This window comes from Sphingomonas sp. Leaf30, from assembly GCF_001422525.1.
In the GTDB taxonomy this organism is placed as follows: domain Bacteria; phylum Pseudomonadota; class Alphaproteobacteria; order Sphingomonadales; family Sphingomonadaceae; genus Sphingomonas; species Sphingomonas aerolata.
In genome coordinates, this window is sequence record NZ_LMKZ01000015.1 from 1 (window position 1) to 56959 (window position 56959).

Below are 56959 nucleotides of genomic sequence, written 5' to 3' on the forward strand. Positions count from 1 at the left end.
TTATATTCTCGTTTGGCTAACTGTAGGCGGAACTGCGACATTCTCGATAAAAACAGCTGCTCTGCTGTGGTCTTTTATTGGTTGTTTAAGTAAAACGCCAGAAACTACTACAGAAGATCAAGCGTGAAGATGGACTAACTGGTTTAATGGCGTACTAAAATGTAATTGCCTTTCCACTCTCTTATCGAATATCTTTCGTTTTGAGGGCGCCCACAGTATGTCCATATGTTCCGTCACGGGGGCGGCGAAGCGCGCGGATTTTGGTGAGTGGGTTTTAAAATGTAGCTCGTCGGCCAGATGCGACCGCCGTCCTACCCCGTGATGCTGAGAAGCACGTCGCGGTTGGCGTGCAGGGCCGCGATCACCTCCGCGGCAATGGCCTGGTACGAGGCCTTCACGCCGTAGTGCGAGCTGAAGGAATTTTCAGTTATGTAGGCTTTCAGGCCGGCGACGCAGCTGGTTGGCGAACGTAGTCAACCCGCTGATTGTCGCGGCATAGCCCTTGTTCCTACCCGACGATCCCTTGTCGAAATTGTGATGCCCGTTGTTGAAAGTCAGCTCCAGGGATCCTTCACGCTGCCCCGCGATGGATCGCGCAACCCGCGTTCGCATGCCTTCTTCGGCCCCTCCTTTGTCCAAGGGGAACGTCGCGGACTACTGCGGATATTTCAGCACAATCGGATGAGCACCTCGGCCCAACGCAGGCCGCCAGGGTGCTGGTCGAGAATAGCGCGGACCTCGTCGTGGATCTCCTTGCGGTTCAGTTTTGAAATGGTCGAGGCCTCTGGTTCAGTTGGTGCGCGTGTTGTCGCCGAATGCTTCGTGCAACATGGCGGGCAGCAGAGCGGCAAGTTCGGTCGCCGCTTCGGCCTGGGCCAACCGGCCAATTGAACCTTTACCTGAAGGCGGTCGAACCAGTGCTGTGCGTCGAGTGACGGGACTGGAACAGCGATGCTTTCCAGCGCCTTGATCCCAAGCGTCCTATTTCGCCCTGTCCCGCACGCGTGAGCTGACTGCGCTTGCAAGGAGCAGCAACGTGGTTGCGCGGCCCATCCGTGTAGACCAAGTGACAAACGTCACGACGCCGGACAAGTTATAGCGGCGCGTCATGATTGCTGCATCTGTATCGGGGACGTAGAGAGACATGATATCCCCGAGCGCTGGGCCGACATCTTCACCGGAACGCCCTAGCCGACTGACCGTTTTCAGCATTGTGCCGATGCTATAATCCGCAAAGTGTCAGCGACGCACAGTACGCCCGGTTGCTCCCTGCTAGCGATCTTCTCTACGCTCCGCCTCCGATTACCCGCGCAATCGCATTCGATGCATTCGGGACGCCGGTGCATACCGGCTGCAAGCGGCATCCATTCGAACGGATGATCCGACAGGCCCAGAACTAGGCATGGCCCCTGGCCTCGCCGATGATCCAGCTGATCGACTTCGCAGACTATGACGCTGGTTGGCGCTGCCCTACCCAGACGCGGAGCTGACGATGCTCAACGAGGAATTAGCGACGATCGCGCCCTATTCTGGCATGTTAGATACGCTGCGCCTGGTCGGCGAGAAGAGTGTGATGATCGCTGTCGCATCCAACCTTGCCCTGCCCTATGCAACCCTGCTGAGGGCTTTGTTGGGCATTCCAATGTCTCCTTCGATGTAGAGGCGATCAAGCCTGACAGAGCGCTCTACGCTGGCCTGAAGGCTCTCCTGGGATGCGACGCCAGTGAACTGCTGATGCTGTTCAATATGTGACGCGATGATATTTACGGCGCCGTGGAGGCTAGATCGCGCTCAGCGGGTCGATCGCTGGGGCCGCGCTTCTCATTCCCGCCAGTTTATGGCTGTTCGCTAACTCGGTGACGCTTGTCCCTATCGGCGAACAGCTCCGCAAATGACGGGGCCGGAACTCGCTCAAACTCTATCGATGTAAATCTCGAATACCTTAAGGCCCAAGGGTGGCGCGCCATGCGACATGATTAGGGTAGACGCTCACGAATGCACCCGATGCAGAAAAGGCGGCTACCAACCTAGGGCGGGATGATCATTACGATAGTTGCGAACAGCCCGAAACCAACCGTGCTGCCCTGATGCGGAACGCGGTTGCGACTATCGCCGCACGACGCGTGCGTGACGGCCATAAATGGCTCACGGGGCGGGTATGTCCTCGCCGGTTGGGCATCACCTGCTGAATCGCAGGTGGCCTTCCATCCGCTATAAATAGCGCACGCTGCAATCGGACGATTCTCGCTGTCGAGGAGGGGTTCATTTCATTCACTGTTGATCTGCAGGCAGGTCTGAGAGTCGCCTACGTCGCATGGTGCATGCGCGGACACAGGCACGACCTAATCCATTTCTCAAAGATATAGAAACTCCTTGGTTAGAGAGTTTATAACTGATGTTAGAGGGTTAGCCAGCTTTTTACCGGGCTTAAACGCTTTGTTCTCCGTGAGTTAGATCGGCACCGCCGTTCCGGATGTGTCGTCGATCCGTTCCTGGAGTGTCGACGACTAAGTTCCTGAAGGATCGACTTTGCGTTCCTGAAGGACCGAACGCTGTTCCTGGAGTGTCGAAGCCCCGGCCGATCAGATAGTTTTTTGAAAGCAATTGAATCAGTTCGCCGGGGTTTGTCTGAAGGGACGTTCAATTGGGATAGATACCCAAGCGTCGAGCGGGAAAGACATTTGTGAGCACGACACTTCGGGAACGGTGGCGCCAGTTTAGCGGTTTCGATGTACGTGTGGGTCCCCTGCCCTCCTGAGGCAAAGGCCGTTCGTAAGACGAAAAAGCTTCTAGCGCCCTAGTTCGTGGCGGTGCTTTTCATGATAGCGGCGGACAAAGCCGATGAACGCCGCCTGATAACTCACCGGCGTGCGAGCGTTGTCGGCCTCAACCCACGTGCGAAACTCATGGTGCAACGTCTGATAATCCCAGCCTGGGCACTCTGCTCGCAACGTTGCCATCGTCGCATCTGTGATTTCGCCGGCGGTCGCGCGTGTTGCCAGACTGGTGCGCGACCGTCGCAGCAACGCTGTCACGTCAATCGTTTCAGTCGCATCGTCAGCCGTGGCAGCGGGATTGGTTGACGCTGGCCTTGGTGCAGGCTTAGCGCCGCGCACCTTGTACGCCGCCACGGTTTTCACCGGGCGCTCGGCATCACTGCGACGTTGCATCCGCAGCGATGGCTCGCGCTTGCCAGCCGGCGTCTCCAAGGCAAGCGCATAGCCAGGAAGCTCGTTGCGCTCCGCGATCTTGGCGATCTCAAATTTGAAACGACGATACTGCCCTTCTGCGCCCGATTTCTCGAACAGTGTCGGCATGGCGATCGCGAAGCCGACCTCCCCTGCCCCGCCAGCGTGCTTGCGCGCTACGCGGTACAGCCAGCGCTCGCGCCCGCCGGTCAGGTCGAAATAGGCGCGGTCGATCGACAGCACCCCGCCCTGCATCATCACGCCTTCCCAGAACCAGTTAGATAACTCGATCGTCATGCCGCGCGATCGCTCGGTCCTTTCGTCGACCAGCTGGGTCCAGCCGTCGAGCCAGCTGAAGGTCGCCTCGCGGCGGTTCTCGGCGCGAATGTTGGTCTTGATCGTGGTCGACACTAACCGGTCGAGCGCCTGCCCAAGTAGCTCATAGGCGCGCCCCGTCGTCGGTCGCCCGATCGCGCGGAGCAGGTCGTAGGGCATCAGATGGAGCTTGCGCGGCACGTCGTTGACGCCTCGCCGGGCCATGTCGGCGAGCACGCTCGCGCAATAGATCAGGATATCGGCATCCCAGATTGTCGCCATGCCGTAATCGGGATTGCCCGAGACATGCACCCACAGCTTGCCGTCGGGGCTCTTGTAATTGATCGGCTTGACGCGCTTCGACTTGGCGAGGCTGAAGAACGGGCGTTCCATCATCTCGCGCTGGTCGCGCAGCGGCATGTCGGTGAGATAGGGGAGGAACAGGTTGAACTGCTCGGACACGTTCTGGCGATCGGCACGGGTCATGCGGTCAGACTCCGGGTGTTTCCCCGGGGAAACACCGTCGGGCCGGTGCGGGCAACCGTCGGCACCGGGTTGCGGCGCGGCCTGTTTCCCCGGGGAAACACGCTCACCGTTTCAGCCCGCGGCCTTCGGCCTCTAGATGCGCGAGCGCCTGGCGCAGCGCGTCGACCAGCTCGTCGGTCGCCGCACCCGACCCGGCGTGGAGCCGGATCGTGACGCCCTGGCGGTTGCTCGACTGGACGCTGAGCCCGGGGCGGCCGTGTGGCGTGGTCCACGTAAAGGGGGGAGCGCTGTCGGCGGGATCGTTCGGCGCGTCGAGCAATCGCCGTAATACGTCCGCGGCAGGGTAGGGGGCCGCACCCCGATCGCGCCGCGCGGTCTGTTCGCGCGCGAGCTCGCGCGCCGCGCCTTGGATCGCCTTGGTTGCAGCCTTGTCGTCGAGCGCCTGCGCCAGCGCATAAGCGGGCTTGAGCTGGACATCGGCCGGGGAAGCGAAGGCGGCGATCACCGCATCGGGGATCTGTGCAACCTTTACCATCTTCGACAGCCAGCCCTTCGACACCTTGAGCCGTTCCGCCATCCGCGTCAGATGGTTGCCGTAATGCGTCTTGAGCGCGTCGGCATAATTGCGCGCGCGTTCGAGATCGGACACGTCCTTGCGCGCACGGTTCTCGAGGTCCGCGAGCCGGAACGCGGCTTCGTCGTCGAGGCTGGCAACTTGCGCCACAAACTGCATTTCGGGATAGGAATGCGCACGCAGCCAGCTGATCGACCAGTGGCGTCGCGTGCCCGCGATCACTTCGAAGTCATGAGCCGGATCGCCGTCAACACGGCGTACCACCGCTGGGACTTTCTGTCCGCCTTCGGCGATGATGGAATCGATCAGCTCGCGGCAGTCATCTTCGGTCAAATGCTTGTAGCTGCGTGCATTGCCGGGCCAGATCCGCACGCGCGTGGGATCGAGCAGCAGCTGCGTCACTTGCCGCACTTCGCCGCTCGTCACGCGCGCGAGCGCGGTCTCTCGGTTGAGCAGCGTGGTGCCGCGCGACCGTTCAGGTATGGGCGGGGCAGGGGGGGCGCCCGCGTCGGTTTCGGCTGGCTCATCCGCTAGCAAGGCCGCGAGATAATCGGATTGCTTACGCGCCATGCGACACCTCCCGCATTAGACATATTTGGAACGCTGATGTGTCGGACAGCGACAATTCTGGTTCACGCGACATGGAGTAGATCTTCCTCACGTGCGGGCTCCACTCGGCCCCAGCCTTGGCGGACGAGCTGCTCAATCTGTCCCATCGCCTCATCGAGATTTGCGCGGCAACGCTTGTGCGTCTTGGGCGTGCCGATCGGGCGTTCGAGTTCATAGATCGTCATCATACGCATTGCGGCGTGGCTGATCTCGGCGGATTCTAGGATCGGTACCGGAAGCAGGGCAGGGCCGAAGCTTTGTTCCATGATCGTGCGGACCATTGCGTGGCTCGGGTCGTTCGAGTCGAACTTTGAACATATCAACCGTAAAAAGCCGTATTCGACCTCGATTCCGGCATGCGCGAGCTGCTGCAGCACCTGATCCATCATCGACAGGAACTGCACTGTCGAACAGAAATCGGGCGTTGTTGCGGCCAGCGGGACGAGCAGCGCATTCGCCGCCTGCATCACCGCAAGGCTGATCGTCCCGAGCGCGGGGGGAGGATCCAGCAGTACCACATCATAATTGCGCGCGAGGTCGGTCAGCCCCTGCTTAAGTTTGCGGAAGCGTGCGGCGAGTACCGACTGCCCATCCGATCCCGCCGCGGCGAGCTCATACTCAACGTCGAATAACTCGAGGTTCGACGGGATCAGGTCAACATTGGGCCACGGCGTTGACTTGACTGCATAAAGCAGATCGGCTTGGGTCGGATCGATGGACAGATACGGGTATAGCGTCTCTTCTCGTGTAATATTGAAATGGGGATTGAACCCGAACAGCGTCGTCGTTGTCGCTTGGCTGTCGCAATCGACCACCAGCACACGATAGCCCTGCACCGCGAAATAATGCGCGAGGTGACAGGTGACGGTCGACTTTCCGACCCCACCCTTAAAATTCTGCACCGCGATGATTGCGGGAATATCAAGCGGCGCGCGGGCAGGAGAGGCGCCAAGGACCTCGCGCATCTGCAGCAAATTCTCCACCGAATAGCCGAGTCTGCGCCCGTTTTCACCCGCCGGGGCGGGGGGGAGGCGACCGTCGTCCTCAGCCATGCGGATCCGGTTGGTCGAACAGCGGAGCAATTGCGCCGCCTCTGCGATCCCGAAGCGGACGTTGAGTCCCTTTCGGCTTTCGGGCAGGAATGCCTTACGCCGTAGGCGTTCGATCATTCGTTCGCCTGCGTCCGCAAGCTCGCCGATATGATTGACGATGGCATTCATGAATCGGTCCAGTCGCTCATTTGAAGCTTTTCATAAGATATCTATAGGTAAAAAGCTTCAAATAAAAGGGCGCGCCCATTAAAAGGCTTATTTCGATTTTGCCCCTCGCAACCAGCGGGCGTTATGACCCAGCATGTATTGTGATCAGATGTTTTGGCATCACGTTCATCACAGAACGATTTCAAATGGCATCGTCAAAGAGGCAGAAGATGCCAGCTTAATAGGAGGCGGATTTCGGGAAGGCAGTTCTCGCCCCGACTGTAAGCGTTTCAGGGGAAGCCGCCTGCGCTTCCAGCCGTGGTCCGCGAACGCAAATCAGGCTGTGGATCGGTTGTTCGCCAAAATCGGTTGTTCGCCAAAGACGCAGCAGATGATCAGCGGGCACATAGTCGTCGAGCCGAAACCCATAAACAACGCCCCCTGCGCCGCCTGTAGACCCCACATGCTCATGACTGCGTAAGCGTTCGAACCGTCGCGATCGGCAGGAAGAGTCGTAAGCCATTGGACGCCAGTGGCTCAAAACCATAGCCAGTATAGAGCGCCACGCGCTTCGCCACCGTGTCGGGGTCGCCACAGTCCAGCACGTCGAGCATGACGACAGCGATCCCCAGCGCATCGGCCGCCACGACCAGCCGCTTGAGGCAATCGACCAACAGATCGCCGCCATAGCCCTGTCCCTGGAACCGGCTATCGACGCCGATCATCGAGATATAGGCTGCCGGAATGCTCCCATGGGCAGGGCGGGTGCGGGCGAACCGCTCGGGCAATTTGGTATAGTCGATGGCGTGAGCATTGGTGGCGTAGAAGCCAATCAGCTCGTTCTCAGACCCCGTCATCACAAAGGTGCGGATGTTGCCCGCCTTGGAGAGTTTGTTGGCGGTACGACGGAAAAAGTTGTCGACCTGGTCGATACCACACGAGAAAGCCGCTCGATCATGCCTGGCAGGATCGAGCGGCTCGATAACGATGGGTTTGCGGCCTCGGCTGCGGTCACCGATGGATGATCGTCTCGCGATGGCGCGCAAAGGCGGTTCGCAGTCGCTCGGTGGGGGACGGCGGTATGTCGAGCGCGGCGAAGAAGCCGGCATGGTCGATCGGCTGCAAGCTGGTGCGCTCATGCGCCGCGATCGTCTCCATTGCCGAGCGATAGGCTGCGTTCATGGTGAAGACCGAGTCGTCCACGCCTGAGAGCGCAGCAGCCTGCTGGATAGCCTGCTTGATGCGCGGCTTCGTTCGGAAGTTCATCCGCTCGCTGCTGCGCTCGTCAACGGCGCCGACCTGATCCTGGAAGCCGAGCATGGCACACCTCCTCTAGCTCTTGGCCTTATGTACGCCTTAGTGGCGTACATTTCAATAATCCGCTGCTGCTTTGAGATGGCCGTGTCCGGCAGTTGCGATCGCCGCTTTCTACCGCCGCCACGCATGAGGAGGGGGATTACCATCGAGCATGCTTATCGGCTTGGGCGTGATCCAGTCAGCGCCTAAGGTCGGGTAACTCTCCGTGTAGCCACTACCCACAATCCAGTTGTTCGTGATTGCGTCGACGCCGTTCGTGCTCCGTTGATAGGCTCAGGCAACCACCGCAGCCTGACGATCGGAATGGATCGGACCTAGAGACAGGTCGGACTTGGCAAAGCAGGAATCGTCCGATCGTAGCGCGAAGCCCCACTGGTAGCTGATCAGACCCATCCGAGCCCCCCAGGTGAGGGGATGGTCCGAAACTCACCCGTCAGCATCAGGATTTCAGGAACTGCCATTCTCACAGGTGATCGGCCGTGTTAATCGGGCTTTGCCGTCTGGTCAGTCCCGGGGGGTGAGGCGTAGGAACCTCGGATCATATCAGCCGGTCGACAATAGATGTCGGCCGGGTGGTCGTCACGCATGTCCAAGGCTCGCCTAAAGGTGGCGGCGCCTTGTCACCGGGCAAGCGGACCAAAGTTGAAAAGTTGCCGGGACAACTTGCGATGGATCTCTGGCCAACAGGGGTGATTAGGTTCAATCGCCCAAGGGCTCGGATGCCCCGCTGGACGTCCCGAAATGAACCGACGAATCTGGACAGGCCAGTGCAGCAAAAGCTGGGATTTCAAGGGTTCAGGAGGCACACATCACGCTGTGCCCAGCATGTATAAAGCATTGATATTCATAGGATATGATAGCGTCATACGGCTGTAAGCTCTGTTTGCATGACGTCACACGAGATATGATGGCCGTGTGACGCAAAAACGACCTTGCACTCCGTGCCGCCTTGGGTCTTGTTGCAGCTCTGCATCGCGTCCGCGCAGTCCAATCGGGGACGGGCGTCGCCACCGGGAGCAGCCTTTTGAAAGCCAGGCGTCCAGTAATTTCGGTATCGATGACCGAAGACGAGAATGACCTTTTTCGTGAGGAAGCCGCGCGTACCGGCGAGAGCCTCAACGTAATGATGATCCGTCTGGCGAAGTTCGGCCTTAAACATCAGACGCAGGCCAAGGCTGCAGCCGAGAGCGGCAAGGTGACCCTCATTGAGGCGTCACGTGATGAGCCCGTGGGGCTGCTGACGGCTGACCCCGCTGCAACTGCGACCGTGCCCACCTCCACGGGCATCGTGCCCGTTCCAGCTGCGGCCACGAGCGGCATCGCGTCTGCTCCTGCGCCGGTCCCCGCGCCACGGACCGTGATCAAGCCTACTCCCACGGACGCTCCCATTTCCTTTTTTGAACGGCGACAGAAGTCCCGGTGGACGCCGACACCTGTTGGTGAGGCACCTGTCGGATCAGACAAGGCCCGCTGGTCGGCGGTCGGCGTGCTATCAGCAGCGCTGGCGCTGATGGTCGTCCCCGGCAACGGCATGGTTGCTGCGGCGGTCAGCCAGACAGTACTCGGCGAGCCGGGCGATGGTATCGCCGCGTCCAACCGGCTGTTCGAACACTACAGCCACCGGGCAGGGCCGCTGCGCCACTGGGAGGCAACCACGCGGCTCGCCGATAACCAGGCGCGGGTGAAGGCGTGCGCGGACCGCGCCGACCGGTTCAGTGACTATCGCCGGCTTGCGCCATGCGAGATCCATGTCTCCAGCCGCAGGCGCGCGATCGAGGTCGGACAGGGCATCGTCGACTGATGCCAATGGCTCAAGTGCCATGCTGACTCCGGCGGTCGTGCGGTCCGCGTCCGGTGCCGCTAGCTACTATGCTGCTGACAACTACTACACCGATGGGCAGGCGACCGAGGCAAGCCTGTGGGTGGGGCAGGGGGCCAAGGCGCTTGGGCTTGACGGTCCGGTCAGCCACGACGCCTTCGAGGCCGTGCTGGCGGGCTCGCTGCCGAATGGCGACACCATCCCGACCGGTCCGGGTGGCAAGCACCGCGCCGGGCTCGACTTCACCTTCTCCGCGCCAAAGTCGCTGTCGCTGCTCGCCTATGTTGGCGGCGATGCTCGCCTGCTGACGGCGCACATGGCGGCGGTCAAAACGACGATTGGATGGATCGAGGCCAACCTCGCCGAGGCGCGGGTCACTCGTCACGGCAGGCAGGAGCCGGTGAAGAGTGGCAACCTCGTCGTGGCCCTGTTCCAGCACGACACCAGCCGCGCGCTCGACCCGCAGGCGCATATTCACGCGATCATCGCCAACGCGACCAAGGCGCCTGACGGCAGTTGGCGTGCGCTCCACAACGACAAGCTATGGGAGGGCTACACCGCGGCTGCCTCCGTCTACAACGCGACGCTTAGAGCTGCAGTTGGGCAGCTCGGTTACACGACCGAGCGTGTTGCCAAGCACGGCCAGTTCGAGATCGCCGGCGTCCCCCGTGACGTGATTGAACTGTTCTCGACGCGCTCGGCCGCGATCGATGCCGGCATGGCGGCGATGAAGCATCATACCCCCGAGGCGCGCTCGGCGGTAACGCTGAGCACGCGCGCCGCCAAGCCGGCCGAGATCGACCGCGACGTGCTGCGCGCGGAATGGGGTGAGAAGGCGCGAGGGGCGGGGGTCGATCTACCCGCGATGGTGGCAATCGCGCAGGAGAAAGCGGTCAGTCAGCCAACGGCATGGCGGCGGCTGGTGGAGGGGATCAGCGGCATCACCGCGCAAGGCGCGGCGCTCGCGGATAACCTCGGGCTCCAGATTGGTCCCAGGCCGGATCCGCTGGTGCCGGAACGCACCGGGCGGCTGCGTCCCGACGCCTTCGTCGCCGCGCACGCAGTCGCTTCCGCCGTCCGCCACCTTGCCGAACGCGAAGCAGCGTTTCCGGCGCGCGAGTTGCTCAAGACTGCGCTCGACATGGGCGCTCCCGTCAATGTGGCGGCGGTCGAGCAGCGCATCGCCATGCTCGCCGAGCGCGGACTGCTGATCGCCGGCGCCGATGGCGCGATGATGACCACCACCCAGGCGCTCGAGATCGAGCAGCGCATCGTCGCGAGCGTTTTAGCTGGTCGCGACGCCGTGCCCGCCATCGTCGCCCCCGGTGATGCCGAGACGAGCGTCCAGCAGATGGCGGTGGAGGCGATGGGCCGCAAACTTAACAAGGGCCAGCTGGCAGCCGCCACCACGATCCTCACCACGCGCGACCGCGTCATTGCCGTCCAGGGCGTGGCGGGTGCCGGCAAGTCGTCGATGCTCAAGCCCGTTGTTCGCATCGCGCAAGGCGAAGGGCGGCAGGTCATCGGCCTCGCCATCCAGAACAGCGTTGTGCGCCGGCTCGGTGCAGACACTGGCGTCGAGGCGCGCACGATCGCGTCTTTCCTTAACGAGCATGAGTACCGCCCGGGCACGTCGCTACGCGGTGCGATGCTCGTCGTCGACGAGGCTTCGATGATCGACAACCGCACGATGGAGCGGCTGGTCGACGTCGCCAGCGCGCACGGCGTCGACCGGCTGGTGCTGGTCGGCGATCGCCGTCAGCTGGGCGCGGTCGAGGCGGGCAAGCCGTTCGACGTCATCCTGCGCGCCGGTAGTCGCACCGCGGTCATGGACGAGAATGTTCGCGCGACCACGCCGCAAATGCGCGACGTCCATGCCGCGGCGCAGAAAGGCGATGTGCCCGAGCTGATGCGGCTGCTCAAGGCCGACACCATCGAAGCCCCCGGTACTGCCGCCGCAGTGGTAGCCGATCGCTGGATGGCGCTTTCGTCGCGGGACCGTTCCCGCACCGGCATCTACGCGTCGGGCCGCCAGCTGCGCGGCGAAATCAACGAGGCGGTGCAGCAGCGGCGCATGGCGGCGGGTGAACTTGGCCGAGCGCCGGCAAACATGACCGTGCTGTCGCCGGTCCACCTGACCCGCGAGGAGCAACGTCTTCCTGAGCATTACACCCGCAACCGCATCGTCGAGTTCAGCCGCGGTGTGCCGACGCAAGGGGTCCGTTCGGGCTTCGCGGAAGTGGTGGGCGTGCAGGACGGCGTCGTTACCTTACGCCGGCAGGGCGGCGTGCAGGAGCGGTTCCGCCCGGCCAGGCTAGCCGCCAACCGCGTCGACGATTTTGTGCGCGTTCACGAACGGCAGAACCTGACGCTCCATGTCGGCGACGCTCTGCGCTGGACCGGCACCGACCATGAGCGCGGTCTGATCAACGCCGACCGCGCGCAGCTCACGCACATCGCCGCCGATGCGCTTACCGTTACCACCGCCGATGGTCGCGCGCTGCGCCTCGAGCGCGGCGACCCGATGCTCAAGCGGCTCGATCTCGCCTACGCGACCAGCACGCATGCGGCACAAGGCGCGACCAGCGATCACGGTATCGTCGCTGCCGACAGCCGCGAGGGCAAGCTCATCACCACCAGCCTGCTGCGGGTGCTGGCGACACGCGTGCGCGAAGGCGTCACGCTCGTCGTCGATGATGGTAGGCGGCTGGAGAAGGTGGCGGAACGGCAAAGCGGTGAGAAGACAGCGGCGAGCGAGGTCGCGGGGCCGGGGGCTCTACCACCCCGGAGCCCGGATACCCCTCAGATCCGCTTGCCGGGCTCGCCGCCAATCGAGGCTGATGCGATCGGTCGCTACGCACGGGCATTCGCGGCGGTGGAGGATGCGAGCCGGCAGCGCGAGTGGCCGGAGCGCGACGATGTTCGCGCCATGCATGCCGGCGCCGACAGGCTCGACCAGCTTCGGCCAAGCGGGGCCGAGGATCTCAGGACCGTGCTAGACCGCACGCCCGAGCTGGCGCGCGAGATCGCGGCCGGTAGGGTGGACCAGGCATGGCGGGCCTGGGCCGACGAGGGCCGTGCGCGCGCAAGCAGCGGACCTGATTATGCCGACCGGTTTGTCGCCGACTGGCGTGCTGCGTCGGGAGAGCGCGCCGCGGCGACCGGCGAGGACGCGACCTGGCGGGCCGAACGCAAGCTAGAGCGGCTGATCGAGCGCATGGACGAGCAGCCAGCACTCGAACACGCACTGGATAGGCAGATTCCTGAGCGCCAGCTCGAGATCGATCTCTCAGGCATAACCCGCGCACGCGACATGGACATGGGCATATGATCGATCGCGGCGGGCTGTTCCGCGATGCTGCCAGGCGCCATGTTCCTGACGGCGCATGGCGTTTAGAGCGCGCGATCGTGGATGCTTCCCATGCCCTTCTTCGAGAAGGACGATTTTCGGGGCGTAGCGAGCAACCGCGTGCGCCGGCCCTACAAACTGTTCAAGGCGATTCTCGACGACATCCTCGGTGCGGGGGTGCGGGCGGATGACGCCTGCGGGGCGATCTGTGGTGCGCCATCGCCGGCGTCGCATGGCGCAGCCCCGACGGGCAGGAGGTCAGCTACTCTTCTCGCTAGGCCAGCGATGTGGTGGCCTGGGCCGGCGAGGAGGCGGGTAGCCTCGAATGGTATTGCAGCGGTAAACCTGGGATCGTCGCCGACTGGATTGCGCAAGCGCTTGAACGTGCGGGATGGTGGTCGGTCCCGGCGAAGTTGACCGGCCGTCAGCGCGACGCCTCGCCGGATGCCGGCAGGTAGAATCCCGCCGGCCCAGGCTCATCCCACGATGAGCATCTATCGGGGCGCCCCATGGGCGACGGTGCTGACGCGCAAGTCGCGGCCGCCGAGATCATCGCTGACCAGAAAGGCCATGACCCAGGCGGTCTCTCGCTGAGAGATTTGCGTGACGAGGGGCGGCGCTGATGCGCCGCGGACCGGCAGCAGGGAGCGGACGGGGTATTGGTGTATGACGAGCAGTTCGGCGAAGCGGGGGCAATGGTAGAAGTTGGAGAGATAATAAAACCTCGCTTTCTTCACCAAGTCGGTGCGTCCCCCTCGGCGGGGCCGTTTCGTTGGCCGCCTCGAACACTCATTTCCCATAGCGGGAAGATTTCTTGTTTCCCATGGCGGGAAATGGTCATCGAATGCGTATGAGGGTCATCGCCAGGAACAAACTGATCGCTTTCTGGTCGAAGCACCCCACGACGGAAGCCTCTTTAAGTCACTAGTATGAGGTTGCTTGGGCGGCCACTTGGCAAAGCCCATTGGATGTCGTTGCCGACTTTTCAAAAGCGAAGTCGCTCAATGGCGGGCGGGTCCGGTTCGAGGTGGCTGGCGGTGATTATCGTATGGTGGTGGCGTTCGACTGGAAGCGGTCGATTGCCTTCGTCAAGTTCGTTGGACGCATGCCAAATACGGCAAGATTGATGTCCTGACGGTGAGCCTATTTTGACTATGCCTAGTGGAGGTGGTGCGATGCACATTCGTCCTATCCGGACCGGCGAGGACCATGAAACCGCGCTGCGAGAGATCAAGGCGCTATGGGGGGCAGACGAAGGTACGGATGCCGGCGATCGGCTCGACGTGCTCGCCACGTTGGTCGAAACGTATGAAAGCCGTCGCTGGCCTATCGAGCCGCTAGATCCGGTGCGCGCAATCGAGGCAGCAATGGAGATGAACGGTTACACGCGCGCGGAACTGGCGGCGCTGATTGGCCAGTCACGGGCAACCGAAATACTGGCGCGTCACCGTGCCCTCACCCTTCCCATGATCCGCAAGATCGCAGGGGCCTGGCGCGTGCCGGAGAAGGTGTTGGTTCAGGAGTATGCGCTGGCTAAGGCGTAATCCGGTACGGGGGTAAAATCTGGATCTATCGAATCTGAGCGTACAACGAACGGCTGTCGTCGAGCATGCTGATCGGGGTGGGCGTAATCCAGTCGGCACCATGCATTGGGTATGGTCCGTGGAACAAGTCACCGAGCGCGCGCCGGTAATGCGCGTTCATCCAGCGCCGACGACGATGTTCGGGGCCGTCATAAATCATGTGGCAGCGCTGGCAGAGTGCAGCCAGCTGGTGAAGCGCGCTATCGCTAGGATCATGGTTGAGGTGAGCACACGCCAGCACCACCGGTGTCCACCTGCCTTGGATCAGGATGTTCTCCATCGGTCGTCGCACGCGCCGTCCCCTGCCATCGCGCCAGCATAGACGATTCCTGTCCCACCACCGTCCATCTCCCAAGTGAAAAACCCTTTGGCCATGGGGACGCGCGCAATGCTCGCATCGTCCCTTCGCTCTGACAAAGCGCACGAGCTGCGACAGCTGCGGCCAATCGATCGGATATAGGAACACATGTTCGGCACGGATCGGCATCAGACGTCCATTCCTGACGCCGCGGCTGCCAGTGCACGGTAGAGCGTCGCATGATGGCATTTAAGCAGCTTGGCAGCTTCACGCACGGACGTACCCTCGCTTACCAGCCGCTCGCCTAGCGCGATTTGATCGGGGGTGAGCTTGGGCGGGCGCCCGAAGCGTACTCCCCTCGCCTTGGCCGCTACCCGCCCGGTGCTGGTGCGTTGGTGGATCAGCTCGCGCTCGAATTCGGCGATGCCGGCGAACACGGTCAGTACCATGCGTCCCGCTGGCGAGGTCGTATCCGCCCAAGGCTCAGCCAGTGAGCGCAGGCCGGCGCCGGCTTCCTTCAGCTTCTCGGCAATGTCGAGTAAATCGCGGGTGGAACGTGCCAGTCGGTCGAGCCTGGTCACCACCACCGTGTCATCATCGCGCAGCTGCTCGATCATCTTGGCCAGCTGGGGCCGGTCACGCTTTGCGCCCGAGATCTTTTCCTCAAACGTCCGCTTGCATCCAGCCTCCTTCAACGCGGTGCGTTGCAGCCGGAGATCTTGGTCATCGGTGGACACACGGGCATAGCCAATTAGCATGTCGCAAAATTGTATCAGAATGAAGGTATTTTGCAACCGACTTTTGCGACATCAGCATACATGTGAATGTAAACGTTCACGCATTCTGGCGGCGTTCTGATCGCGCTATTCGTCGTCTGTGTCTTGCCGCGGAGTAAGCACGAATGTCCTGGTTAGAGAGGATCGTGTTGAAAAAGTCGGCCTTGCAGTAGTGTCGGCGGTTTGATTCAACCTCGCGAGGTGAGCGGAGACGGGCCGATGATGGGCGAGCGGACGGTAGCGCAGGAAGCGCTGTTCTACAGCTTCAGTCTGGAGCGGCATGTTCCTGCGGACCACATGCTGCGCTCGATCGACCGGTTCGTGGACCTGTCGGGCATCCGCGAACATCTGAAGCCGTTCTATGGCGAGATGGGACGGCCATCGATCGACCCCGAGCTGATGATCCGCATGCTCATCATCGGCTACAGCATGGGGATCCGTTCCGAGCGCCGGTTGTGCGACGAAGTGCATCTAAACCTGGCCTATCGCTGCCACCGTATTTGATGCCCTTTCCGACTTTATAGAGGGCCGAACTACACTGGGGAGGATTAGCCTGCGGATTTTGCGGCTATGCCTCATTTAAGTGAACAGCTTGCTCCATAGCGGATCGCAAAGCCGCTACGAACTCGTCCGCTTCGATGTGAGCTATAAGATTTTCCTGCTTAACGTCCTCTGCCGTTTCAGCGAGCTTGACGTAGTTTTCATCGAAATCAGCCGTCATAACAGGGTATCCAGACATGCAAACCTCATGATTTGCTCGTGCGGCACACTGCTCAAGTTCTATTTCAATGTCGGCTTTAATAGTATCGATATCAGCTGGATAATTGGAAGCGCCCCCAATTGCTGTATGCCGGTATAGCATGTCCATCATAGCTGTTTGCTTGAAGTCGGTTGCCAAAACAATCTGCAATTCCGACGACCGATCCTCGTTCGTCGGTATGAAGAAAACGCGTAGCCGAGCAATTCATTGCTCCACCCTCATCCTGTAGAATGGGTTCGTCGTCGCTTGGTCCCCAAAAGAACCGCCGTCGCACCCCGCCAGTGTCGCAATTAGCATATTATTCCGATATTGCGTGAAGCCAATTTCGATGCGAAACATTCACGATTAAAGGCAATCAACCACTCGATCCATAGCTGTGCCATGGTATGCGAAGGCGCAATTTCGAGTGCTTGATTCGTTCCAACGATTGACGGCGACAGCGACAATCGTCAGGAACGCTGCCAGTTTGATAGAGTAACGAGGAATTGTCGTGAACACCACCGAACGTAGGATGCTTGAAGCGCTGAAGCGCGGGCGAGACCAGCACGGTGTTGTCGCCGTCAAGGCCGAATTTGAAGCAGAGGGCACGCGTCCCGACGAGTTTCATCGCTTGCTCGAGATCGCGCAGCGCGCCGACGTGAAGGTCGCACTCAAGATCGGTGGTTGTGAAGCGGTATCCGATCTACTCGCAACCAAGGTTTATGGTGTCGATTACGTCATCGCACCGATGGTCGAGACAGCATATGCCCTCACCAAGTTCATCGAGGCCAAGAACAAGACCCACGGGTCGTTGCGTGAGCGTACCGAGTTTCTGTATAACTTGGAAACCGAGACGACGCTGCGCAACATGGACGAGATGCTGCCGATCGCCAAGGGCGGTGTCGATGGCATCGTTTTCGGTCGCGTCGACTTCACGCTGTCGCGTGGCCTGCCGCGGACGGCAATCAACGATCGCCAGATTACCGATGCCGTATTGAAGGTTGCGCATGCATGCGCCGAGAACGATCTCGAATTGGTCGTCGGCGGTTCGGTTTCGGTCGAAGCCATCGACGCATTGCGCGAGATCCAAGCTATCCGCCTCGATCGGTTCGAGACCCGCAAGGTCATTTTTGACGGATCTGCCGTCAACAGCAGCACGATCGAGGACGGGATCGCGAACGCGGTTGAGTTCGAACTCGCCTGGCTGACCAACAAACGCGACTATTATGCCAAGATCGCGCATGAAGACGCCGCGCGTATCGACATGATGGAAGCGCGGATGAACAAGGCTGCGGCTCCCAAGCTCAAGTCTGTCGGCTAACACGCGTGACCAAGCCTTGGCGCCTGCTGGTATTGGGCGCGTCGGGGGCGATCGGCACCACTGTCGTCGACCATGCCATCCGTGATGGATGGCAGGTCGTCGCAGTGTCGCGGACCGAGCGTTCCACGTCGAAGCACGACGGCATAGAGTGGTTGCACTATGATCCGCTGGACGATGCCGATCCTCGATTAGTTTTTGAGGGCCAGCAGCCGTTCGACGGTGTATGTTTCGCGCAAGGTGCGAATGTGACCGATTCCCTGGCCACGTTCGACCTTGCCGGCCACCTCGACCTCTACCGGGCCAACTGCCTGTCAGTTGTCGTTGCCAGCGCGATGCTCGTGGAGGCGGGACTGCTGCGAGAAGGCGGCGCCCGCATCGTCGTCGTCAGTTCAATCTGGCAGGAGCGCGCGCGGACAAACAAATTGTCCTACACGATGACGAAGGCCGCGATCGGCGGGTTCGTGCGCTCGGCCAGTGTCGACCTGGGGGCTGACGGACACCTCGTAAACGGTGTTCTACCGGGTGTTCTCGACACGCCAATGACTCGGTCGCAGCTGTCGGACGAACAGATTTCCCGCGTCTGCGACAAGACCATGGTCGGACGGTTGCCCGATCTGGCGACACTGGCCGACACCATCATATTTCTGTGTTCCGAACGGAACACGAGCATCAGCGGACAGTCGCTGGCCGTCGATTTGGGAATGAGCAATGCCAACCTCCTCTAACGCAGCACGTACCCCGGCGGTTCGCACCTTCGCGGTTCAAGCATCGACCGGCAGCTATAGTGTCGGCATCGGCACCGGACTGTTGCAGCAGATGCTCGACACGGACGGAGATCGCGTCTTTCTGGTCGACGCGTATCTGCAGGCACCATTCATCGCGGCGGGCCTCGATCCGATCGTCGTCGTCGCGGACGAGCCTGCCAAGTCGCTCGACCGGATGACCGACATCATCGTTCAGCTTCGCGAACGCCGTGCCACGCGCAACACCACGCTGGTTGCGGTCGGCGGGGGGGTTATCCAAGATATCGCCGCCTTTGCCGCATCGACCTACATGCGCGGGATCGACTGGGTGTACGTTCCCACGACGTTGCTCAGCATGACCGACAGCTGCATCGGTGGAAAATCTTCGATCAACGTCGGCATTTACAAGAACATCGTCGGTACCTTCCATCCGCCCGTCGAGGTGCTGATCGATCCGAGCTTCGTCGCGACGCTGTCGCACGAGCAGCGGGCGGCAGGCTTGTGTGAAGCGGCCAAGATCTGCCTGTGCCGCAACACCAGCGAATTTGATGCCTATCTGGCGGCACGGCCCTCGGTTGAGGCAGATGAAACGACCCTGGTCGCGGTTATCGACCGTAGCCTGCGTGGCAAGAAATGGTTCATCGAGGTCGACGAGTTCGACAAGGGTGAACGACTGCTCCTGAACTTTGGCCACACCTTCGGTCATGCGATCGAAGCCGCAACGACGTTCGCGGTCAGCCACGGCATTGCGGTCGGCCTGGGCATGTTCACGGCGTTCCGGCTCGGCGAGGCGATGGGACGCGACTACAGCAATGCACCTTCGATCGCGCCGTTCCGCGCGCATGTCACAGAGCTTCTGGGTGCGGTCGACGGCCTGCCCGAGGCGCTGGGTATGGCAACTGTCTCGAGCCTGATGGATGCGTTCGAGTCTGACAAGAAGCATACCCGTGATCACTATGCGGTCATCGTCGCTCGCGTGGACGGTGTGATCGAGCGGCTCATGCTGCCGCGCGACGCGGCAACTCGGACCATGATCGAGCAAGCCTTTGCGCGGTTGCTGTCGGATCATGCCCGATCGGGCATGCTGGTTTCGGCGTAACGCAGGTCTTGCCCGAGGATTGCCGCTGCGGCAGTGGCGACGCACGTCTTTCGCGAGCGGGTGCGGCAGAGTACGGCACGGCGATGCTGCCAGCGCATCGGCCGCGACAAGTCAGGGCGAAACCATGAGCATGATCAAGCTATCCGACTGGGTCGCCCAGCGACTGGTCGATCATGGTGTCCGCCACGTCTTCATGCTGACGGGCGGGGGGGCGATGCATCTCAACCATTCGCTTGGTACCGATCCACGCCTCGGCTGCATGTTCATGCATCACGAGCAGGCGCTCGCGATCGCTGCCGAGGCCTATTACCGGCTGACGAACCGGCTGGCCGTGGTCAACGTGACGTCTGGCCCCGGCGGTACCAACGCCATTACCGGGGTCTATGGCGCGTTCGTGGACTCGATCGGCATGTTGGTGATTTCGGGTCAGGTGAAGACCGAGACGACGGTGCGCTCGACCGGACTAGGCCTGCGCCAATATGGTGATCAGGAACTCGACATCGAGGAGGTCGTCAGGCCGATCACCAAATATGCCGTGATGGTGACTGACCCGCAATCGATGCGCTATCACCTTGAAAAAGCGTTGTACTTGACTGCGTCGGGGCGACCCGGACCATGCTGGATCGATATTCCGCTCGATATCCAGTCGACCCAGATCGATCCCGACACCCTGCCCGGTTTCGACCCGGCCGAACTCGACGAGCCGTGGCGCAAGACCGATTTCGCTGCGGCTGCAGCAGCCATCGTCGACCAGCTGACAAAGGCGCGCCGTCCGGTCGTTCTCGCTGGTGGCGGCGTGCGCCTGAGTGGCGCGCACGCCGATTTCCTGCGCGTGATCGAGCGCCTGGGCGTTCCGGTGGTCACTGCCTGGAACGCGCATGACGTCCTGTGGGATGACCATCCGTTGTTTACCGGCCGGCCGGGTACGATCGGCGACCGTGGCGGCAATCTGGTCACGCAGAACGCCGATTTTCTCCTGATCCTTGGAAGCCGCCTCAACATCCGGCAGATCAGCTACAATTGGGGCAGCTTTGCGCGCGCCGCCTACAAGGCATGGGTCGACATCGATCCTCTGGAACTGCAGAAACCCACCGTCAGACCCGATTTACCGATCGTCGCCGATCTCCGCGACCTGTTGCCGGCGCTGCTCGCGACCCCGTATGAAGGGCCCGACGAGGAGCAACGCACCTGGTTGTCCTGGGCGCAGGAACGGCGCCGGATGTTCCCGCTGGTCCTGCCCGAATACCGCGAGCATACACTCCTTCATCCCTATGTTGCGCTCGATACCCTGTCCCGGGCGCTCGAAACCGATGATGTCATCGTGACCGGCAATGGCAGTGCCTGCGTGATCGGCTTTCAAACTGCGACGATCAAGCAGGGGCAGCGGCTGTGGACCAACTCGGGCTGCGCGACGATGGGATACGACTTGCCTGCCGCGATCGGCGTGTGCGTTGCGACCGGGGGGGATCGCCGGGTAATCTGCATCACCGGCGACGGTAGCATCATGATGAACCTGCAGGAGTTGCAGACGATCGCCGGGCACCGCCTGCCGGTGAAGATATTCCTGCTCAACAACAACGGCTATGTGTCGGTCTTCCAGACACAGCGCCTGTTCTTTGGCGGTGTCGAGGTCGGGGGCGGGCCGAAAAGCGACGTGACCTTCCCGGATTTCGCCAAGGTCGGTGCGGCCTTCGGGTTTACGGTGTTCCGGGCAGAGACGCCCGCTGATCTGGATGCGACGATCGCAGCAGCGCTCGCGGCCGACGGGCCGGTCCTGTGCGAGCTTATGATTGACGGCGATGTACCATTCGCGCCTAAATTGAGCGCGCGCCAACATGATGACGGGCGGATCACCTCGCCCCCCCTCGAGGATCTGTCGCCTTTCCTGTCGCGCGACATGCTGCGGGCAAGCATGTTCATCGATATGATCGACGAGTGACGGGGACAGCCGGGCGTGGAACGCTCCGGTCCACGACACGGTACAGTGCAGACCGATCGCTTTGCCAGATCGGGACCAGATCGGTCGCGCGTGCACGGCCTTCGGGAAACCCTATCGTCCATACGTAGCCGAAGGTTCTGCGATCGAAGGTCGCGATCGCGTGATCCAGGTCCGAGGAGCCACCGGGGCGTTCCGCATCGAGCATCAGCTGGGACGGATCGCGGTCGAACGGTGCGGCAGTCGGATGGCGAGGCTCGATTATCTGCTGGCCGGCAGAGGCCCATTGTTCGTTGGTGAAGATGCGCCGTCTGGCGATTGCAATGCCGGCAACGTGGGAAAGACGCGGGTTAAGCCAGACGTCTTCCCAAGGCTCGCTGACCAACGTGAGCACGCCTGCTCCTCGCGGCATCAACGGCAGGGGTGCCAGTTCGACCCTCCGCTCGGCGATGAACAGCCCGAACGCGACGATCGTGGTGGCCGTCCGCATCGCAAAGAACGCCGCACCGCCGATCGCAAGCCGTGTTTCAGTGACGTCGTTACGGGCATGGATGGCAAGCAAGCTCATCATGACGGCATAAGGAAGCACGCGGGCATTGATGAAGGCGCCGCCCATGAAGAAGGGCGGCAGGATGACGAAGGCCAAGCCTCCGATCAGCGCGGGCACGCCCAGCACTGGTATCATCGCCAGTTGTTTTGATCGTACTGCCGCCCAGAGCAACAGCCCCAGCACAATGGCGCAGCCCACGTCATAGACATGCCAACGCTCGCGGAGCAGCGACGACAGCCATTGTGCCTTGTAGATCCAGTCGAGCCATCCGCCGGTTACCGCCGCGCCGTGCGAACCATGGATCATCGCCAGGACCTGAGGCCACAGCATCGGCGCGCAGGTCAGGCCCGCGAACAGCGTGGCCGGAACCAGCCGTTGTCCACGGCCTCGCCGAATGGCCCATTCCGCGCCGAAAACGAAGAAGCCCAGCAATACCCAGCCGAAGCTATGGCAGGTCCAGACGACGCCTGCGATCGGCAGGAACACGGCGATCCGCATCCATGTGGCATGGTTTCGGGCAAGACGGATCCACAATGCGAGCCCTGCGATGACGAGCGTCCCGCTCAGGACGTAGTTCAGGAAGCCCAGCTGGAATGGCAGGGCATAGGCGAGAGGAAAGGCGAAGGCCGCGGCAGGCGGTATGCGGCCATGCGCCTCGTGGGCCAGCCACAGCATCGCCGCCACGGTAAGTGGGGGTATCAATCCGACGATCAGATGCGTGGCCGACTCCACGTCCATCAGCGGATGGAGCAGCATGACCAGCAGCTCGACCCCCAGATTGCCGATCAGTGCCCAATGTACCGCATAATGTCGATCGAGTGGCTGCTGCCCCGCTTCGACGATGATGCGGTAGCTGCCCAGATGCCCCGGCAAGTCGACAAGAGGCGGCAGTGACGGCCAAAGCATCGGCAAGGCGGACGCGAGCACGGCACCGGCCATGATCCAGCGCGTCTGCCACCATCGCCTGAATTCGGCCGTTTCTTGCATGTCCGTTTCCTATCGGCGTTGCGCGGCATGGATGCATGTTAACCAACGGTGGTTGCCCCCTGTGCTCGAGCACTGCTAGGTGAATTGACAATTTTCCCCAAAAGGTCCTGTCGCTTTGCGACAATTGCCTGATGGAACGAGCGTTGCGGGCAGCCTGCAACATCGGCTTCCATCATGCGGACGCAGAAGAGCGAAGAGATGATGACTGAGCGTATTCCGGTACTGGTTACCGGTGGGAAAGGAATGCTGGGGTCGGCGTTGGCGCTCGAGGCGGCGCGGTTTCCACGTCTCGACGTCCGGGCGCCGGGGCGTGAGGAGCTTGATGTTCGTGATGCTGGCGCATTGGCCGGCTGGGGCGACTGGGTCCGTGGAGGCTGGATCGTCCACTGCGCGGCTCGCGTCGATGTGGAAGGCTGCGCCCGGGAGCCCGAGGAGGCACGGCGTACCATCGTCGAGGGCACGGCCAATGCCGTCGCGCTTGCCAGGCAGGCGGGAACACGGTTCCTGTATCCGCAGTCTTTCCTGGTGTATGATGGCCGCACCAACCCGATCGCAGAGGACGAGACACCGCGTCCCTTGTCGCTGTACGGCGAGCTGAAATACGAAGCCGAAAAGGTCGTGACTGCCGCCCTCCCCGAGGCGACGATCGTCCGCATGGCCGGCTTCTTCGGAGGCGAGGCTTCGGACAAGAACTTCGTCGGCCGCATAATTCCGGTCATGCAGGCGGCGATGGCGCGTGGCGAAACCCGGTTTGAAGTCGGCACGCGCATCTGGCAGCCGACCTGGACGCGCGATCTCGCCTACAATACGCTGCTTCTTCTCTCGCGGGGTGGCAGCGGCCATTACCAGATGGCATGCCAGGATGCCGCGACTTTTGCCGACATCGCGCACGAGATCGTTGCGGCGCTCGGCTGGAGCGAACGGCTCGAAATCGTGCCCGTCGATGCGTCTGCGGTTTCCGGATCGGAACTGGGGCGCCGTCCCGACAAGGCCGTACTGTCATGCGCTCGGTTGAAGGCCGAACATCTCGATCTGCAACGTGCCTGGCGCCCGACGCTACACGCCTATCTCGACCATCCGTTTTTCGATCAATATCGACTGGAGTCCACCCGATGACCCGCCTGCTCGAACCCCTCGATCATCCGGGCTTCATGCCCTTGCGCAACCGGTCGGTGATGTCGGCAATGAGCCGCGGTTTCGCCGATGAAGGCCACCGCGCGACCCCGGAGATCCGCGACTATTACAAGCGTCGTGCTGATGGGGGCGTCGGCCTGATCCTGACCGAGGGCACGGTCATCCATCGCAGCGGCGATGGCTGGAACAATGCGCCTTATATCGCGACCGACGAGCAGGCCGAAAGCTGGCGGCAGGTCGTTGACGCGGTCCATGAGGGCGGCGCGAAGATCGCCTGCCAGCTCTGGCATACCGGGCGCATCTCGCACTCGGACTATACAGGCGATGCACCGGTTAGTTCGACCAATCGTGCGGCAGCCGGCGTAAATCGCCAGAACGGCAAGCCCTACGGTGAGCCCCGCGCGCTCGAGGCGGCGGAAATGCCGACCGTATACGGCTATTATACCGACGCCGCACGTCGTGCGCTCGACGTTGGGTTCGATGCACTCGAACTCCATATCGGCCATGGCTATCTTGCTGACCAGTTCCTCGACTCACGGATCAACGACCGCGAGGACGCCTATGGCGGTTCGATCGAGAACCGTTGCCGGTTCGCGCTTGAGCTGACGCGCGAGATGCTGGCCGTATGTCCCGCCGATCGGTTGATCGCACGTATCTCGCCATCGCGGTCGATGGGCGGTCTGTATAACTGGCCGGATCTGGACGAGATGCTCGCCTATTTCATCCCGGCCTTGCAGGATCTTGGCTTGACTGCGCTCGACATCAGCTGCGCCAATTCGAATTATTTTGAGACGTCGGGCGAGATCGTCCGCAAGGTGCGACCGATGTGGTCGGGCGTTCTGATGGGTGGTGCGTCGCTGACGATCGATCAGGCCGAGGCCGAACTTGAGGCTGGATTGCTCGATTGCGTCACATGGGGGCGTGCGTTCCTGGCCAATCCCGATCTGGTCGAAAAGGTCGCGCGGCGTGGCGAATGGACGCCGTTCCAGGACAGCATGCGCGAAGTTCTGGCATAAGCCGACGCAACGCATTGATTTGATGATGGGAGCAAAGACCATTGGCGAGCCGCACCGGCGAAGCTATGGCGCCTTGCTCAAACCATGTGCTTGTTCACCTGGCACCCGACGGAATGATCGTCGGGATTGCCTTGGAGTTTCTTGATGACATCTACCCTAGAAGCCGTCGATTCGATCATGGCGCAGGCTGCGGATTGCGACGAGCCGCAACTGCGCCAGACCATCCTCGACCTGGTCGGGCAATATGCGCGTGCCTTCCACGCGCCCAAGCCGTTCGTGCGCGGCGAGAGCCCGGTCCCGGTTTCGGGCAAGGTGTACGGCGAGGCGGACATGCGTTCGCTGGTCGACTCCGCGCTTGATTTCTGGCTGACCACGGGCCGCTTCAACGAGACGTTCGAGGCCAAGCTTGCGGCGCGCTTGGGCGTAAAGCATGCGCTGACGACCAATTCGGGCTCGTCCGCCAACCTGCTCGCATTGTCGACGCTGACCTCGCATTATCTGCGTAGTGATGCATTGAAGCCGGGCGACGAGGTGATCACCGTCGCTACAGGCTTCCCAACTACGGTTAATCCGTCGCTGCAATATGGCCTGACCCCGGTGTTCGTCGATGTCGACATCCCGACCTACAACGTGAAGCCCGAGATGATCGAGGCGGCAGTGTCGGATCGTACCCGTGCGATCATGATCGCACATACGCTCGGCAACCCCTTCGACATCGGCGAAGTGATGCGCGTGGCGGAGAAGTACGGGCTCTTCGTGATCGAAGACACCTGCGATGCCTTGGGCGCGACCTATAACGGTCAGCATGTCGGCACCTTCGGCGATATCGGCACGCTTAGCTTCTACCCCGCGCACCACATCACGATGGGTGAAGGCGGCGCGGTGTTCACCAACAAGCCCCGGCTGAAGCGCGTCATCGAATCGATGCGTGACTGGGGTCGCGATTGCTGGTGCGCGCCGGGCATGGACAACACCTGCGGCAAGCGGTTCGCACGCAAGCTGGGCGACCTGCCGTTCGGCTATGATCACAAATACACCTATGGCCACTGCGGCTATAATCTGAAGATTACCGACATGCAGGCGGCGATCGGTGTGACTCAGCTCGACCGCGTCGACGAATTCATTGCGGCGCGCCGTCGCAATTTCGATCTTCTTACCCAGGCGCTCAAGCCGCTCGAAGACGTGCTGATCCTGCCCAAGGCGACGCCAAACAGCGATCCTTCCTGGTTCGGCTACGCGATCACGATCCGTCCCGAATCCGGTCTGCTCCGCGACGAGCTGACGCAGTATCTGGACGCACATCGGATCGGTACGCGATTGTTGTTCGGCGGAAACCTGCTGCGCCAGCCCTACATGAAGGGCCGTCCGCACCGCGTCGTGGGCGAACTGACCAACGCCGATCTCGTGACCGAGAACACGTTCTGGATCGGTCTGTATCCTGGCCTGACCGAGGATCACATCGCCTTTGCGACCGACACGATCCATGCCTTCGTCGCTGGCAAGCGCACGTCCGGCGCGGCCTGACCCCGACCATCTCCTCGACCAGTGTAGGCCTTTGATGACCAGTATCCGCGTCGCCGACTATATCGCCCAACTCCTCGTCGCCGCAGGCGTCGAGGATGTGTTCATGCTAACGGGTGGCGGCTCGATGCATCTTAACGATGCGTTCGGACTGGCATCGGGGCTTCGCCCCTTGTTCCTTCATCATGAACAAGGGTGCGCGATCGCAGCCGAGAGCTATGGGCGGCTGTCGAACAAGCTGGCGGCGCTCAACGTGACGACCGGTCCGGGCGGCGTGAATGCGCTCAATGGCGTCTATGGGGCTTATGTGGACTCGATCGGGATGATCGTGATCTCTGGCCAGGTGAAGCGCGAGACCTACGCGCCCAATATCGATGCACGCCTGCGCCAGCTTGGCGACCAGGAAGTCGACATCGTGACGATGGTCCGCGGCATCACCAAATATGCAGTCGTCCTCCAGGATCCGCAGGATACCCGCAAGGTTGTCGAAAAGGCGCTCTGGCTGGCGCGTCGTGGCCGCCCCGGCCCGGTATGGATCGACGTGCCGGGCGACGTTCAGGGTGCGATGATCGACCCGGATACGCTGGTTGCTTTCAACCCTGCGGATGCCGACGATCGTGATGGCGAAGCGCTCAACACGGCGTCCGAGGAAGGCCTGCTGACGGGCAACGCGCTCGATGCCGAAGTCGCGGCGATGCTCGGTGAACTTTATGCGGCCGAGCGGCCCGTCGTTCTGGCCGGTGCCGGCGTACGGATTTCCGGAGAGCATGCTCGCTTCCTGGAGTTTGTCGGGCGTATCGGCGTGCCCGTCGTAACCGGCTGGAATGCGCATGACGCGATTTCCAACGACCATCCGCTCTATGTCGGTCGACCGGGGTCGCTGGGCGATCGAGGCGGCAATTTCGCGGTGCAGACAGCCGATTACGTCCTCGTGCTCGGCTCGCGGCTCAATATCCGCCAGGTCAGCTTCAACTGGCAGTCCTTCGCGCGTGACGCGAAGGTGGCGATGGTCGAAGTCGATGCAGCCGAGCTTGCCAAGCCGACATTGTCGCTGCACCGGCCGATCCACGCGGATCTGCGCGGCTTCTTCGCAGCCGCAGCCGCCCAGCCGACACCTTCGGTCGACAAGGCCGCGGAGCGTGCCGCGTTCCTGGCCTGGAGCCGGGAGCGTGCCGCACGCTATCCCGTCGTATTGCCCGAATATTGGGAGCAGGCGTCGCCGATCAATCCGTACTGTTTCGGCGCGGCGCTGTTCGATGAACTCGAGGAAAACGACATCGTCGTGACCGGTGACGGCACGGCATGCGTGACGATCTTCCAGGCGGCTGATCTGAAGCGCGGGCAGCGTCTGTACACGAACTCGGGCTGTGCCTCGATGGGGTATGACCTGCCGGCCGCGATCGGAGCCTATTACGCCTCGGGCGCCAAGCGGATCATCTGCCTGGCGGGCGACGGCAGCATCATGATGAACCTGCAGGAATTGCAGACGATCGTCGGCGCGTCGCTGCCGATCAAGATCTTCGTGCTGAACAATGACGGCTATCACTCGATCCGGCAGGCACAGCAGAATTACTTTCCCGAGAACATCGTCGGATGCGGTCCCGACAGTGGCGTGACATTCCCGGATTATCAGCGGCTGGCCTACGGCTTCGCGCTGGCGTCGAGCCGTGTCGATAATCACGAGGACCTGCCGTCCGCGATCCGCGCCGCGCTGGACGGGCCCGACGCGCATCTCTGCGAAGTGATGATCGACAAGACGCAGGCCTTCTCACCTAAATTGTCGTCGCGGCGACTGGAGGACGGGACCATGGTCTCCTCCGCGCTGGAGGACATGGCGCCATTCCTGCCACGCGAGGAATTGCGCGAGGCGATGACGCCGCGTCCGGTCGCGTGAGTATCGCGATGCCCGGTCGGCCTGGTCTTGCACCGGAGACGATCGCGGTGCTTGCTGCCAGCACGCACCGCATCGTCATCACCGGCGCCAGCGGCTGGCTGGGTAGCGCCACGATCGAGTTGCTGCACGACGCACTGGGCGATGCGCTGCATAAGCGGCTCAGGTGCTTCGGTTCGAACGCCCGGACGCTCGCGCTGCGCGATGGACTGTCGGTTGAACAGCGGCCGCTAACCGAGATCGGCCTGCTCGATCCACAGCCGACGCTGGTCCTTCACCTCGCCTTCCTTACCAAGGATCGCGTCGAGGGCATGGATACCGACGCGTACAGCGCAGCTAATGCGGCGCTCAGCGAAGTCGTGCTCGACGCGCTCGATCGCATCGGTGCGGTGGCTGTATTCGTTGCGTCCTCTGGCGCAGCCCGATCGGCGGGCGACGCGAACGCCGATCATGCGATGCGCTTGTATGGCGGCTTGAAGAAGCGCGACGAGGAGACGTTCGCAGCTTGGGCGCTTGACCGGAATCGTACGGCGATCATCACGCGCGTCTTCAACGTGTCGGGGCGCTACATCAACAAACACCAGAGCTATGCACTGGCCGCGTTCATCAACGATGCGCTTGCAGGACGACCGATAACTGTACGTGCGCCGCATCAGGTGATCCGCGGCTATGTCGCCATTCGCGAACTGATGTCGCTGGTGTTAAGACTGCTGGCAGACAGCACCCCCGGTGTTGTCCGGTTCGATACGGGCGGCGACGCGCTGGAGCTGGGCGAGGCCGCGGCAGTCGTTGCGGAGACGTTGGGATCCATGCCGGTCGACCGTGCGGCGATCATCAGCGATCGCGTCGATAATTATGTCGGGGACCGGGCAGACTATGATCGTCTGCGCGCAGGCTTCGGTATCGCGACCGTATCGTTTGCCGATCAGATACAAGAAACTGCGAACTATCTGATTGGCACGGATCGTGCCATTGGATAGCCCCCGACTGCGATCGATATCGTGGTCGAACCGGATCAAGTACGCCTGCCTGAGGCAGCGTGAGAACAAGATGGAGCGTAAAGCGTGAGGCGGGATTCCGGTGGACTACGTGCGTGGGACCGGGGTACGTTTCCCCGCCTGAGCCGCTTTGGATGTCATGCAGTGATGCTGCTGGCGATCAGCCTTGGGTCGGCACATGCCCAGATCCTGCCCCAGCCTCAGGCGCAAGGGTCGAATATTCCGCAAGGATCGCCGGTTTCGGATCCGTCGCAGGGCACGACCGGCACCAGGCGCAACGACACCACGACGGATACGACGCCGGCGGTGACGGGCGAGCGGCTGGAAGCCGTCGAGGTCGACGGTCAGACCAGTCAGAACGACCGGAACGACACGAACCGCACGACGACCGACAGGGTGGAACGCAATCCGCGGTTGAAACCCCTGCCCCCGCCCAATGAGTTCGAACGGTTCGTCGAGCGGACCGCAGGTCGCAAACTGCCACGTTTCGGCAGCGACCTGCTGCTGCCGAGCAATCGCGATTATGCCACGCCAGCCACCGCGACGGTGCCGTCAAGCTATATTCTGAACGTCGGTGACAAGATCCAGATCGGCATGACCGGTTCGATCGAGGGCAGTGTCCAGCGCGAGATCGATACGAACGGCCGAATCTTCCTGCCGAAAGTCGGGTCTATTCGGTTGGCGGGTACGCGGTATGGCGATCTGAAGGAAACGATCAGCCGTGCAATCGGCCTGAAATATCGAAATTTCACGGTCAATGTCGGGATCGACGACTTGCGCGGCGTCCGCGTGTACGTGACCGGGTTCGCCAATAATCCTGGCGCTTATACAGTCAACAGCCTGTCGACGATGGTCAACGCCGTGCTTGCGGCCGGTGGGCCGGCAGCAGGGGGCAGCTTTCGTTCAGTCAAGCTCTACCGCAACAACGAATTGGTGAGCGATTTCGATCTTTACCAGATGCTTCTGCGCGGCGATCGCTCTGGGGACGCCACGCTCCAGAACGAGGATGTGTTGTTCATCCCGCCGGTCGGCCAGCAGATCGCAGTCACGGGCAGCGTCAACAACGAGGCGATCTTCGAGATCAAGCCAGGCGAGACGCTGGACCAGGTCCTTGGCTATGCCGGCGGGACGAACAGCCTCGCCGATCAGTCGCGCCTGCTGCTCTACCGGCTCGCCAACTATGATACGATCGGCGCGAAGCAGATCGACCGTGCTCAGGCGGCCTCGACCGCTGCAGCGGATGGCGACATTGTCCAGATCCTGTCATCGGGCAGCCTGCAACGCTCGGTGCTGCGTCAGTCCGTCGTCGTTCGGATCGAGGGCGAGGTGAATGCGCCAGGTAACTATTATGTCCCGGCAAACACCCCGTTGAGCGAAGTTCTGGCGCGGGCCGGCGGATTGACCTCGCGCGCGTATGTCTATGGTACGCGGTATGAACGCGTATCCGAGCAGCGTGCGCAGGGCGAAGCGTTCGACCAGGCGATCCAGCAGCTCGAGATATCGCTCGAGGCCAGCCCGTTGACGGCAGATTCGGCGATAAACACCGGTGACCTGGCCGCCCAGCGGGCCAGTGGTCGGGCGGTTCTGGAGCGTCTGCGGGCAATCAAGCCCGATGGGCGCCTCGTCCTCGACATCACCCCCGAAACGGTCGCTCTCCCAGGTGAATTCCTGCTTGAGAACAACGATCGGATCGTCGTGCCGCCACGGCCCATCACGGTCGGTGTCTTCGGCGCGGTTTATCGCCCGGCATCGTTCGTGCTCAGTGATGCACGCGGCAACCGTGTCGAGGACTATGTCGAGCGAGCTGGTGGTGCGTTGCGTGCTGCGGACCGCAAGGAGATCTTCGTCGTACGCGCCAATGGCGACGTTGTTTCGCGGCGTCGTGGCGCAATGAAGGCGCAGGTCCTGCCAGGCGATGTCGTCTTCGTTCCGATCAAGACACAAGCGTCGTCGGTATGGTCCAAGATTCGCGATATCAGCACGATCGCCTTCCAGTTCGGCATCGCTGCCGCGACCGTGGTGGCGTTGACGCGATGACGCCACCCCGCGACCTGATTGGTACCCTGTCCCGTACAAGCCCTTTCAGGCGGCCCTGGGTGCGACGCGGGCTGTTCGCCGTGGTCCTGGCCGTGCTGGCAGTGCTGACCTTCTTTCCCGAACGCTACCGTGCAGCGGTGACGCTGACGCCGACGGATCCAAGCAGCTTGGGCCTTGGCGCCGCTCTTGGTCAGCTAGGCGCCCTCAACACGGTGTTCGGCACTCAGGCGGCGGTCGAAATCAGCCTGAAGATCGCCAACAGCGTCGAGACCCGCCATGCGGTCATCGAGAAGATGGGGCTGATGAAGCGGCTGAATTTCAGCAATGAGACCGAGGCGAGCCGCTGGCTGGAAAAGAACGTATCGATCCGTGCCCTGCGCGGCGGTATCGTTCAGGTCGAGACGTTCAATCGGGACCCTGATTTCGGCCGTGCGCTCGTCAACGTGGTGACCAACGAGATGCGTCAGCGGCTTGGCGCGATCGCACGTCGGCAGACCGCCTATAAACGCGATATCCTGGTCGAACTGGTGGCCAAGGCCGATGATCGGCTGGCACGGGCACAGACGGCGTATGATCTGTTCCGCCGCAATACGCGCTTCTCCAATCCCTCGACGGCGATCGATGCGATCGGCAACCGGATTCCTGTGTTGCAGGCGTCGATCAAGGCCAAGGAAGTCGAATTGAGCGCGGCGCGCCAGTTCGCGACGGACGAGAACATCTCGGTCAAGCAGATCCTCTCGGAGATCGAGGCACTGCGTCAGCAGCTCGCGCAGTTCCAGGCCCTGAGCCCGTCAGGTTCGAATTCGCTCGGCCGCGTGGTCCAACAATCCACCCAGTCGCAGAAGCTGGAACGCGAGCTCGCGCTGGCGACCAGTCTCTATTACAACTATCGCAACTTTCTGGCGGGCACGACCGTCGAGGACCTGACCTCCACGGCCAATGTCCGCATCCTCGAAACCCCCTTCATCGATACCGATCGACAGCTGAACAAGGGGCCGATGATCCTCTTCATCCTCATCCTCCTGCTCGCCGGAGCGATCGAATTCTATGCCATGCGCCCGCCAGTCGGCACGCGCCGGGAAATCGCATGACCATGTCCATACCACCCAGAGTCTCGCCCGGGATTTCGCCCGAAATCTCGGTCGTCATCCCTTGCCGGAACGAGGAGGCGAATGCCGCGCTCATTGCAGCCGCGGTGATCGCTCAGCTCGAGCAGGTCAGCGATAGCTTCGACATCATCTTCATCGACAATGCCTCGACCGATCGCACCGTCGCGATCATCCGTGAGATGTGCGCAGCCGATCCGCGCATCCGGCTGATCGTCAACACGCGTAATTTTGGCCAAATGCGTTCCCCTACGCATGCGATCTTCGAGGCCAGCGGCGACGCGGTCATCGCGATGTGTGCCGATTTCCAGGACTCGCCCGAACTCCTGCCGCGCTTCGTCGAGCGCTGGCGCGCTGGCGTGGACATCGTGCTCGGCGTCCGCGAAAAGGAAAAGTCGACCTTCCTGTTTGGGTCATTGCGGCGGTTGTTCTACGCAATCTCGCGCAAGGTCGGCGAGTACCCGATTATCCCGAACGCGACCGGCTTTGGCCTTTACGATCGCAAAGTCGTCCGCACGATCGCGGCGATGAAGGAGCCCGAACCGTTCTTCCGCGGGATGCTCGTCGAGACCGGCTATTCGACCGAGATCATTCCTTACCCCCGGCCGGGCCGGTTGCGGGGCCTGTCGAACAACAACTTCTTCACGTTGCTCGACTTTGCGCTGTCGGGCTTGGCGAGCTCGTCAAAGAATCTGATCCGTCTGCCCTTCTTCGTTGCAGGGTTCTGTGGCGTGCTGACCGGCCTTACGATCCTTGCAGCGCTCATCGCTGCTGTTGTCGGGACCCCGTCGACGCCCTGGTTGATCGCCGGTGCGGTGGAGCTTCAATTTGCCTTGTTGTTTGGGTTTCTCGGATTGATCGGCGATCAGGTTCGTCTGACGTCCGAACGGACGCGCGGCACCCCGCTCGTCGTCGAGCGCGAGCGGGTCAATTTCCCGCAGGATTACTGAGGCATGGAACGGCTTCGGTCCGCGCGGCTAATCGAGTTGTGGCGCTATGGCCAGGCGGGCGTCGTCAATGCGGCGTTCGGGTTCCTGACCTTCTCGTTGTTCGTCTGGCTTGGCGCCAACATTTTCGTGGCACAGATCCTGGCGACGATCATCGGCATAGCCTTCAACTACGTGACCTATAGCCGCCACGTATTTCGTGACGCCCAGCCGGCCAAGCTGCGTTTTGCGATATCCTATGCCTTCAATTATGCGGTTAGCCTGGCCGCGCTGGCGGTTGCCAGCAAGCTGGTCCATTCGCCCTATCTGGCAGGCCTGATCGCGATCGTCGCCACCGCCATCATCAACTACTTCGCCTTGAAGCACCTGGTCTTCACGCGCCCGGTGTCGTGACCATGGCGCGGGCGGTCCGATGGGCAGGCGCGATGCAGTGGCTTAGACGCTGGCGCGAACCGATCCTGGCGATCATCATCCTGAGTGGCGTTGTCCGCGCCTTCTTCTTCTTCCGCGCCAACGCGCATCTGCCACAGCCATTCTTCTACGAACCGTTCGATACGTGGATGGACTGGTTCAACACGTCCTACTGGGCGCATCACCAGGGCGCGTATGATGCCTGGGCGACGGTATACCCTCCGCTATCATTCGTCGTGCTCCGGCTGTTCAGCAAGGATTCCTGCTATGCCGAGGCGAACGGCTATGCCGCGCGCGAATGTGACTGGGTCGGGCTGTACGCGATGCACGGCTTCTTCCTGCTCAACGTCGTGTTGCTGTATTTCAGCTTCCGCAAGGTCGACCGCCAGACGGCGATCTGGCGCGCGCTGGGGCTCGGGTTTGGGTTGCCGTCGCTATTCGGGCTCGAGCGCGGCAACCTGATCGTGCTCTGCTTTACCTGCGTGATCCTGGGTTTCGGACCGCTGCTGAAATCTGCACGCTGGCGCTGGACCGCGGTCGGCATGGCAATCAATTTCAAGGTGTATATCGTTGCTGCATTGTTCCCCCAATTGCTGCGGCGTCGTTGGCGGTGGTTCGAAGGCGCAATTATCGCGACCATCGTGGTCTACATCGTCACCTATGGCTTGAAGGGTGAAGGTACGCCGATTGAAATCTACGAGAACATCCGTGATTTCTCAGGTCTGTACCAAGCCATCACCTTTCTCGATCTCTGGTACGCAGCGACGTATATCCCGCTGATATCGCTGCTCGACGGCCAGTATGCGATGGTCAGCGCGCTGGTCGGATCACAGATGGTCGACGTCCTCCTCATCGTCGTTCCCGGGTTGGTCCGTGCCACGCAAGCGATGATCGTCGTAGCGGCCGTGGCAGCCTGGATCCGCCCCGAGGTGGTGCCGATGCACCGCTTGACGTTCCTGGGCATAGCGATCGCGATGATCAGCGCGGAGCCGGGTGGTTACACCCAGAACATATTGATCTTCTTTGTGTTTCTGGAACGTGCCAAGGGCTTTGGCCGAACCTGGTCGATCCTGACCTGCTACGTGCTGTGCATGCCGTTCGACATCATTCTCGATCAGGTCCCGCCGCTTGTGCAGGAAAGCTATCTTGCCGGTCACACGACCTTCTTCACCTATTACATCACCGTTGGTCCGTTCCTGCGGCCGCTGCTGATCCTTTCCCTGGCCTTCGCGCTTTCCAGCGTCACGCTGCGCGATGTCTGGAGCGATATCCGGCACCAGGGATGGAAGGGGCGCTGGCGGTTCCGACACGATGCGCCGGTGATGGTGGGCGATGGGACAGTCCTGGCGCCGGGCGGGTCCGAGGCACGCTAAGCCGCATCATCCAACCGGAAAGGATCACGTGCCGGTATGGCGCGTTGCCGGTCAAAGGAGAAACGACGTGGACTCAATTCCTCGCCGCGCCGTGTTGCGAGGCGGCATGGTCTCTGCTGCTGCGGTCGGCATAAAGGATGTCGGTCCTGCCTTGGCGGCTGATACGGCTGCATATGCCGGCGTGATCACCTCGGTGCCCGACCGCGGGGCGTTGGCGGCGATCGACAATGCCGAACCGGGTCGGCTGGTCCATCTCGATGAAGTGGGCCGCGAGGGGCTGTTTCGCTGCGCGACTTCCGCCAGATCCACTGCGGACCTGGACCCTTTGCAGGGATTGCATGTGCCAGCAAAGCGATCCGGGCTGGCTTGGGTACGGGTATGGGATGGGACGCACGGTCGACCCGAATGGTTTGGTGCGCGCGTCAACGACGGACTGGCCGACTGCGCAAATGCGCTGGAGGCGTGTCATGCGCTCTGCCCGGTGATGCAGTTGGGACAAGCTGATTACTTCGTCCGTCGCACCGTCCGTTTCAGTCTCAGCTGGCGGACCGTGCGCGGGGTTGGCCGCTATGCGACCAATCAGGGCCAGGGCACGCGGATAATCCTTCAGCAGGCCGCGCCGGGGGTCAGAACGGATGACGTCGTCCTGCTGGGTACCGCCAGGCGGCCGACAGGCGATCTGGTGACCGAGGCCCATCTCAGTGACCTGACGCTCGTCAGGGACGCTCCTGCCCAGCCCCATGCGTCGGGCGATCTCGCGCGCTACCCGGCAGGTCTGCGTTGCGCCTATCTGTCACACTGCACGGTCAGCGGTGTGGCGTCGCTCGAAAGCAGCGTCGGCTTCCATATCGGCGGTGTCGTCTACACCAAGATCGACGATTGTTTCGCCCAGCGCACGCGCGCCGGCACGGGCACGGGTGTGGATCTAGCAGCAGGTTATTTCCTCGACGGTCGCACCCAGTTCGGATTTCCGGGCGGCAACGCCTCGCTGTACATGGATCGGTGCGTCGCGGCCGAACAGCATGCCCACCATGTCGATCCTGTCGGCCTGCTTGCGCTGGGGGCGTTCGTCGACAGCTTCATTGACCGGTTCGAAAGCGCACGGATCGACACGGGCATGGCGTTCCGCGCGGCGGGCGCGCGCAGCTTCGCGCAGACGATCGACCTGCATGTCCGCAATCCTGTCCTCGACGGCTGTGGAAAGTTCGGGCTCGACCTCGATCTTGATGCAACCGCCAGTGCCTGTGTCGAGATTGTTGACCCCTATGTTACTTCCGCGGGCGCAAGGGGCGATCGCGGCATCCTAGTGCGCGATGGCGCCGGGCTGGTGACGATCGTCGGTGGGCAGGTGCTGGGCGATTTCGCGGGTGGATCACTGTTCGTCTCGCGAACCCGCGGCGTTCGCGTGCAGGGACTGAAGATCGCGCAATCGGTGCGCCCGGTCGTCGTCGTAGACGCCAGCGGATTGCAGCTGGAACCGCAGATTTCGAATTATGAAAAGACCGCATCCAATCCGGCCATGAGCGCCCGTAACGTATCGCGCAGCAGCTTGCGACCGATCATAATCGGTTTCGGCCCGCCGTCCTTCGCTGCGGGCATCGACCTAGACGTGGCATGCAGCCACGTTCAGGTCGACGGAAGCGCGATCGACCCCGCCTGTCTTGCTAGCGGTGTCGCAGGGAAGGTCCGTTTCGCCGGTGCCGACGCGCGCAATGCAGCGCCGTTCACCGCAACAGGCAATGTGCTCGCGGGGGTGACCGGTTAAACGCGCTAGCCTGCCGTTACCCCGGACTTTTCTCGATACTTGGCGATCTGTTCGAGCGACATCGCACGGGCATCGGTACCGGCAGCGACCTGTTTGTGCCAGGCAACGATCCATTCGAGCGCATCGCCGAGCGGCAGTGCCGGCCGCCATCCCAGATGCGTGCGCGCCTTGGAACAATCTAGCCGCAGCAGGCCGGCTTCGTGCGGCACCACGCCGTTAAAGGGTACAGACGCGGGCGCCTCGCCCCAGGCAGCGCGCATCTGGTCGACGATCCACAATACCGGCTTGGCGTCGTCTTCCGAGGGGCCAAAATTCCAGGCATCGGCAAAAAGTGCTTCGCGCTTCAGCAGACGTTCGGCGATCAGCAGATAGCCGCCCAGCGCTTCTAGTACATGTTGCCACGGGCGGACGGCATTGGGTGCGCGGATCGCGGGCGCCTCCCCCTTCTCGAACGCCCGGACGAGATCGGGCACGAGCCGGTCGAGCGCCCAGTCGCCTCCGCCGATGACGTTGCCGGCGCGCACCGAGGCGACCGCCATGCCGCCCTCGGCAATCGCCTCGGTCGGAAAGAAGGATCGGCGATAGGCCGAGACCACGAGCTCCGCGCAACCTTTGCTGCTGCTGTACGGGTCGTAGCCACCCATCGGTTCGTTCTCGCGGTAGGGCCAGACCCATTCGCGGTTCTCGTAGCATTTGTCGGTGGTGATGCAGACGAACGCAGCGACACCGCCGACGCGACGTGCCGCTTCCAGCGTGTGGACCGTGCCCATGACGTTCGTGGCATAGGTCTCGACGGGTTCGTCATAGGACAGCCGGACGAGGGGCTGCGCCGCCAGATGGAAGATTACCTCGGGGCGACACCGGGCGATGGTGTCGTTCAGCGCCGTGAGATCCCGGACGTCGCCGATCACATGGTCGACGACGTCGCTGACGCGTGCCGTCTCGAACAGGCTGGGCTCAGTGGGCGGGGGCAGCGCGAAGCCGGTCACCTCTGCGCCCAGCTGATGCAGCCATAGCGACAGCCAGCTGCCCTTGAACCCGGTGTGTCCGGTGATCAGGACGCGGCGCCCTGCCCAGGGGTTCACCAGGTCTTCCACGGCGCTGCGCCGCTGTTCCACAGCTCTTCTAGGTGCAACTTGTCGCGCAGCGTGTCCATCGGCTGCCAGAAGCCCGTGTGGCGATAGGCCATCAGTTCCCCGCTCGAGGCAAGCTGTTCGAGCGGTTCGGCTTCCCAGACCGTCTCCGGGCCTTTCACGAGGTCGAGAACGCTGGGATCTGCGATGAAGAATCCACCATTGATCTGGCCGCCATCACCGGCCGGCTTTTCCCGGAACCCGGCAACGCGGTCGCCATCGAACTCGAGGGCGCCGAACCGTCCTGGCGGCGCGACCGAGGTGATCGTCGCACGACGACCATGCGCCTTGTGGAAGGCAACCTGTGCGGCGATGTCGATATCGGCGACGCCATCGCCGTAGGTGAAGCAGAAGGGCTCGCCGGGGGTGAGGAAATCGCGCACCGCGCGCAACCGTCCGCCGGTCATCGTCAGCGCGCCTGTATCGACCAGCGTGATCCGCCATGGCTCGCTGCGTGAATGATGAACTTCGAGCGAATTATTAACCAGGTCGACGGTGACGTCGGAGGTATGCAGAAAGTAGTTCGCGAAGAACTCCTTGATGACATAGCCCTTGTAGCCGAGGCAGACGACGAAGTCGTTGATCCCACCCGATGCATAGATTTTCATGATGTGCCACAGGATCGGCATGCCACCGATTTCCACCATGGGCTTCGGCCGAACCGAGGTTTCCTCTCCCAATCGGCTACCGAGGCCCCCGGCGAGTATTACGGTCTTCATTACGCTCTCCCGTCAATAGGATGGCCGTTTAAGCGTGACCGATGTCGTGTCAATTGGCACTCGCCGGCGCGGGCTTTCCCGCATTGCCACTAAGCGAAGGGCGACGTAGCAGGCCCGCATGGGACGATAAGGCCCCGCGTAACGGATAAACATGTGCTGACAGCACCCAGATCACGACAAAAACATCGCCTTGTCACCGTTAGCGTATTTGCGATCCTGATCGTGGCAGCCCTGCTGAGATTACGCGGAATCGCGTTCGGCTTGCCCGCCCTATATGATCCCGACGAGCCAATCTTCTTGCTGACTGCGCTGAAACTATTGCGGAACCGGACACTCAATCCAGGATGGTTCGGTCATCCAGGTACCACGACGATCTATGCGCTGGCGTTGATCGACCTCGCGGTCCTCGGCATCGGCATGGTGACCGGGCGGTTTGCAAGTGTCCAGGACTTCGGAAAGGCGATCTACGCGGATCCCGGGGTCGTGATACTCCCGGGGCGCTGGTTTATCGTCGTTTGCGGGCTTGCGACGATCCTCCTGACATTTGTCCTCGCACGGCGCCTGTTCGGCGCACGTGCAGGCGTGCTTGCGGCAGGCCTGCTCACGATCGATCCGATCCATATCAAATATTCTCAGATCATCCGCACCGACATGCACGAGACAGTCTTCCTGCTGCTGTGCATGCTGGCATGCGTGAATATAGCGCGACGGGGCCGCATGGCGGACTACGCCTGGGCGGCGCTGTGGCTGGGTCTTGCCTGTGCCACGAAATGGCCCGCCGTGACCGTGGTGGTCTCGATCATCGGGGCGGCTGGCTATCATATGGCGCATAACCGGGAGATGCGTCACCTCCAGCTGGTCCGGCTGATCCTCGTGGGCCCCCTCGCCCTGGCTGCCTTGGTCGCTGCGTCGCCATTTCTCGTTCTCGATCTGCATACAGTCCTCGTCAATCTGAGCGGGGAAGCACGGACGCACCATCCCGGCGCGACCGGACAAGGCTTCTGGTGGAATGCGGGATGGTATGTCAGCCATCCATTGCGCGATGCCGTGACGGCCCTCGGCGTCGGTCTTGCCGCGATCGGGTTTGCCGTCGGAGCGCGACGCGCTGCGGTGTTTGCCGTCACGATAGCATCGTTTGCAATTATATCGCTGATCGCGGTCAGCGCTCAGGCACTGCTCTGGGAGCGTTGGATCGTTCCGTTGTTGCCGTTCGTGGCGATTGCGATGGCCGTGGCACTCGATACAGCGATCCGACGCTTCGCCACGCCCTTGGGCCGTATGGGCAGCGCGATGGTGCTGGGGGCGGTGGTCATACCGTCCTTGATCGCAGGCGAGGCTGCTTCGGCGGAACGCGCGCACGACACAAGGGCGGAGGCCTCGACCTGGGCACGTGCGCATATTCCACCAGGTAGCAGTGTGATTGTCGAGCAGCTCGCGTTCGATCTGCTGCGGACCGGCTGGCGCTTCCTGTATCCGGTGGGCGATGCCGGTTGCGTGGATGTCGCCGCGAGCTTGCGCGCCAAGATCCCGTATTCGACGATCGAGCGCTGGCGCGCGGGGCGGCCGGTCATCGACTTCGGCACAATAGCTCCGGAGACCTTCCCGACCTGTCGTGCGGACTATGCGATTATCGTCGACTATGACCGCTATCTGTTTGAACCGCAGACCTACGCAGCCGAGCTACGGACATATCGTCGTCTCATCGGGCAAGGCGCGATAGTGGCCACTTTTCGAGCGACACATGGGAAGATAGGTGGACCGACGGTCCGCATTGTGCGTCTCAACCCGCGATCATCGGGGTGGCACGTGGTTGATCCAGTGAGCTGAACCGGCGCCGGCATCGGGGTAGTCGGCATCGGAATGCCGTCGTTTCAGTAGGCCGTGAAACAAGATGGGCGAGAGCATCATGCTCCCGCCCATCGATATCGTCTTAGAAGTGGAAACCGACGGTACCACGCAGGCTGTGCCAGCGGAAATCGGGATCGCTACGACGGATGTTCGTGCCGGCCGTGTTAGGAGCCAGAACGAACGGGTTGGTCGCCGGTGCGCTACCCTGCGTCACGAGGACGTTGTAGTTGTTGTCCTTGTAGTCGTGATAGGTATATTCCGCACCGATCGTGATGTTGCGCGTGATGAACTTCTCCACGCCACCACCGACGATGAAGCCGAACTTCTTCTTGCCGTCGTTGTTCGGCGTGAAGGTGTTGGCTGCGTTGGTCGTCTCGAAACGATGCTTGATGTCGGCATAGCCGGCACCGCCCGTTGCGTAGAACATGCCCGAGCCGATAGCGTAACCAGCGCGCAGGCGAGCCGATGCTTCCCAGTTCAGGCTACGCTCGAAGGTGTAGCTTGCAGGCGTGGTCGAAAAACCAGCGACGAAGTCCTTGATTTCCGACTTGCCGAATTCACCGACGGCACCGACGACGAGGTTGCCCATCTGCTTGTCGAAGCCGACACGAGCATAATAGGAAGCCTTGTTGCGATCGTTCTCGCAACCGCGCGATGCGTTGCCGTTGAATGCTCGACCATTGCAAAAGCCAGGTGAGAATGCATCGGCACCAGCCGCAGTCGTGACCGGGTCGTTGAAGCTTCCGTCACCGTTTCGGTCGAACTGCAGACGCGAGCCAAGATCATTGCCCTGGATGTCGTAGCCACCAGCGGCACCGACATACACACCGCTGAACGGCTGCTCGTTACCACCCATGTCCTGCGCCTGGGCTGCAGAGGTGAGACCGATTGCAAGCGTCGTGGCAGCGATCATCGCCAGTTTGTTGTTCATTAAAAACTCCCGTTACATTTTACGTTGGAACCAATCCCGGCTCAAGAAGTTTCCGACCACCTTCGGTATCTGGCATCGTGTTGCCAAAATGCATCACTAATGCCGACCGAGGTTGCCTTCCACGCTGAGATACGGCGCGCTCCATAGTGCATGATCTAGGATAAGCGAAGCTTCCGTTAAAAAGTAGTGCATATTGCTTATGGCGGTACGGGTTGCGCAGCGATTCCAAGCCGGTGGGATTGATCGTTTCGCCGCGTATTCCAACGCAGCAAACACGTCGACGTGTAGACACGTCGGCACATACGTCCAAAATTTCTGTGTATGGTTTCAGGCGATCAGCTTGGACGTCCAGCGGCCGATAGGGGGCGCTACATAAAACGGGCACAAATATACGGTCGCGGCTTAGGACTGTCGTTCCCTGTGCGCTATCCAGAGCAGGAAGGCAGCTGTGAGAGCCGTGGCAATGGCGAAGTGGCCGGTGCCGGCTTCAGCGGACCAGCGGCTCGTCCAGACACTATGATTAAATGCTATGCCGCCCACGGCGTTCACCAACCCGTGCAGCCAGATGCACGGGATCAGGCTGCCCCCGCCGATCAGCCACACCCGCGACATGACGAACGACAGACCGATAACCCCGGCTATGTAGAGCGGAAGATAGGCTCGGAAGGGAATGCCATCTCGCCAGTCGGCGAACATTGCCATGATCGGCAGATGCCACAGCGCCCAGACGATGCCGATGATGAGCGAAGCGCGCGCCTCGCCGCCATGCTCCAGTAGTCGAGGCAACAGATAGCCGCGCCAGCCGCCATTTTCCCCAAGGGGCCGGCGCCCATGACCGCCGTCATCAGACCGTTAAAGATCGAGACGGGGAATATGGTCAGGTAGAGGAGAATGGGTGCCTGGCCGTGCAGCCCTTCGAGCCGCGGCGTGTAGCCGACGACGAACGTCAGCAGGAGCAGCGCCAGGGGAAGCAGCAGCACCGCAGCGGCGTAGGCGCGCCAGCCGCATCGAAAGCGAATAAACCCGCGCAGCCACGTTTTCAGGGATCCGGACTGCGACATGGCGGACAGGATGGCCGCTGCGACACCGGGGGCGAAGGACCCGGCATAGACGGCTGCGACCATACCGGCCGACGCGGTCGTGGTGGCGGGGCGGCCCGTTGCGAACCACGTGACGATCCAGATCGACCAGCTTAACGCCACCGTCAGCAGGACGAACGCCATCGCACCCGGCCGCACGCGACGGGCTGTCTTGTCAGCCATTGCAATTTCCTTGTTATGCAGGGTTTTCAGGCAAAATGGTTATCGGCGATGACGAAGAGCCCGCAGGCCCTTTGTCAGTATGACATACAGCAGCGTCGCCAGCAGGAGCGCGATCAGGATTGACCACCAGCCCAGCAGTTCGCGGGCACCATCGGATCGCGCGACAATGCCGGCACTGATCGTGCCGTCAGCGTTGCGGAACACGCCGACATGCTCGCCCCACAGCGGCTTGAGGACGGCCATGCCTGTGAAGATGGCGAGGGACAGATAGCCGATGCCGAATATGAGCGCGATCGCGGCACGGCGCGAACCCGCCATGACGGCGTAGGAAATGCCCCGTGCGATCGTGACCGGGCTGTAGCTCCGTGTTCCCCGCTCGATCAGCTCGTCCGCCAACAGCGGGCGCAGATAGTCTATCGGTCGACCGAGCCGGGACAAGGCGGCGTCGAGCCGCTCCAGCTCGCTCCCGCCCGGCGAGGCCGCCATGCTGTCAGCAACGTGCGCTTGCAGATCGTCGGGCAATTCGGCTGCATCAGCACCGGCACGGGAGGGCAGATCACCTACTTCGGAAAAATAGTCGCCCCAACGACGCCGTGCGCCCGTATCAGTGAAAGGGGGGATCATGAGGACACTCCTGGCAGCAGGCTATCGACGGAGGCGGCGAGCTTCGACCAGGCGGGAATCATTCCCCGCAGAAGCTCCCGGCCCTGGATCGTCAGGACATAATATTTGCGTGGCGCGCCGCCATCGCCCTCGGCGAGACGCGATTAGCCCGTCCTTCGCCAGGCGCAGCATCACCAGCATCTCTTGCCACTTGGGTGGCAACACATCAACCTGACCGGCGACTATCTCTGGGCCGACGCCGGCATCCCAGAAGGAAAACTGCGCGCCCTGCGTCAGGCGCTCCGCTCGCCGGGCTGACGGTTCTTACCGTATATCTGCGCCCCTTTTATGTAGCGACCCCGGTCAGTGTGAACGGCCTGCCGGCCTTGCTCACCCGGTCTCGGGTGGTGCGCAGATAGGTCACGCCGACGTTGGGGGTCAGCGTCCAGTCGTCCGCCATGGCCAGCGCATAGCCGACCGACAGGTCGGTCGCCCAGCTGTGTAGGCCGTAACGCCCGGTTGCGTTGCTCGCCCCCGGCAGCGCGCGTGTGGTGCGGGCATCGCCACCATCATAAAGGATCGACGCGCCAACCATCGGTTCTGGTCGCAGCGCCAAGGGCACTAATCCGCTGGCGGCTGTCAAAATAGCCTGCAAATGCGCCGACCGGCCAGTTATGGTTGCCGATACCGATCCCGCCGAGGAAGCTGTAACCGCTGCTGCGTGCCTTCGCGTTGCCCGCGTGGCGGTCAGCAGTGCGGGCAGGGCTGGCGAACAGTGTACTGGTCGCCGGCTGCACCTGGATCGCGGGATTGGCATACTCGTTGCTGCGCGTGGTCTATGGGAGGGCAAGCCGTCATTGCCTGCGCCGAGATCGATCGTGCCGCCTGTGGCCAACTTAAAATTTACAATGGACCGGGCGCATTATCAACGCCAGCTTAATCACGCCGAGAATAGGTAAGTTAACTCCCATTCACTGCGTTCAAGATTGCACGCCCATAGTTCGTTTTGTTAAAGCGCTCGCCAGTCTCGCGAGCCTGATTAGCAGTTATGAAGCCTTGGTGAAACGCAATCTCTTCGAGACATGCGACCTGAATGCCTTGGCGGTGCTGGATGGTGCGCACGAATTCGCTGGCTTCGAGCAAGCTATCGTGCGTGCCGGTGTCGAGCCAGGCGTAACCGCGGCCCATCTGTTCGACGAACAGGTCACCCGCCTCCATGTAGATGCGGTTGAGATCGGTGATCTCAAGCTCACCGCGGGCGGAGGGCTTCAGGTCGCGCGCGAACTGGACGACCCGGTTGTCGTAGAAATACAGGCCGGTAACCGCATGGTGCGACTTGGGCTTTGCGGGCTTTTCCTCGAGGCTGACGGCCTTGCCTCCCTCGCCGAACTCGACGACGCCGTAGCGCTCGGGATCGTCGACGCGGTAGGAGAACACCGTCGCGCCGCCCTTGCGCGCGACCGCGCTCGCCAGCAGATCGGTCAGATGCGCGCCGAAGAAGATGTTGTCGCCGAGCACGAGCGCGACATCGTCGTCGCCGATGAAGTCCGCGCCGATCGTGAACGCCTGGGCGAGGCCCTCAGGGCGGGGCTGTTCGGCATAGGAGATCGCCAGCCCGAATGCCGACCCGTCCTCGAACAGGCGACGGTAATTGTCGATATATTCGGGGCTCGAGATGATCAGGATGTCGCGGATGCCAGCCAGCATCAGCACCGACAGCGGATAATAGATCATCGGCTTGTCGTAGACCGGCAACAGCTGCTTGTTCACGGCGAGCGTTGCCGGATGGAGCCGCGTGCCCGAACCGCCGGCGAGAATGATGCCCTTCATTGGGAGATGTCCTTCTTGGGGGCCCCGAGCAGTTCGTCGAGGATATTGCCGAGCGCGGTCTGCCACGCGGGCGGATGGATGCCATAGTCGCGCGTGATCGCGTCATGGCTGAGCAGCGAGTTTGCAGGGCGCGTCGCAGGCGTCGGGTATTCGCTGGTCGAGATGCCTTCGACTTCGGCGCTGGCACCACCGCGTGCGCCGCTCTGCGCGAAGATCTCGCGCGCGAAGCCGGCCCAAGTGACCGCGCCGGCGTTGCTGAAATGATAGATGCCGGTGGGGGCGGCGGGATCCTCGACGAGCCGCATCGCGATCGTCGCGAGCGCCGCGGCGAGATCGGCCGCGGACGTCGGGCTGCCATGCTGGTCGTCGACCACGCGCAGGCGCGGGTTGGTCGCGCCGACGCGCAGCATCGTCTTCACGAAGTTGTTGCCGTGCGCGCTGACCACCCAGGCGGTCCGGACGATCGCATGGCGTGCGCCCGAGGTCCGTACCGCGAGTTCGCCGCCAAGCTTGGAGGCGCCGTACACGCCGAGCGGCGCGACCGGATCGGTGACGTCCCATGCGCCCTCGCGCGCGCCGTCGAAGACGTAATCGGTCGAGACCTGGACGATCGGGATCGCCGCCTTCGCGCACGCCTCGGCGAACGCCGCGGGCGCCATCGCGTTGACCGCCCAGGCGGTGACGATGTCGCTCTCCGCCTTGTCGACCGCGGTATAGGCGCCTGCCGAGATCACCGCGGCCCAGGGCGTGCCGTCATGGCCGCCCGCGACCATCGCGGCGATCGCCGCGGTATCGCGCAGGTCGAGCGCGTCGATGTCGATCGCGGTGACCGCCCAGCCCTCGGGCCAGATATAGCGCTTAAGCTCGGTGCCGAGCTGGCCGTTCCCGCCGGTGACGAGGACGTGCTTCATACGGAAAGCCCGCGACGCTGGTCGGCCTTGTGCTCGGCGACGATCGCCTGCCACCAGTCCTGGTTGTCGAGATACCAGGCGACGGTCTTCTCGATGCCGGTCTCGAACGTCTCGGCGGGCTCCCAGCCGAGCTCGTCCTTGATCCGGGTCGCGTCGATCGCATAGCGCTTGTCATGGCCGGGGCGGTCGGCGACATAGGTGATCTGCGTCGCGTAAGGCTGGCCATCGGCGCGCGGGCGGAGGCGATCGAGGATCGTGCAGACGGTCTTCACGACCTCGAGATTCTGCTTCTCGTTGTTTCCACCGACATTGTAGGTCCGGCCGGGCTCGCCCTTTTCGAACACCGCGTGCAGCGCGCGGACGTGGTCCTCGACGAACAGCCAGTCGCGGACTTGGTCGCCCTTGCCGTAGACGGGCAGGTCGGCGCCCGCGAGCGCCTTGACGATCATCAGCGGGATCAGCTTTTCGGGGAAGTGATACGGCCCGTAATTGTTCGAGCAGTTGGTGATCAGCACGGGCAGGCCAAAGGTGTGGCCCCAGGCGCTGACGAGATGATCCGACCCCGCCTTCGACGCCGAATAGGGCGAACGCGGATCGTACGGGGTCTCTTCGGTGAACAACCCGGTGTCGCCGAGCGAGCCGTAAACCTCGTCGGTCGAGATGTGGTGGAAGCGGAACGCCGCCTTCGCCGCGTCGTCGAGGCCGATCCAATAGGCGCGTGCTTCGCTAAGCATCGTAAAGGTGCCGACGACGTTGGTGTGGACGAACGCGGCAGGACCATCGATCGAGCGGTCGACATGGCTTTCGGCTGCAAGATGCGTGATAATTTTGGGTTTGAACTCGGCGATTGCGGCTTTCACGGCGCTTGCATCGCAGATGTCGCCCCGGACGAACCAGTAGCGGTTCGACCGCTCGACGCACTCGACCGTAGACAGCGTACCAGCGTAGGTTAGCTTGTCGAAGTTAAGGACCTCATGATCAGTATTCTCGATTAGGTGACGCACGAGGGCCGAGCCGATAAAGCCGGCCCCGCCAGTAACTAAAATGCGCATGGGTGAGTCCTTCAGACGAGTGGCGCCAGCGGGCGGCCATCATAGAGGAAGGGGCTGTTGAACTCGGCCAGCCGCGGCTGCACCGCATCCTTGGCCGAAAGTTTAGGGGCAATACCAGCGGGCATCGGCCAGTCTATGCCGATCACAGGGTCATCCCAGCGGATACCGCCGTCATTGTCGGGTGCATAGGTATCCGAGCATTTATAGCTGACTTCGCAATTCTCCTCAAGCGTTACGAAGCCGTGAGCGAAGCCGATTGGGACGAACAACTGGTGGCCGTTCTCCGCCGAGAGTTCGGCGCCAACCCATTGCCCATAGGTCGGCGAGCCGTTGCGAGCGTCGACTGCCACGTCGTAGATCCGCCCCCGTATACAGCGGACCAGTTTGTCCTGTCCCCGGGTTGGCGTCTGGAAATGCAGGCCACGTAGGGTGAATGCCGGCCCGGAATAAGAATGATTGTCTTGCACGAAGGTACAGTTGATGCCCATCGCGGCAAAGGCAGGGACCGAATAGACTTCGGTAAACCAGCCACGGGCGTCGCCGTGGCGTTTGGGACGGACAAGCTGAACGGGGGGGGGCATGGGGGGCAAGTATCTTTAGTGGCGTTCACTTGCAATCGGCACCCCGGCAGGGCGTATCCAGCATTGCCCAATAACCGGCTAGGCAGAACGCCTGCCACCTGCGTAGGAGCCGGGCGTGTGGCGGAAACTTGCCGCAGCCGGTGCTGCAATGTATCTGAAGTCGTACGCCTATTGACGCCACCACTGACGGCTTGGCTTTGTAAATCGTCTGGGGTAGGGCCGAGCCTCAATCAGGACATTGCAATTGCAGGCAACGATTGGCTTTCGCAGAAGCCATAAATTATAATTAAGCGCTGTTCCGGAAAAACGTGAAAATATATAATGTTGAAGCGGACTCGATATCAGATAATATTGGGATTACTGATCGGTGTCGTGTGTCCTGTATTACTTAGGCAAATCGTATTCGGAGTACCCTTCTACGTATCGACTCAGATATTAACAATCATGGGGGGCGCTATTGCCCTTGTCATGGGATATATCGGTTATCGGCGTATGTTGCTATTCCCCGGAATTTCATCCGGCGGTTATGTGATAACGTCGTTGACGATTACGTTTTCGATATTGGTTATAGTAATGTTTATAATGAGGCTGGATTATAGCCGGCTTCAGCTGTTAAATTGCTATATATTATCCACCGGGACGCTTCTATTCATCCATTTGAAGGTAGAGCGTCACAGAACACTTGTTTTTGCTTATGTTGCTGGCGGGCTGGCGGGTGACCTTCCAAAAATTCCGTATGTCGATTGGCGTCGGATTGATGCACCTGATGGCATATTGGACGGTATTGATGCGATCGTCGTTGATTTGCACAGCGATCACGACGACCGCTGGGAAAGTGCGATCGCCAAATGGGTTCTGACCGGCATCCCGGTCTATGACGCCCGTTCCGCTAGAGAGCAGCTGACCGGCAGGGTGGAGATAAACCATCTTTACGAAAACACGCTGGGCTCTCTAAATCCCAACAATGTACTGCTAAAGATCAAGTCGGTGCTAGATTTTTTCATATCACTGTGCCTAATAATTATATTTATGCCGGTGATGATCGTGGTGGCCATTGCTATCAAAATGGACTCGCCGGGACCTGCTATCTTTAGACAGAAAAGAATGGGGTTCAGGGCGCAGGTTTTTACGGTTTACAAGTTCCGAACGATGCGCGTCGCGACGGAAAATGAGGACGCTGAAGCGCTACGAAAAAGTGCGATGACCCAAGACGATGATGTCAGGATTACTAAATTCGGCCGCATCTTTCGCCGGACAAGGCTGGACGAGCTTCCGCAGTTGTTCAACATCCTGAAGGGGGACATGAGCCTGATCGGTCCACGACCGGAGGCGCTGTCGCTCAGCCAGTGGTATGAAAAACAGATTCCGTTCTATCACTACCGGCATATCATCAAACCGGGCCTGACAGGCTGGGCCCAGGTCAGTCAGGGGCATGTAACCGACGTCACTGATGTTCGCGAGAAACTGAACCTCGATTTTTACTATGTGAAAAACTATTCGGTGTGGCTGGATATACTTATAATACTACGGACGGCGGCGATCATGGTTACGGGGGCTGGTGCCCGGTAAGCATTGGTTATCGGTCCCGTGTGCGGCGGGGGGAGGCACCCAACCGGTGTGAATAATGACAGATCGCGGCTAGACCCGGCCGGCAGCCTTCGATAGTCGGTTTCGACTTGCACGGGCTTGCATCCGATGCGCGTGGTAGTGAGGCGAAAGAGAAAAGCATGACAGCGGGCAAAACGGCGCTCATCACTGGCGTAACCGGGCAGGACGGCGCCTATCTGGCGCAGCTTTTGCTAGACAAAGGGTACATCGTCCACGGCCTTAAGCGCCGTTCGTCGTCGTTCAATACTGGCCGCATTGAGGATATTTACGAAGATCCACATGCGCCGAACCCGACGTTCCACTTACATTACGGAGACATGACCGACTCTACGGCATTGATCCGTTTGGTGCAGGATACTCAGCCCGACGAAATCTATAATCTGGCAGCACAGAGCCACGTACAGGTTAGCTTCGAAACGCCGGAGTACACCGCCAATGCCGACGCGATCGGCACGCTGCGTCTCCTTGAGGCCATCCGCATTCTTCGTATGGAAAAGAAGACGCGCTTCTATCAGGCTTCGACGTCCGAGCTGTACGGGCTGGTGCAAGAAGTACCGCAGCGCGAGACGACGCCGTTCTATCCACGCAGTCCTTATGCCGCGGCCAAGTTGTATGCGTACTGGATCACAGTCAACTACCGCGAAGCCTATGGCATGCATGCCAGCAACGGCATCTTGTTCAACCACGAGAGCCCGTTGCGGGGGGAAACCTTCGTCACACGCAAGATTACCCGCGCCGCCGCGGCAATTTCACTTGGGCGCCAAAAAATGCTGTACCTAGGCAATCTAGACGCGCAGCGCGACTGGGGGCATGCGCGCGAATATGTCGAGGGGATGTGGCGAATCGTCCAAGCGGATACGCCTGATGATTTCGTGCTGGCTACTGGCGAGATGACGCGGGTGCGGACCTTCGTCGAATGGGCGTTCGAAGACGCCGGGATCAATCTGCGTTGGGAAGGCGAGGGTATCGACGAAAAGGGTTATTGCCAAAAAACCGGGCAGTTGTTCGTGGCAATCGATCCACGTTATTTCCGTCCAACCGAGGTTGAGTTGCTGATCGGCGATCCGACCAAGGCGCGCGAAACGTTGGGCTGGACGCATCAGACCAGTCCTCGCGATCTGGCGCGCGAAATGGTACAGGCTGATTTGAAGATTATGCGCGATGCGCCAATCGGAAAGGGTGCTTGACGGATACTGCCCGTGCACCTGCGCGGCCAGTATCCGTCCACAGGCGGATGACAGCATGAACGATAAGAGCGGGATCGCGGGCACGGGCCGGCGGCGGGTGTGGGTTACCGGTGGAAACGGCATGGTCGGGCGCAACCTGCGCGAACATCCGCGTGCAGCGCGCTGGGATATCCTTGCCCCGTCACGCCACGAACTGGATCTTGCTGATCGTCGCGCAGTCGGAGATTTCGCGCGCGAGATGCGTCCTGATTTGGTGATCCATGCCGCCGGCCAGGTGGGCGGTATCCAGGCCAACATGGCCGATCCGGTTGGGTTCTTGGTCAACAATCTGGACATTGGCCGCAACGTCATCATGGGGGCGTTCGAGGCCGGAGTGCCGGCGTTCCTCAATCTTGCTAGTTCGTGCATGTATCCGCGCGGCCGCGATCATGCGCTGCGCGAAAGCGACATGATGACCGGTGAGTTAGAGCCGACCAATGAAGGCTATGCCCTTGCCAAGATTGTTTCAACGCGGCTGTGCGATTACATCGCGCAGACTCGCCCGAATGCCGCTTATCGCACCGTTATCCCGTGCAATCTTTATGGCCGACATGACAAGTTCGACCCCAAAGCATCACATCTGGTTCCCGCGATCATCGCGAAGGTCAGCGCTGCAGTGGTCGAAGGGCAGGAAGAGGTCGAGATATGGGGCGACGGTACCGCACGGCGCGAGTTTATGTATGCCGCCGATCTTGCCGATGCGCTGTGGCGGGCTGCCGAAGATCCTGCCGCGTTGCCGCAGTTGATGAATATTGGTATCGGCGACGATCATACAATTCTAGAATATTACGACGCGGTCGCCCGGGCGCTGGGATGGAACGGCAACTTCCGTTTTGACCTAACGCGCCCTGTCGGCATGCACCGCAAGTTGAGCGATGTGTCTCTGCAGCGCGCATGGGGCTGGACGCCGCCCACCGCGCTGCAGGACGGCATCACCGCCACCATCCAATTCTATCAGCAGCAGGCACAAGTATCATGACCAAGCGGTTCCCGCTCGCCACCACATCGTGGGATGAGGCAGAATATCAGGCGATGCAGGACGTCATCGCGTCCGGTCAGTTTTCGATGGGGCCCAAGGTTAACGCATGCGAAGAAGCTTTCGCTGCCTATACCGGCACGCGCTATGCAGTGATGTGCAACTCGGGATCATCGGCGAACCTGCTGATGATCGCGGCGTTGCGCTTTACCAGGAACCCTGCTCTGCGCCTCGGAAAGGGCGACGAAGTCCTAGTGCCGGCAGTATCGTGGAGTACGACCTACAGCCCACTCGAACAATACGGGTTGCATGTCCGTTTCGTTGATATCGACATGGCGACGCTCAATTTCGATATAGCTGCGTTGGAAGCGGCAATCACGCCGCGCACGCGGGCGATCTTTTGTGTCAATCTACTCGGCAATCCCAATGATTTCGCCGCGGTCCGCGCGCTGGCCGACAAGCATGATTTGGTTGTGCTCGAAGACAATTGCGAATCGCTGGGTGCCGAGTTCGATGGCTGCAAGACCGGATCGTTTGGAGTGATGGGCAGCCAGAGCTGTTTCTTCTCGCATCATATTTCGACGATGGAAGGGGGCGTAGTCACCACTGATGATGAGGAACTGTATCATCTGATGCTGTCGCTGCGCGCGCATGGCTGGACCCGGCAGTTGCCAGTCGACAACCAAGTCGTCGGTCGCAAGGGTGACGACGCGTTCGAGGAGTCGTTCCGTTTCGTTCTACCCGGCTATAATCTGCGTCCGCTCGAAATGTCAGGCGCGATCGGTATCGAACAGGTGGCCAAACTCCCACGCCTGATCGAGGAACGTCGCCGCAACGGCCTGCTGCTGCAGCAGCACCTGTCTGACCATCCCAACCTAATGATCCAGCGAGAAATCGGCAAAAGCAGCTGGTTCGGCTTCAGCTTGGTCATCCGTCCTGGCAGCACGATGACGCGCTCGATGCTGATGCAGCGGCTCGAAGCACTTGAGTTTGAATATCGTCCAATCGTCAGCGGTAATTTCGCTCGCAAAGAAGTGGTACGCTACTTCGATCACAGCATCTTTGGCGACCTGAAGAACGCTGATTATATCGACGCCAATGGCCTATTTATCGGGAACCACCACTACCCGATAGATGAGGCAGTCGCGGCATTGAAGACGATCGGAGCGAACTGATCGGAATGCGATGGGGCCGGATCACATCCGGACCCCCTCCGAAATCAGCGTCGATTGGTAAGTGACCGTGCAGCCTGTATAGTCCAGCGATCCAGTGTTTCGGCAGGTGTATAATCTTCGATCTTGGTCGCGGACCGTTCGATATAAACGCCGCTCAACACGCCCTCGGACGCTGGATTCAATGTTACCGCTCGGTCGGGTTGCGGGGCCACGAGCCGGATACCGCGAAGTGTCAGCCCCTGTCCAATCACGTGGACGCCATCTTGGCATTTTCGGCGATCAACGCCGATAAGATTGATACCGTCTACAGTCTGTACTTGGTTAAGCTGCACCGCCGTGGCGGACGGCGGCTTGTCGGCGGTGATTTGCTCGATTGCTAAATTGCGTATCGAACCTCCGGGTGAGGAGAAATAGCAGCAGCCATCGGCGGTCAAGTTAGTGAAATTGGAAAAATTGGAGTGCAGCCAATAGGCATAGGCGCCGGATGCGACATTGGTTGCCTCTAGGTCGCGAAAGCTGTTGTAGGTCACGTCCTCGAACCCAGTATCGCAATAGAATCCGTAACGGGTGATGGATCCAGATACGGTGATATTTACAAAGGTGGATCGGTACACCACGCCAGCGATCGATACACCAGCGCCAACATTGACGATAAAAAGGTCGCGCAGCACGGCCTGATGGATAGAGGCGCCATTACCGTCCGTCGACAGGCGTATGCCGTCACAGGGATCGGACCCCGGCGTACCGGTTAGCCGGATGCCGGATAGGACGAAGCCGATGATGGAATCTGTGGTTTTGGCCCGGATATGGATTGCCGGTTGCCCCTTTCCTGCGGATGCCACCAGAATACTGCGTTCGACGCCGTCGCCTTCGATACGGATTCCCCGGTGGATCGTCAGCGTACGGGTAATGCGGTATCGTCCCGGTGGAATGCGTAGCTTACGCCCTTGTTCGGTCGCCACTTGGACCGCCTGCTCGAACGCGTCGGTGTCGTCTGCGATTCCGTCTCCCCGCGCACCGTAGTGCGTGACATGGATATCGCCTTGGTCGGTCTTCGGTCCCGCGGGCGGTGCGGCTGCATAGGCCGCGACCGGTGCACTGATGCCTGCCACCAGCGTCTTGATGACGGTTCGCCGGGATGTGTTATCGATCGACATGTTTTTCCTCCAATGCCTAGAGCGCACAAGGCAGCCTATCCGGTACTATGCCGGCAACGCCCTTGAAGCGCAGACGCTCAATGCTCCGCCATTCATGCACGCACGATTGACGGAGCAGGGATGCCGCTGTAGCCCACGCGCCGTACGGGGCCGGGGTGCCCGGCGGGTAAATTTCGTCGGTTATAGACATCGCCTACAAACGCGGGACATGCAGATGAGACTTACCGACATGCATCTGCAGTGTGTCGATATGGCAGTGTTGCATGGTCGGAGCCCACGGGCATGAACCATGTTGTGGTCCGCACCCATGGCGGCCTGGGGAACCAGGTATTCCAGTTGCTGTACGCCCGTCTTCATGCGCGCCGGTACGGTGCAATTCTGTTCGAAACGCATGATCTTCGCTATCCTCATGCATTTGGTCGCAGTGCCGAAATCGCATCGGCACCGGCACCATCGGCGTTCGAACGTGCATTGTCGGTACTTCGCTTGCCCAAGTTGGCCACGCGAATGTGCATACATTGCGATGCGATCACCGTGTTCGGCACTACGTATCTGGACGGCTATTTTCAGCGGGTCGCCGATTATGCCGTGTTCGACGATGAAATGTTGCGCCGGGAACTGATCCGACTGCGCGATGAACTCAAAATCTCAAACGCTCCGGTACATGCGCGGGGCATGCATCTGCGCCTTGGCGACTTTTTTAAGTCTGATGCCGCCGTCACCGCCCATCTCAACGAACGTCTGGCCAATCTGGGTCATGACACCGGTATCGTCACAAACGAGGAGGCGCGGTTAAACACGCCGCTGGCCGCCGCAGCAATTGCGGCCAGCGGCGCCCGGATCGTAGCTACTGGCGACATGACGCCGGAGCAGGTGTTGCGGACACTTGCCTCTTTCCGGCATATCGACGGGAATGACAGCACCTTGTTGTTCTGGGCATCGGTATTGTCGGGAATGACCTGTGAATATCGCAATCCCGAACTGCGGGCGCTGCGCGAACGCTTTCTCCATGTTCTGAAAGGCTGAAGGCATCCCGCATGACTGAAGCCCGGCCCGCAGTGAATATTCTTCACCGCTACGATCACGCCCTGTTTACGCCGCATTTCGACCCTGTCCGTGACGGATTTGACGTGGTGGAAAATGGGGGCGACGATTGCGTTTGGAATATGGTAATCGTGTTCGAAGCGATCGAAAAACCGCGGAATTTGCAGGTCCGTGGCGACCGCGTGATATTTTTAGCAGGCGAACCTCCCGAAATCGGTAATCATTCCAAGATATTCTTGCGCCAGTTCGATGCGGTATTCTGTGCCGGTGCTTCTCACGGATTAGCACCCCGGGTTTCACACGAACAACATTTCAACAACTGGCATTTCGGGTATAGTCAGAAATTGGGGTATCGATACGGCCACGACTTCATTCGCGATATGCCACCGCCAGAAAAAACTCAAATGATGTCGACGATCACGTCGAATCTGAACTATCTTCCGATGCATATCAAGCGGCGGTCGTTGATTGACAGACTAGCGCGGGACTATGCGGGGCGCATCGACATGTTCGGCAGGCCGCATCGCTATGTGGAGTATAAGGAAGATGCCATCCTTCCCTATCGTTTTCACCTGTGCATCGAAAATTGTTCGGTTGCGGACCTGTGGACCGAAAAAGTCGCGGACGCGATATTGAGCTATGCAGTTCCGGTCTATGCCGGATGTCCAAACATCGAACGCTATTTTCCGGGAGCGACGATCACGATTGATATCGACGATTACGATAGTGCCCGGCGGACCATCGACGCGATCCTGTTAGATGGCGATGCGATCTACCGTGATCGGTTTCCCGCAATCGTTGCCGCCCGGCAGCAGTTGATCGAATCATTCGACATTTCCGCGTTGGTTGCCGCGGCGTTGCGGGTGCCAAGTGCGGCCGATGTTCGCAACGTCGTCTTGCGGCCCGAAACCTCGTTCCTGCTAGCCGGCCTCCGCGACCTGGCGACGCGTACTAGACGAAAAGCGATCACTCTGTTTTGGCGGCGAAGGATTGCCCGCCATGGCTGATTCTGCGCCCGTGCTGCCGCTTCTGTCGTTAATCGTTCCCGTATATGGGGTAGAGGACTATGTTGAAGACTGTCTCGACAGCATTCTTGGTGCGCCGGGGTTCGCCCAGCATTGCGAGCTGATCGTCGTCGACGACGGTTCGAGGGATGGCAGCATGGACATCGTCGAACGGCGCTGTCGCGATATCGCAAACGTCACGATCCTGCAGCAGGCAAATGCAGGCCTAGGGGCCGCGCGGAATGCTGGCATGACTCATGCGCGCGGATCCTATCTGTGGTTCATCGACAGCGACGACGAGATCTGCGTCGACGCGATCACGACGTTGGTCGGCTGTGTCGAACAATTCGGCCCTGATGTGATAGCCTTCGAATTCGAGACGATCGGTGCTTCGCTGAACCGTGCTCCCTATCTGGCGCTCTACGACCAAATTGTTGATCCGGTTCGGTTCATGCTGTCGGGTCGTCCGCCTAGCCCGGTGCAGTTCTATGCTTTTGCGCGCGCGCTTATCGACCGGACCGGACAGGCGTTTACGCCAGACATCTATCACGAAGATGCGCTGTTCACGCCGCTAGCACTGGTACAGGCGGCATCGCTCGTCCGCCTGCGCAAGGCATGCTACAGATATCGCCTGCGAGAGGGATCGATCATGGCACTCAGTCGGCCTGAAAAGCATCTGGCGGACATGATGTTCATTGCGGAAAAGCTGGGCACGCGCGCCGGCCAGGCGGCACCGGGCAGCGTCAGTCAAAAGGCACTGGCCCGCGAAGCTGGCTTTGCACTGGCGGCCGCCCGCCATTACGCCGTGCGAA

At 61.2% G+C, this 56959-nt stretch carries 47 protein-coding genes and 1 pseudogene; 29 read left to right on the forward strand and 19 right to left on the reverse strand.

What is annotated here, in order from left to right:
• The first annotated feature begins 1492 nt into the window (after nt 1-1492).
• Nucleotides 1493-1660, forward strand: a complete 168-nt coding sequence (locus tag ASE89_RS11685) for a hypothetical protein (RefSeq protein ID WP_156363443.1) — start codon at nt 1493-1495, stop codon at nt 1658-1660.
• Nucleotides 1661-2789: 1129 nt separating this feature from the next.
• On the opposite strand, the gene ASE89_RS11690 is transcribed toward ASE89_RS11685, so the two are convergent.
• The 5 genes from ASE89_RS11690 to ASE89_RS11710 all read right to left on the reverse strand — a co-directional run bounded on the left by ASE89_RS11690 (nt 2790) and on the right by ASE89_RS11710 (nt 7691).
• Nucleotides 2790-3989 carry a replication initiator protein A gene (locus ASE89_RS11690; protein ID WP_056677834.1) on the reverse strand — a complete coding sequence of 400 codons (1200 nt, stop codon included), beginning with the start codon at nt 3987-3989 and terminating at the stop codon, nt 2790-2792.
• A gap of 103 nt (nt 3990-4092) precedes the next feature.
• Nucleotides 4093-5133, reverse strand: coding sequence for a ParB/RepB/Spo0J family partition protein (locus tag ASE89_RS11695; RefSeq protein WP_056677837.1), 1041 nt, complete (start codon nt 5131-5133; stop codon nt 4093-4095).
• A gap of 62 nt (nt 5134-5195) precedes the next feature.
• The gene (locus ASE89_RS11700) at nt 5196-6392 is read right to left on the reverse strand and encodes an AAA family ATPase (RefSeq protein ID WP_056677840.1); all 1197 of its coding nucleotides are present in this window, start codon (nt 6390-6392) and stop codon (nt 5196-5198) included.
• A 446-nt stretch (nt 6393-6838) separates the two neighbouring features.
• Nucleotides 6839-7417, reverse strand: a complete 579-nt coding sequence (locus tag ASE89_RS11705) for a GNAT family N-acetyltransferase (protein ID WP_236701736.1) — start codon at nt 7415-7417, stop codon at nt 6839-6841.
• Nucleotides 7383-7691: a type II toxin-antitoxin system TacA family antitoxin gene (locus ASE89_RS11710; RefSeq protein ID WP_056677843.1), complete on the reverse strand. Its 309-nt coding sequence runs from the start codon at nt 7689-7691 to the stop codon at nt 7383-7385. The genes ASE89_RS11705 and ASE89_RS11710 overlap by 35 nt, the downstream gene beginning before the upstream one ends.
• 1054 nt (nt 7692-8745) lie before the next feature.
• Between ASE89_RS11710 and ASE89_RS11715 the strand changes: the two genes are divergently transcribed.
• From ASE89_RS11715 to ASE89_RS11735, 4 genes are all read left to right on the forward strand, one after another.
• Nucleotides 8746-9489, forward strand: a complete 744-nt coding sequence (locus ASE89_RS11715) for a hypothetical protein (protein WP_056677847.1) — start codon at nt 8746-8748, stop codon at nt 9487-9489.
• Between the two features lie 19 nt (nt 9490-9508).
• Nucleotides 9509-12838 carry a MobF family relaxase gene (mobF, locus tag ASE89_RS11720; protein WP_056677850.1) on the forward strand — a complete coding sequence of 1110 codons (3330 nt, stop codon included), beginning with the start codon at nt 9509-9511 and terminating at the stop codon, nt 12836-12838.
• Nucleotides 12839-13820: 982 nt separating this feature from the next.
• The gene (locus ASE89_RS21185; RefSeq protein WP_236701737.1) at nt 13821-13991 is read left to right on the forward strand and encodes a type II toxin-antitoxin system HigB family toxin; all 171 of its coding nucleotides are present in this window, start codon (nt 13821-13823) and stop codon (nt 13989-13991) included.
• Nucleotides 13992-14031: 40 nt separating this feature from the next.
• The gene (locus tag ASE89_RS11735) at nt 14032-14400 is read left to right on the forward strand and encodes a helix-turn-helix domain-containing protein (protein ID WP_056677856.1); all 369 of its coding nucleotides are present in this window, start codon (nt 14032-14034) and stop codon (nt 14398-14400) included.
• Nucleotides 14401-14925: 525 nt separating this feature from the next.
• Here ASE89_RS11735 and ASE89_RS11745 read toward each other — a convergent pair.
• Nucleotides 14926-15495 carry a recombinase family protein gene (locus tag ASE89_RS11745; RefSeq protein WP_056677954.1) on the reverse strand — a complete coding sequence of 190 codons (570 nt, stop codon included), beginning with the start codon at nt 15493-15495 and terminating at the stop codon, nt 14926-14928.
• A 237-nt stretch (nt 15496-15732) separates the two neighbouring features.
• Here ASE89_RS11745 and ASE89_RS11750 point away from each other — a divergent pair.
• Nucleotides 15733-16002: pseudogene (locus ASE89_RS11750) on the forward strand (transposase); the annotation flags it as partial.
• 79 nt (nt 16003-16081) lie between these two features.
• Here ASE89_RS11750 and ASE89_RS20400 read toward each other — a convergent pair.
• The gene (locus ASE89_RS20400) at nt 16082-16423 is read right to left on the reverse strand and encodes a hypothetical protein (RefSeq protein ID WP_236701738.1); all 342 of its coding nucleotides are present in this window, start codon (nt 16421-16423) and stop codon (nt 16082-16084) included.
• Between the two features lie 340 nt (nt 16424-16763).
• On the opposite strand from ASE89_RS20400, the gene ASE89_RS11755 reads away from it, so the two are divergent.
• The 4 genes from ASE89_RS11755 (at nt 16764) to ASE89_RS11770 (ending at nt 21354) form a co-directional block, all read left to right on the forward strand.
• Complete coding sequence (locus ASE89_RS11755) at nt 16764-17573, forward strand: aldolase/citrate lyase family protein (RefSeq protein WP_192003702.1); 810 nt, start codon at nt 16764-16766, stop codon at nt 17571-17573.
• 5 nt (nt 17574-17578) lie between these two features.
• Entirely contained in the window at nt 17579-18298 is a 720-nt protein-coding gene (locus ASE89_RS11760; RefSeq protein WP_056677862.1) for an SDR family NAD(P)-dependent oxidoreductase, read from the forward strand.
• 91 nt (nt 18299-18389) lie between these two features.
• Complete coding sequence (locus tag ASE89_RS11765; RefSeq protein ID WP_056677865.1) at nt 18390-19415, forward strand: 3-dehydroquinate synthase; 1026 nt, start codon at nt 18390-18392, stop codon at nt 19413-19415.
• 124 nt (nt 19416-19539) lie between these two features.
• Nucleotides 19540-21354, forward strand: a complete 1815-nt coding sequence (locus ASE89_RS11770; RefSeq protein WP_201781534.1) for a thiamine pyrophosphate-binding protein — start codon at nt 19540-19542, stop codon at nt 21352-21354.
• On the opposite strand, the gene ASE89_RS11775 is transcribed toward ASE89_RS11770, so the two are convergent.
• Complete coding sequence (locus ASE89_RS11775; protein ID WP_056677868.1) at nt 21332-22888, reverse strand: hypothetical protein; 1557 nt, start codon at nt 22886-22888, stop codon at nt 21332-21334. The two genes, ASE89_RS11770 and ASE89_RS11775, sit on opposite strands and share 23 nt — an antisense overlap.
• Before the next feature lie 201 nt (nt 22889-23089).
• Here ASE89_RS11775 and ASE89_RS11780 point away from each other — a divergent pair, with 201 nt between their 5' ends.
• From ASE89_RS11780 to ASE89_RS11830, 11 genes are all read left to right on the forward strand, one after another.
• Nucleotides 23090-24004: an SDR family oxidoreductase gene (locus ASE89_RS11780; RefSeq protein WP_269082960.1), complete on the forward strand. Its 915-nt coding sequence runs from the start codon at nt 23090-23092 to the stop codon at nt 24002-24004.
• Complete coding sequence (locus tag ASE89_RS11785) at nt 24001-25038, forward strand: oxidoreductase (RefSeq protein ID WP_056677872.1); 1038 nt, start codon at nt 24001-24003, stop codon at nt 25036-25038. Before ASE89_RS11780 ends, ASE89_RS11785 begins: the two co-directional genes overlap by 4 nt.
• A 144-nt stretch (nt 25039-25182) precedes the next feature.
• The gene (gene rfbH, locus ASE89_RS11790; RefSeq protein WP_236701740.1) at nt 25183-26562 is read left to right on the forward strand and encodes a lipopolysaccharide biosynthesis protein RfbH; all 1380 of its coding nucleotides are present in this window, start codon (nt 25183-25185) and stop codon (nt 26560-26562) included.
• Between the two features lie 34 nt (nt 26563-26596).
• Nucleotides 26597-28453: a thiamine pyrophosphate-binding protein gene (locus ASE89_RS11795; RefSeq protein ID WP_056677878.1), complete on the forward strand. Its 1857-nt coding sequence runs from the start codon at nt 26597-26599 to the stop codon at nt 28451-28453.
• A gap of 8 nt (nt 28454-28461) precedes the next feature.
• On the forward strand, nt 28462-29430 hold the full coding sequence (locus ASE89_RS11800) for an NAD-dependent epimerase/dehydratase family protein (protein ID WP_156363446.1): 969 nt from the start codon (nt 28462-28464) through the stop codon (nt 29428-29430).
• A gap of 165 nt (nt 29431-29595) precedes the next feature.
• Complete coding sequence (locus ASE89_RS11805) at nt 29596-31485, forward strand: SLBB domain-containing protein (protein WP_056677884.1); 1890 nt, start codon at nt 29596-29598, stop codon at nt 31483-31485.
• A gap of 59 nt (nt 31486-31544) precedes the next feature.
• Nucleotides 31545-32576 carry a hypothetical protein gene (locus ASE89_RS11810; RefSeq protein ID WP_056677886.1) on the forward strand — a complete coding sequence of 344 codons (1032 nt, stop codon included), beginning with the start codon at nt 31545-31547 and terminating at the stop codon, nt 32574-32576.
• Nucleotides 32573-33541, forward strand: a complete 969-nt coding sequence (locus tag ASE89_RS11815) for a glycosyltransferase family 2 protein (RefSeq protein ID WP_236701741.1) — start codon at nt 32573-32575, stop codon at nt 33539-33541. Before ASE89_RS11810 ends, ASE89_RS11815 begins: the two co-directional genes overlap by 4 nt.
• 3 nt (nt 33542-33544) lie before the next feature.
• Nucleotides 33545-33931, forward strand: coding sequence for a GtrA family protein (locus tag ASE89_RS11820; RefSeq protein ID WP_056677890.1), 387 nt, complete (start codon nt 33545-33547; stop codon nt 33929-33931).
• A 32-nt stretch (nt 33932-33963) separates the two neighbouring features.
• On the forward strand, nt 33964-35322 hold the full coding sequence (locus ASE89_RS11825; protein ID WP_156363448.1) for a hypothetical protein: 1359 nt from the start codon (nt 33964-33966) through the stop codon (nt 35320-35322).
• 28 nt (nt 35323-35350) lie between these two features.
• On the forward strand, nt 35351-37087 hold the full coding sequence (locus tag ASE89_RS11830) for a hypothetical protein (RefSeq protein ID WP_168427652.1): 1737 nt from the start codon (nt 35351-35353) through the stop codon (nt 37085-37087).
• A gap of 5 nt (nt 37088-37092) precedes the next feature.
• Here ASE89_RS11830 and rfbG read toward each other — a convergent pair whose 3' ends face one another.
• Together rfbG and rfbF are read right to left on the reverse strand one after the other, a co-directional pair.
• A complete protein-coding gene (gene rfbG, locus ASE89_RS11835) occupies nt 37093-38184 on the reverse strand; it encodes a CDP-glucose 4,6-dehydratase (RefSeq protein WP_236701742.1) in 1092 nt (363 codons plus the stop codon).
• Complete coding sequence (gene rfbF / locus ASE89_RS11840) at nt 38169-38939, reverse strand: glucose-1-phosphate cytidylyltransferase (RefSeq protein ID WP_056677898.1); 771 nt, start codon at nt 38937-38939, stop codon at nt 38169-38171. Before rfbF ends, rfbG begins: the two co-directional genes overlap by 16 nt.
• Nucleotides 38940-39092: 153 nt before the next feature.
• On the opposite strand from rfbF, the gene ASE89_RS11845 reads away from it, so the two are divergent.
• Nucleotides 39093-40766: a glycosyltransferase family 39 protein gene (locus ASE89_RS11845; protein ID WP_156363450.1), complete on the forward strand. Its 1674-nt coding sequence runs from the start codon at nt 39093-39095 to the stop codon at nt 40764-40766.
• Between the two features lie 103 nt (nt 40767-40869).
• Here ASE89_RS11845 and ASE89_RS11850 read toward each other — a convergent pair whose 3' ends face one another.
• The 8 genes from ASE89_RS11850 to rfbC all read right to left on the reverse strand — a co-directional run bounded on the left by ASE89_RS11850 (nt 40870) and on the right by rfbC (nt 47957).
• Entirely contained in the window at nt 40870-41718 is an 849-nt protein-coding gene (locus ASE89_RS11850) for an outer membrane protein (protein ID WP_056677904.1), read from the reverse strand.
• 402 nt (nt 41719-42120) lie between these two features.
• Complete coding sequence (locus ASE89_RS21570; protein WP_168427654.1) at nt 42121-42504, reverse strand: CPBP family glutamic-type intramembrane protease; 384 nt, start codon at nt 42502-42504, stop codon at nt 42121-42123.
• A 515-nt stretch (nt 42505-43019) separates the two neighbouring features.
• Complete coding sequence (locus tag ASE89_RS11865; RefSeq protein ID WP_156363451.1) at nt 43020-43604, reverse strand: hypothetical protein; 585 nt, start codon at nt 43602-43604, stop codon at nt 43020-43022.
• A gap of 325 nt (nt 43605-43929) precedes the next feature.
• A complete protein-coding gene (locus ASE89_RS20815; protein WP_168427656.1) occupies nt 43930-44199 on the reverse strand; it encodes an autotransporter outer membrane beta-barrel domain-containing protein in 270 nt (89 codons plus the stop codon).
• 344 nt (nt 44200-44543) lie between these two features.
• Nucleotides 44544-45413 carry a glucose-1-phosphate thymidylyltransferase RfbA gene (gene rfbA, locus ASE89_RS11875; RefSeq protein ID WP_056677919.1) on the reverse strand — a complete coding sequence of 290 codons (870 nt, stop codon included), beginning with the start codon at nt 45411-45413 and terminating at the stop codon, nt 44544-44546.
• A complete protein-coding gene (gene rfbD / locus ASE89_RS11880) occupies nt 45410-46324 on the reverse strand; it encodes a dTDP-4-dehydrorhamnose reductase (RefSeq protein ID WP_056677923.1) in 915 nt (304 codons plus the stop codon). The genes rfbA and rfbD overlap by 4 nt, the downstream gene beginning before the upstream one ends.
• Nucleotides 46321-47376: a dTDP-glucose 4,6-dehydratase gene (gene rfbB / locus ASE89_RS11885; protein ID WP_056677926.1), complete on the reverse strand. Its 1056-nt coding sequence runs from the start codon at nt 47374-47376 to the stop codon at nt 46321-46323. The genes rfbD and rfbB overlap by 4 nt, the downstream gene beginning before the upstream one ends.
• An 11-nt stretch (nt 47377-47387) precedes the next feature.
• On the reverse strand, nt 47388-47957 hold the full coding sequence (gene rfbC, locus ASE89_RS11890) for a dTDP-4-dehydrorhamnose 3,5-epimerase (protein ID WP_056677929.1): 570 nt from the start codon (nt 47955-47957) through the stop codon (nt 47388-47390).
• A gap of 582 nt (nt 47958-48539) precedes the next feature.
• Here rfbC and ASE89_RS11895 point away from each other — a divergent pair.
• From ASE89_RS11895 to ASE89_RS11910, 4 genes are all read left to right on the forward strand, one after another.
• On the forward strand, nt 48540-49526 hold the full coding sequence (locus ASE89_RS11895; protein ID WP_082451450.1) for an exopolysaccharide biosynthesis polyprenyl glycosylphosphotransferase: 987 nt from the start codon (nt 48540-48542) through the stop codon (nt 49524-49526).
• A 158-nt stretch (nt 49527-49684) separates the two neighbouring features.
• Nucleotides 49685-50752, forward strand: coding sequence for a GDP-mannose 4,6-dehydratase (gene gmd / locus ASE89_RS11900; protein WP_056677935.1), 1068 nt, complete (start codon nt 49685-49687; stop codon nt 50750-50752).
• Nucleotides 50753-50807: 55 nt separating this feature from the next.
• On the forward strand, nt 50808-51770 hold the full coding sequence (locus tag ASE89_RS11905; protein ID WP_082451447.1) for a GDP-L-fucose synthase family protein: 963 nt from the start codon (nt 50808-50810) through the stop codon (nt 51768-51770).
• Nucleotides 51767-52942 (forward strand): DegT/DnrJ/EryC1/StrS family aminotransferase, encoded by a 1176-nt coding sequence (locus tag ASE89_RS11910; protein WP_056677938.1) that lies wholly within the window; start codon nt 51767-51769, stop codon nt 52940-52942. Before ASE89_RS11905 ends, ASE89_RS11910 begins: the two co-directional genes overlap by 4 nt.
• Nucleotides 52943-52986: 44 nt before the next feature.
• Here ASE89_RS11910 and ASE89_RS11915 read toward each other — a convergent pair whose 3' ends face one another.
• Nucleotides 52987-54099, reverse strand: a complete 1113-nt coding sequence (locus ASE89_RS11915) for a glycosyl hydrolase family 28-related protein (RefSeq protein WP_056677941.1) — start codon at nt 54097-54099, stop codon at nt 52987-52989.
• Between the two features lie 282 nt (nt 54100-54381).
• Here ASE89_RS11915 and ASE89_RS11920 point away from each other — a divergent pair, with 282 nt between their 5' ends.
• The 3 genes from ASE89_RS11920 to ASE89_RS11930 all read left to right on the forward strand — a co-directional run.
• The gene (locus tag ASE89_RS11920) at nt 54382-55125 is read left to right on the forward strand and encodes a hypothetical protein (protein ID WP_056677944.1); all 744 of its coding nucleotides are present in this window, start codon (nt 54382-54384) and stop codon (nt 55123-55125) included.
• An 11-nt stretch (nt 55126-55136) separates the two neighbouring features.
• Entirely contained in the window at nt 55137-56150 is a 1014-nt protein-coding gene (locus ASE89_RS19815; RefSeq protein ID WP_082451448.1) for a glycosyltransferase family 10 domain-containing protein, read from the forward strand.
• The coding region (locus ASE89_RS11930) for a glycosyltransferase family 2 protein (protein ID WP_056677950.1) at nt 56143-56959 on the forward strand (817 nt) is incomplete at its 3' end. The genes ASE89_RS19815 and ASE89_RS11930, both read left to right, overlap by 8 nt.

What these genes read in the sequence shown, in the direction of transcription:
- ASE89_RS11685 (WP_156363443.1), top strand. Translation starts at nt 1,493, where the DNA reads ATGCTCAACGAGGAATTAGCGACGATCGCGCCCTATTCTGGCATGTTA.
- ASE89_RS11690 (WP_056677834.1), bottom strand. Translation starts at nt 3,989, where the DNA reads ATGACCCGTGCCGATCGCCAGAACGTGTCCGAGCAGTTCAACCTGTTC.
- ASE89_RS11695 (WP_056677837.1), bottom strand. Translation starts at nt 5,133, where the DNA reads ATGGCGCGTAAGCAATCCGATTATCTCGCGGCCTTGCTAGCGGATGAG.
- ASE89_RS11700 (WP_056677840.1), bottom strand. Translation starts at nt 6,392, where the DNA reads ATGAATGCCATCGTCAATCATATCGGCGAGCTTGCGGACGCAGGCGAA.
- ASE89_RS11710 (WP_056677843.1), bottom strand. Translation starts at nt 7,691, where the DNA reads ATGCTCGGCTTCCAGGATCAGGTCGGCGCCGTTGACGAGCGCAGCAGC.
- ASE89_RS11715 (WP_056677847.1), top strand. Translation starts at nt 8,746, where the DNA reads ATGACCGAAGACGAGAATGACCTTTTTCGTGAGGAAGCCGCGCGTACC.
- mobF (WP_056677850.1), top strand. Translation starts at nt 9,509, where the DNA reads ATGCTGACTCCGGCGGTCGTGCGGTCCGCGTCCGGTGCCGCTAGCTAC.
- ASE89_RS11735 (WP_056677856.1), top strand. Translation starts at nt 14,032, where the DNA reads ATGCACATTCGTCCTATCCGGACCGGCGAGGACCATGAAACCGCGCTG.
- ASE89_RS11745 (WP_056677954.1), bottom strand. Translation starts at nt 15,495, where the DNA reads ATGCTAATTGGCTATGCCCGTGTGTCCACCGATGACCAAGATCTCCGG.
- ASE89_RS11765 (WP_056677865.1), top strand. Translation starts at nt 18,390, where the DNA reads ATGCTCGACACGGACGGAGATCGCGTCTTTCTGGTCGACGCGTATCTG.
- ASE89_RS11770 (WP_201781534.1), top strand. Translation starts at nt 19,540, where the DNA reads ATGAGCATGATCAAGCTATCCGACTGGGTCGCCCAGCGACTGGTCGAT.
- ASE89_RS11775 (WP_056677868.1), bottom strand. Translation starts at nt 22,888, where the DNA reads ATGCAAGAAACGGCCGAATTCAGGCGATGGTGGCAGACGCGCTGGATC.
- ASE89_RS11780 (WP_269082960.1), top strand. Translation starts at nt 23,090, where the DNA reads ATGACTGAGCGTATTCCGGTACTGGTTACCGGTGGGAAAGGAATGCTG.
- ASE89_RS11785 (WP_056677872.1), top strand. Translation starts at nt 24,001, where the DNA reads ATGACCCGCCTGCTCGAACCCCTCGATCATCCGGGCTTCATGCCCTTG.
- rfbH (WP_236701740.1), top strand. Translation starts at nt 25,183, where the DNA reads ATGACATCTACCCTAGAAGCCGTCGATTCGATCATGGCGCAGGCTGCG.
- ASE89_RS11795 (WP_056677878.1), top strand. Translation starts at nt 26,597, where the DNA reads ATGACCAGTATCCGCGTCGCCGACTATATCGCCCAACTCCTCGTCGCC.
- ASE89_RS11800 (WP_156363446.1), top strand. Translation starts at nt 28,462, where the DNA reads ATGCCCGGTCGGCCTGGTCTTGCACCGGAGACGATCGCGGTGCTTGCT.
- ASE89_RS11805 (WP_056677884.1), top strand. Translation starts at nt 29,596, where the DNA reads ATGCTGCTGGCGATCAGCCTTGGGTCGGCACATGCCCAGATCCTGCCC.
- ASE89_RS11815 (WP_236701741.1), top strand. Translation starts at nt 32,573, where the DNA reads ATGACCATGTCCATACCACCCAGAGTCTCGCCCGGGATTTCGCCCGAA.
- ASE89_RS11820 (WP_056677890.1), top strand. Translation starts at nt 33,545, where the DNA reads ATGGAACGGCTTCGGTCCGCGCGGCTAATCGAGTTGTGGCGCTATGGC.
- ASE89_RS11825 (WP_156363448.1), top strand. Translation starts at nt 33,964, where the DNA reads ATGCAGTGGCTTAGACGCTGGCGCGAACCGATCCTGGCGATCATCATC.
- rfbF (WP_056677898.1), bottom strand. Translation starts at nt 38,939, where the DNA reads ATGAAGACCGTAATACTCGCCGGGGGCCTCGGTAGCCGATTGGGAGAG.
- ASE89_RS11850 (WP_056677904.1), bottom strand. Translation starts at nt 41,718, where the DNA reads ATGAACAACAAACTGGCGATGATCGCTGCCACGACGCTTGCAATCGGT.
- ASE89_RS11865 (WP_156363451.1), bottom strand. Translation starts at nt 43,604, where the DNA reads ATGATCCCCCCTTTCACTGATACGGGCGCACGGCGTCGTTGGGGCGAC.
- rfbA (WP_056677919.1), bottom strand. Translation starts at nt 45,413, where the DNA reads ATGAAGGGCATCATTCTCGCCGGCGGTTCGGGCACGCGGCTCCATCCG.
- rfbD (WP_056677923.1), bottom strand. Translation starts at nt 46,324, where the DNA reads ATGAAGCACGTCCTCGTCACCGGCGGGAACGGCCAGCTCGGCACCGAG.
- rfbB (WP_056677926.1), bottom strand. Translation starts at nt 47,376, where the DNA reads ATGCGCATTTTAGTTACTGGCGGGGCCGGCTTTATCGGCTCGGCCCTC.
- rfbC (WP_056677929.1), bottom strand. Translation starts at nt 47,957, where the DNA reads ATGCCCCCCCCCGTTCAGCTTGTCCGTCCCAAACGCCACGGCGACGCC.
- ASE89_RS11895 (WP_082451450.1), top strand. Translation starts at nt 48,540, where the DNA reads ATGAGGCTGGATTATAGCCGGCTTCAGCTGTTAAATTGCTATATATTA.
- gmd (WP_056677935.1), top strand. Translation starts at nt 49,685, where the DNA reads ATGACAGCGGGCAAAACGGCGCTCATCACTGGCGTAACCGGGCAGGAC.
- ASE89_RS11905 (WP_082451447.1), top strand. Translation starts at nt 50,808, where the DNA reads ATGAACGATAAGAGCGGGATCGCGGGCACGGGCCGGCGGCGGGTGTGG.
- ASE89_RS11910 (WP_056677938.1), top strand. Translation starts at nt 51,767, where the DNA reads ATGACCAAGCGGTTCCCGCTCGCCACCACATCGTGGGATGAGGCAGAA.
- ASE89_RS11915 (WP_056677941.1), bottom strand. Translation starts at nt 54,099, where the DNA reads ATGTCGATCGATAACACATCCCGGCGAACCGTCATCAAGACGCTGGTG.
- ASE89_RS11920 (WP_056677944.1), top strand. Translation starts at nt 54,382, where the DNA reads ATGAACCATGTTGTGGTCCGCACCCATGGCGGCCTGGGGAACCAGGTA.
- ASE89_RS19815 (WP_082451448.1), top strand. Translation starts at nt 55,137, where the DNA reads ATGACTGAAGCCCGGCCCGCAGTGAATATTCTTCACCGCTACGATCAC.